The 56,166-nt window shown below is 71.3% G+C and carries 52 protein-coding genes and 2 pseudogenes (1 of these 54 only partly in view); 30 read left to right on the top strand and 24 right to left on the bottom strand.

Features of this window, described 5'->3' with window-relative positions; genetic code table 11:
- Positions 1-40, top strand: partial view of a TerD family protein gene (locus AB0L29_RS17065; RefSeq protein ID WP_365827851.1) — the final stretch only. It extends 839 nt beyond the left edge of the window; the window shows 40 of its 879 coding nt (coding positions 840-879); its start codon lies off the left edge, out of view; the stop codon is at positions 38-40.
- A 46-nt stretch (positions 41-86) separates the two neighbouring features.
- Here the strand turns inward: AB0L29_RS17065 and AB0L29_RS17060 are convergent, their stop codons facing one another.
- The 6 genes from AB0L29_RS17060 to AB0L29_RS17035 form a co-directional block, all read right to left on the bottom strand.
- Complete coding sequence (locus tag AB0L29_RS17060) at positions 87-824, bottom strand: Tellurium resistance (protein ID WP_365827850.1); 738 nt, start codon at positions 822-824, stop codon at positions 87-89.
- 131 nt (positions 825-955) lie between these two features.
- The gene (locus AB0L29_RS17055; protein ID WP_365827848.1) at positions 956-2,098 is read right to left on the bottom strand and encodes a DUF475 domain-containing protein; all 1,143 of its coding nucleotides are present in this window, start codon (positions 2,096-2,098) and stop codon (positions 956-958) included.
- A gap of 49 nt (positions 2,099-2,147) precedes the next feature.
- Positions 2,148-2,723, bottom strand: coding sequence for a TerD family protein (locus tag AB0L29_RS17050; RefSeq protein WP_365827846.1), 576 nt, complete (start codon positions 2,721-2,723; stop codon positions 2,148-2,150).
- Positions 2,724-2,830: 107 nt separating this feature from the next.
- The gene (locus AB0L29_RS17045) at positions 2,831-3,406 is read right to left on the bottom strand and encodes a calcium homeostasis/redox stress adaptation protein (protein ID WP_365827843.1); all 576 of its coding nucleotides are present in this window, start codon (positions 3,404-3,406) and stop codon (positions 2,831-2,833) included.
- 138 nt (positions 3,407-3,544) lie between these two features.
- Positions 3,545-4,003 carry a peroxiredoxin gene (locus tag AB0L29_RS17040; protein ID WP_365828069.1) on the bottom strand — a complete coding sequence of 153 codons (459 nt, stop codon included), beginning with the start codon at positions 4,001-4,003 and terminating at the stop codon, positions 3,545-3,547.
- Between the two features lie 108 nt (positions 4,004-4,111).
- A complete protein-coding gene (locus tag AB0L29_RS17035) occupies positions 4,112-4,549 on the bottom strand; it encodes a DUF3052 domain-containing protein (protein WP_365827841.1) in 438 nt (145 codons plus the stop codon).
- A 435-nt stretch (positions 4,550-4,984) separates the two neighbouring features.
- Between AB0L29_RS17035 and aceE the strand changes: the two genes are divergently transcribed.
- Together aceE and AB0L29_RS17025 are read left to right on the top strand one after the other, a co-directional pair.
- Positions 4,985-7,732 (top strand): pyruvate dehydrogenase (acetyl-transferring), homodimeric type, encoded by a 2,748-nt coding sequence (gene aceE, locus AB0L29_RS17030; RefSeq protein ID WP_365827839.1) that lies wholly within the window; start codon positions 4,985-4,987, stop codon positions 7,730-7,732.
- 74 nt (positions 7,733-7,806) lie between these two features.
- Positions 7,807-8,541 (top strand): potassium channel family protein, encoded by a 735-nt coding sequence (locus AB0L29_RS17025; protein ID WP_365827837.1) that lies wholly within the window; start codon positions 7,807-7,809, stop codon positions 8,539-8,541.
- A gap of 81 nt (positions 8,542-8,622) precedes the next feature.
- Here AB0L29_RS17025 and AB0L29_RS17020 read toward each other — a convergent pair whose 3' ends face one another.
- Positions 8,623-8,928 carry a small hydrophobic protein gene (locus AB0L29_RS17020; RefSeq protein ID WP_365827835.1) on the bottom strand — a complete coding sequence of 102 codons (306 nt, stop codon included), beginning with the start codon at positions 8,926-8,928 and terminating at the stop codon, positions 8,623-8,625.
- Between the two features lie 255 nt (positions 8,929-9,183).
- The gene (locus AB0L29_RS17015; protein ID WP_365827833.1) at positions 9,184-10,803 is read right to left on the bottom strand and encodes an MFS transporter; all 1,620 of its coding nucleotides are present in this window, start codon (positions 10,801-10,803) and stop codon (positions 9,184-9,186) included.
- A gap of 115 nt (positions 10,804-10,918) precedes the next feature.
- Here AB0L29_RS17015 and AB0L29_RS17010 point away from each other — a divergent pair, with 115 nt between their 5' ends.
- The 3 genes from AB0L29_RS17010 to AB0L29_RS17000 all read left to right on the top strand — a co-directional run bounded on the left by AB0L29_RS17010 (position 10,919) and on the right by AB0L29_RS17000 (position 13,832).
- Positions 10,919-11,572: a TetR family transcriptional regulator gene (locus AB0L29_RS17010; RefSeq protein WP_365827831.1), complete on the top strand. Its 654-nt coding sequence runs from the start codon at positions 10,919-10,921 to the stop codon at positions 11,570-11,572.
- An 81-nt stretch (positions 11,573-11,653) separates the two neighbouring features.
- On the top strand, positions 11,654-12,871 hold the full coding sequence (locus AB0L29_RS17005) for an alpha/beta hydrolase (RefSeq protein ID WP_365827829.1): 1,218 nt from the start codon (positions 11,654-11,656) through the stop codon (positions 12,869-12,871).
- 112 nt (positions 12,872-12,983) lie between these two features.
- The gene (locus AB0L29_RS17000; RefSeq protein WP_365827827.1) at positions 12,984-13,832 is read left to right on the top strand and encodes a DUF4429 domain-containing protein; all 849 of its coding nucleotides are present in this window, start codon (positions 12,984-12,986) and stop codon (positions 13,830-13,832) included.
- 61 nt (positions 13,833-13,893) lie between these two features.
- Here the strand turns inward: AB0L29_RS17000 and AB0L29_RS16995 are convergent, their stop codons facing one another.
- Both AB0L29_RS16995 and AB0L29_RS16990 read right to left on the bottom strand, forming a co-directional pair.
- On the bottom strand, positions 13,894-14,910 hold the full coding sequence (locus AB0L29_RS16995; protein WP_365827825.1) for an aldo/keto reductase: 1,017 nt from the start codon (positions 14,908-14,910) through the stop codon (positions 13,894-13,896).
- The gene (locus AB0L29_RS16990; protein WP_365827823.1) at positions 14,907-15,371 is read right to left on the bottom strand and encodes a MerR family transcriptional regulator; all 465 of its coding nucleotides are present in this window, start codon (positions 15,369-15,371) and stop codon (positions 14,907-14,909) included. The genes AB0L29_RS16995 and AB0L29_RS16990 overlap by 4 nt, the downstream gene beginning before the upstream one ends.
- A 191-nt stretch (positions 15,372-15,562) precedes the next feature.
- Between AB0L29_RS16990 and AB0L29_RS16985 the strand changes: the two genes are divergently transcribed.
- A complete protein-coding gene (locus AB0L29_RS16985; protein WP_365827821.1) occupies positions 15,563-16,381 on the top strand; it encodes a serine hydrolase domain-containing protein in 819 nt (272 codons plus the stop codon).
- 219 nt (positions 16,382-16,600) lie between these two features.
- On the opposite strand, the gene AB0L29_RS16980 is transcribed toward AB0L29_RS16985, so the two are convergent.
- On the bottom strand, positions 16,601-17,254 hold the full coding sequence (locus tag AB0L29_RS16980; RefSeq protein ID WP_365827819.1) for a pirin family protein: 654 nt from the start codon (positions 17,252-17,254) through the stop codon (positions 16,601-16,603).
- Positions 17,255-17,316: 62 nt separating this feature from the next.
- Between AB0L29_RS16980 and fasR the strand changes: the two genes are divergently transcribed.
- The 5 genes from fasR to fabF all read left to right on the top strand — a co-directional run bounded on the left by fasR (position 17,317) and on the right by fabF (position 22,283).
- Positions 17,317-18,522: a fatty acid biosynthesis transcriptional regulator FasR gene (gene fasR / locus AB0L29_RS16975; RefSeq protein ID WP_365827817.1), complete on the top strand. Its 1,206-nt coding sequence runs from the start codon at positions 17,317-17,319 to the stop codon at positions 18,520-18,522.
- Between the two features lie 89 nt (positions 18,523-18,611).
- Positions 18,612-19,559, top strand: a complete 948-nt coding sequence (locus AB0L29_RS16970; protein ID WP_365827815.1) for an ACP S-malonyltransferase — start codon at positions 18,612-18,614, stop codon at positions 19,557-19,559.
- Positions 19,560-19,574: 15 nt separating this feature from the next.
- Positions 19,575-20,606 carry a ketoacyl-ACP synthase III gene (locus AB0L29_RS16965; protein WP_365827813.1) on the top strand — a complete coding sequence of 344 codons (1,032 nt, stop codon included), beginning with the start codon at positions 19,575-19,577 and terminating at the stop codon, positions 20,604-20,606.
- A 76-nt stretch (positions 20,607-20,682) separates the two neighbouring features.
- Positions 20,683-20,931 carry an acyl carrier protein gene (locus AB0L29_RS16960; protein WP_030341284.1) on the top strand — a complete coding sequence of 83 codons (249 nt, stop codon included), beginning with the start codon at positions 20,683-20,685 and terminating at the stop codon, positions 20,929-20,931.
- A gap of 80 nt (positions 20,932-21,011) precedes the next feature.
- Complete coding sequence (gene fabF / locus AB0L29_RS16955; RefSeq protein ID WP_365827811.1) at positions 21,012-22,283, top strand: beta-ketoacyl-ACP synthase II; 1,272 nt, start codon at positions 21,012-21,014, stop codon at positions 22,281-22,283.
- Between the two features lie 142 nt (positions 22,284-22,425).
- On the opposite strand, the gene AB0L29_RS16950 is transcribed toward fabF, so the two are convergent.
- Positions 22,426-22,920 carry a DUF3145 domain-containing protein gene (locus AB0L29_RS16950; protein ID WP_365827809.1) on the bottom strand — a complete coding sequence of 165 codons (495 nt, stop codon included), beginning with the start codon at positions 22,918-22,920 and terminating at the stop codon, positions 22,426-22,428.
- 255 nt (positions 22,921-23,175) lie between these two features.
- Between AB0L29_RS16950 and AB0L29_RS16945 the strand changes: the two genes are divergently transcribed.
- From AB0L29_RS16945 to AB0L29_RS16930, 4 genes are all read left to right on the top strand, one after another.
- Entirely contained in the window at positions 23,176-24,072 is an 897-nt protein-coding gene (locus tag AB0L29_RS16945; RefSeq protein ID WP_365827807.1) for an SGNH/GDSL hydrolase family protein, read from the top strand.
- A 15-nt stretch (positions 24,073-24,087) separates the two neighbouring features.
- Complete coding sequence (locus AB0L29_RS16940; RefSeq protein ID WP_365827805.1) at positions 24,088-25,059, top strand: aldose epimerase family protein; 972 nt, start codon at positions 24,088-24,090, stop codon at positions 25,057-25,059.
- A gap of 172 nt (positions 25,060-25,231) precedes the next feature.
- A complete protein-coding gene (locus AB0L29_RS16935) occupies positions 25,232-25,624 on the top strand; it encodes a hypothetical protein (protein WP_365827803.1) in 393 nt (130 codons plus the stop codon).
- On the top strand, positions 25,621-26,868 hold the full coding sequence (locus AB0L29_RS16930; RefSeq protein ID WP_365827800.1) for a pyroglutamyl peptidase: 1,248 nt from the start codon (positions 25,621-25,623) through the stop codon (positions 26,866-26,868). The genes AB0L29_RS16935 and AB0L29_RS16930 overlap by 4 nt, the downstream gene beginning before the upstream one ends.
- A 48-nt stretch (positions 26,869-26,916) precedes the next feature.
- On the opposite strand, the gene AB0L29_RS16925 is transcribed toward AB0L29_RS16930, so the two are convergent.
- Complete coding sequence (locus AB0L29_RS16925; protein WP_365827798.1) at positions 26,917-27,711, bottom strand: EI24 domain-containing protein; 795 nt, start codon at positions 27,709-27,711, stop codon at positions 26,917-26,919.
- An 81-nt stretch (positions 27,712-27,792) separates the two neighbouring features.
- Entirely contained in the window at positions 27,793-28,230 is a 438-nt protein-coding gene (locus AB0L29_RS16920) for a MarR family transcriptional regulator (RefSeq protein ID WP_365827796.1), read from the bottom strand.
- A gap of 103 nt (positions 28,231-28,333) precedes the next feature.
- Here AB0L29_RS16920 and AB0L29_RS16915 point away from each other — a divergent pair, with 103 nt between their 5' ends.
- Positions 28,334-29,356: an NADP-dependent oxidoreductase gene (locus tag AB0L29_RS16915; RefSeq protein WP_365827794.1), complete on the top strand. Its 1,023-nt coding sequence runs from the start codon at positions 28,334-28,336 to the stop codon at positions 29,354-29,356.
- Positions 29,357-30,348: 992 nt separating this feature from the next.
- Here AB0L29_RS16915 and AB0L29_RS16910 read toward each other — a convergent pair.
- The gene (locus tag AB0L29_RS16910; RefSeq protein WP_365827792.1) at positions 30,349-31,143 is read right to left on the bottom strand and encodes a hypothetical protein; all 795 of its coding nucleotides are present in this window, start codon (positions 31,141-31,143) and stop codon (positions 30,349-30,351) included.
- A 244-nt stretch (positions 31,144-31,387) separates the two neighbouring features.
- On the opposite strand from AB0L29_RS16910, the gene AB0L29_RS16905 reads away from it, so the two are divergent.
- The 8 genes from AB0L29_RS16905 (at position 31,388) to AB0L29_RS16870 (ending at position 41,983) form a co-directional block, all read left to right on the top strand.
- Entirely contained in the window at positions 31,388-32,545 is a 1,158-nt protein-coding gene (locus AB0L29_RS16905; RefSeq protein ID WP_365827790.1) for a mandelate racemase/muconate lactonizing enzyme family protein, read from the top strand.
- The gene (locus AB0L29_RS16900) at positions 32,542-33,546 is read left to right on the top strand and encodes an alcohol dehydrogenase catalytic domain-containing protein (protein ID WP_365827788.1); all 1,005 of its coding nucleotides are present in this window, start codon (positions 32,542-32,544) and stop codon (positions 33,544-33,546) included. The genes AB0L29_RS16905 and AB0L29_RS16900 overlap by 4 nt, the downstream gene beginning before the upstream one ends.
- Before the next feature lie 322 nt (positions 33,547-33,868).
- Positions 33,869-34,837 (top strand): hypothetical protein, encoded by a 969-nt coding sequence (locus AB0L29_RS16895; RefSeq protein WP_365827786.1) that lies wholly within the window; start codon positions 33,869-33,871, stop codon positions 34,835-34,837.
- 139 nt (positions 34,838-34,976) lie between these two features.
- Positions 34,977-36,089, top strand: coding sequence for a multiple monosaccharide ABC transporter substrate-binding protein (gene chvE / locus AB0L29_RS16890; RefSeq protein WP_365827784.1), 1,113 nt, complete (start codon positions 34,977-34,979; stop codon positions 36,087-36,089).
- Positions 36,090-36,121: 32 nt separating this feature from the next.
- Positions 36,122-37,672: a multiple monosaccharide ABC transporter ATP-binding protein gene (mmsA, locus tag AB0L29_RS16885; protein WP_365827782.1), complete on the top strand. Its 1,551-nt coding sequence runs from the start codon at positions 36,122-36,124 to the stop codon at positions 37,670-37,672.
- Entirely contained in the window at positions 37,669-38,916 is a 1,248-nt protein-coding gene (mmsB, locus tag AB0L29_RS16880) for a multiple monosaccharide ABC transporter permease (protein ID WP_365827781.1), read from the top strand. Before mmsA ends, mmsB begins: the two co-directional genes overlap by 4 nt.
- Positions 38,917-38,998: 82 nt before the next feature.
- Positions 38,999-40,144, top strand: a complete 1,146-nt coding sequence (locus AB0L29_RS16875) for an aldose epimerase family protein (protein WP_365827780.1) — start codon at positions 38,999-39,001, stop codon at positions 40,142-40,144.
- 102 nt (positions 40,145-40,246) lie between these two features.
- Entirely contained in the window at positions 40,247-41,983 is a 1,737-nt protein-coding gene (locus tag AB0L29_RS16870; protein WP_365827778.1) for a histidinol-phosphate transaminase, read from the top strand.
- Positions 41,984-41,993: 10 nt separating this feature from the next.
- Here the strand turns inward: AB0L29_RS16870 and AB0L29_RS16865 are convergent, their stop codons facing one another.
- The 3 genes from AB0L29_RS16865 to AB0L29_RS16855 form a co-directional block, all read right to left on the bottom strand.
- Entirely contained in the window at positions 41,994-43,430 is a 1,437-nt protein-coding gene (locus AB0L29_RS16865; protein WP_365827776.1) for a family 43 glycosylhydrolase, read from the bottom strand.
- Positions 43,412-44,407 carry an arabinan endo-1,5-alpha-L-arabinosidase gene (locus AB0L29_RS16860; protein ID WP_365827774.1) on the bottom strand — a complete coding sequence of 332 codons (996 nt, stop codon included), beginning with the start codon at positions 44,405-44,407 and terminating at the stop codon, positions 43,412-43,414. The genes AB0L29_RS16865 and AB0L29_RS16860 overlap by 19 nt, the downstream gene beginning before the upstream one ends.
- Before the next feature lie 94 nt (positions 44,408-44,501).
- Positions 44,502-44,984 (bottom strand): ATP-binding protein, encoded by a 483-nt coding sequence (locus tag AB0L29_RS16855; protein WP_365827772.1) that lies wholly within the window; start codon positions 44,982-44,984, stop codon positions 44,502-44,504.
- Positions 44,985-45,114: 130 nt separating this feature from the next.
- Between AB0L29_RS16855 and AB0L29_RS16850 the strand changes: the two genes are divergently transcribed.
- The 3 genes from AB0L29_RS16850 (at position 45,115) to AB0L29_RS16840 (ending at position 47,077) form a co-directional block, all read left to right on the top strand.
- Entirely contained in the window at positions 45,115-45,951 is an 837-nt protein-coding gene (locus AB0L29_RS16850) for a helix-turn-helix transcriptional regulator (protein ID WP_365827770.1), read from the top strand.
- Positions 45,948-46,136, top strand: a complete 189-nt coding sequence (locus tag AB0L29_RS16845) for a DUF397 domain-containing protein (protein WP_365827768.1) — start codon at positions 45,948-45,950, stop codon at positions 46,134-46,136. The genes AB0L29_RS16850 and AB0L29_RS16845 overlap by 4 nt, the downstream gene beginning before the upstream one ends.
- A 530-nt stretch (positions 46,137-46,666) precedes the next feature.
- Positions 46,667-47,077, top strand: a complete 411-nt coding sequence (locus tag AB0L29_RS16840) for a RidA family protein (protein WP_365827766.1) — start codon at positions 46,667-46,669, stop codon at positions 47,075-47,077.
- Positions 47,078-47,405: 328 nt separating this feature from the next.
- Here AB0L29_RS16840 and AB0L29_RS16835 read toward each other — a convergent pair whose 3' ends face one another.
- The 6 genes and pseudogenes from AB0L29_RS16835 to AB0L29_RS16810 all read right to left on the bottom strand — a co-directional run bounded on the left by AB0L29_RS16835 (position 47,406) and on the right by AB0L29_RS16810 (position 53,917).
- A complete protein-coding gene (locus tag AB0L29_RS16835; RefSeq protein WP_365827764.1) occupies positions 47,406-47,957 on the bottom strand; it encodes a hypothetical protein in 552 nt (183 codons plus the stop codon).
- A 103-nt stretch (positions 47,958-48,060) separates the two neighbouring features.
- Positions 48,061-48,600, bottom strand: coding sequence for a hypothetical protein (locus AB0L29_RS16830; RefSeq protein WP_365827761.1), 540 nt, complete (start codon positions 48,598-48,600; stop codon positions 48,061-48,063).
- A 177-nt stretch (positions 48,601-48,777) separates the two neighbouring features.
- A pseudogene (locus AB0L29_RS16825) lies at positions 48,778-49,191 on the bottom strand (transposase); the annotation flags it as partial.
- 123 nt (positions 49,192-49,314) lie between these two features.
- Positions 49,315-49,689: pseudogene (locus tag AB0L29_RS16820) on the bottom strand (VOC family protein).
- A gap of 60 nt (positions 49,690-49,749) precedes the next feature.
- Positions 49,750-50,307 (bottom strand): hypothetical protein, encoded by a 558-nt coding sequence (locus AB0L29_RS16815; protein ID WP_365827759.1) that lies wholly within the window; start codon positions 50,305-50,307, stop codon positions 49,750-49,752.
- 103 nt (positions 50,308-50,410) lie between these two features.
- Entirely contained in the window at positions 50,411-53,917 is a 3,507-nt protein-coding gene (locus AB0L29_RS16810; protein ID WP_365828067.1) for an ALF repeat-containing protein, read from the bottom strand.
- 822 nt (positions 53,918-54,739) lie between these two features.
- On the opposite strand from AB0L29_RS16810, the gene AB0L29_RS16805 reads away from it, so the two are divergent.
- Complete coding sequence (locus AB0L29_RS16805; RefSeq protein ID WP_365827757.1) at positions 54,740-55,210, top strand: hypothetical protein; 471 nt, start codon at positions 54,740-54,742, stop codon at positions 55,208-55,210.
- An 83-nt stretch (positions 55,211-55,293) separates the two neighbouring features.
- On the top strand, positions 55,294-56,166 hold an 873-nt coding region (locus AB0L29_RS16800), incomplete at its 3' end, for a S1 family peptidase (protein ID WP_365827755.1).

The following is a 56,166-nucleotide window of genomic DNA, read 5'->3' as shown; positions in this document are numbered from 1 at the left end:
CCGGATGCCTCCGCAGGGGCCGCAGTTCATCGGCCGTTAGGGCGTCCCGGGCTCCGGGGCGCACGGCCGGGCCCGGCCGTGCGCCGTCACCGCTCCGCCTTCGCCTTGTAGCCGCGCCCCCACTGCAGGCCCCACCCGTACAGCCGGTCCAGCTCCGCCTGGAACCCGTACACGAACCTCACCTCGCGCCGGACGAGGATCTCCTTCTTGGTGTTCTCGAGCATCACCACGGCGCAGGAGCGGGCCTGGGGGTGCCGCTCGTCCAGGCCTATCTCGATGCGCGGGCCGTTGCTGGGGTACAGCGTCACGATGGCGTGCGTACGGTCGAACGCGGGTGTCTGGTCGTAGATGTACGCGAAGACCAGCAGGCGTTTGATGGCGTCGCGGTGGTCGAGGTTGACGTAGATCGTCTCGCCGGACCCCGAGCCGAACCGGTCGTCGCCGCTGAGTTTGACGTACGGCGGTGCGTTGACGTCGCCGAGGTAGCCGCCGAGCGGCTGGACGACGCCCTTGGTGCCGTCCTGCAGTTCGTACAGGCAGCCCAGGTCGAGGTCGACGTTGACCATGCTCTGGCTGTGCCCGATCACCTCCGGCGGTTTGAGCGCCCTGAAGGGGTGCCGCAGCAGGCTCTCGCGCCGGGGACCGCCGAAGTCGGAGGTGCGCATCCGCCAGGTCAGGTTGATGCGCAGATGGCCGGTGGCCGCGCCCTGCTTGGTCAGGGAGACCTGGCTGTGCCGTTTGGTCAGCTCGATGGCGTTGCTGGCGGCGCTGCCCGAGTCGAAGGCGGCCTCGCGTCCGCGCCTGAGTCCGTCGAACAAGCCCATTCCCGCCCCCAGGATTCATGTGGAGGACCCGGGGGCCACGGGAGCCCACGGGTCTTGACGACCGGCGGGGCGGCCCCGAGGAGTGTCCTCGACGGCCGCCCCGCACAGAGCGTTCCTCACCCGGAGGGTCGTCACACCCCGGAGGAGACCTCGGACTTCTCGTCCGAACCGGAGCCTCCCTCGGCCGCCAGCGCGCGGTTGCGGCGGACGGAGGACCAGAAGGAGGCGCCGATCAGGACGACGCCGACGAGACCGGTGACGATCTCGTTGATCTCGTACCGGATGGTGACCAGCAGGATCACGGCGAGCGCGCCGATCGCGTAGTGCGCGCCGTGCTCCAGGTAGACGTAGTCGTCCAGGGTGCCCTGGCGGACCAGGTAGACGGTCAGCGACCGGACGTACATGGCGCCGATGCCCAGGCCGAGGGCCATCAGGACGATGTCGTTGGTGATGGCGAAGGCGCCGATCACGCCGTCGAAGGAGAAGGACGCGTCCAGGACCTCCAGGTAGAGGAACATGAAGAACGCGGCCTTGCCGGCCACCACGACCGCGGAGCGCGGCTTGCCGGCGCGCACGGCCTCTTCCTCCGCCTCGTGCTCGCGCTCCTCCTCGTCCTCGAGCCGGTCCTCGAAGTAGCCGGAGAGACCGCCCACGATCATGTAGGTGATCAGACCCGCGATGCCGGAGAGCAGCACCGTCTCGGCCTTGTCGACGTGCGTGCCGCCGTGCTGGTGGGCGTGGGTGGCGAAGGTCATCGCGGAGATCAGCAGGACGATCAGCGCGATGCAGACCGACAGCATGTCGACCCTGCCGAGCTTGGCCAGCGGCCGCTCCAGCCAGCCCAGCCACTTGATGTCCCGGTCCTCGAAGATGAAGTCCAGGAAGATCATGAGCAGGAACATGCCGCCGAAGGCGGCGATCGCCGGGTGGGCGTCGGTGACGAGCTCCTGGTACCGGTCCTTGTCGGTGAGCGCCAGGTCCACCGCCTCGATCGGCCCGAGCTGGGCGCTGATCGCCACGATCACGACGGGGAAGACCAGCCGCATGCCGAAGACGGCGATCAGGATGCCGATCGTGAGGAAGATCTTCTGCCAGAAGGCACTCATCTTCTTCAGGATTCCGGCGTTGACCACCGCGTTGTCGAAGGACAGCGAGATCTCGAGGATGGAGAGGATCGCCACGATACCGAAAGCGGTCCACCCCCCGTAGAAGACCGCTGCGACCAGGCCGAGCGCGGTGACCGCGAACGACCACCCGAAGGTTTTCAGAACCACTGGCTACCCAATCGTGTGTGTACGGGGCTCCCCCGCGCCGTACCCGGCTTTACGAAACATTGACTCCGAAGTCTAGAGCGATCCCCCGCAGCCCCGACGCGTACCCCTGTCCCACCGCCCTGAACTTCCATTCGCCCTGGTGCCGGTAGACCTCGCCGAAGATCATCGCGGTTTCCGTGGAGGCGTCCTCGCTGAGGTCGTAGCGGGCGAGTTCCTGGCCGTCGGCCTGGTTCACCACACGGATGAAGGCGTTGCTGACCTGGCCGAAGGTCTGGCCGCGCTCGTCGGCCAGGTGGATGGAGACCGGGAAGACGATCTTGTCGACCTGGGGCGGCACCTTGGAGAGGTCGACCAGGATCGACTCGTCGTCGCCGTCGCCCTCACCGGTGAGGTTGTCACCGGTGTGCTCCACCGAGCCGTCCGGGCTCTTGAGCTGGTTGTAGAAGATGAACCACTCGTCCCCCAGGACCCGGCCGCCGCCGCACATCAGCGCGCTGGCGTCGAGGTCGAAAGGGGCTCCGGTGGTGGAGCGCGCGTCCCAGCCGAGTCCGATCATCACCTGAGTGAGGTTCGGTGCGGCCTTGGACAGGGAGACGTTGCCCCCCTTGGCGAGCGTGACGCCCATGATGCTGGTCCCTCCCCGAGGTGATGCCTACTGGCTGTCCTGCACGTCCGGCGCCGCACGTAAACCGTGCGACGCCGGACGGAGACCTAAGGAGACCTTCGGAACGCTCAGACGTTCACGCCGAAGTCCTGCGCGATGCCGCGCAGGCCCGAGGCGTAGCCCTGGCCGATGGCGCGGAACTTCCACTCCGCGCCGTGCCGGTACAGCTCGCCGAAGACCATGGCGGTCTCGGTGGAGGCGTCCTCGGACAGGTCGTAGCGGGCGATCTCGGCGCCACCGGCCTGGTTCACCACGCGGATGAAGGCGTTGCGGACCTGGCCGAAGGACTGCTGGCGGTTCTCGGCGTCGTAGATGGAGACCGGGAAGACGATCTTCTCGACGTCGGCCGGGACGCCGGCGAGGTCGACCTTGATCTGCTCGTCGTCGCCCTCGCCCTCACCGGTGAGGTTGTCACCGGTGTGCTCCACCGAGCCGTCCGGGCTCTTGAGGTTGTTGAAGAAGATGAAGTGCTGGTCGCTGGCGACCTTGCCGGAGCTGTTCAGCAGCAGCGCGCTCGCGTCCAGGTCGAAGTCGGTGCCGGTCGTGGTGCGGACGTCCCACCCCAGACCGACGATGACCGCGGTCAGGCCCGGCGCCTCCTTGGTCAGCGATACGTTGCCGCCCTTGCTGAGGCTGACTCCCACGAGTCCTCCATTGGTGTGCGGGGGCGGGATGCCCCTCAGTGCTCGGATGTCGGATCAACGAGTCGATCCTAGTGACGGGTTCCCGGCCCTCGCAGGCGCTGGAGCCGAAGGATCACCGGGTGCCGGCCGTCCGGGGCGTCACAGGCTGTCGAGTGCCTTCACGTAGTCGTTCAGGTCGCGGGCGTCCGGCAGGCCGTTGACGACCGTCCAGCGCACGACGCCCTCCTTGTCGATGATGAAGGTGCCGCGCACGGCGCACCCCTTGTCCTCGTCGAAGACGCCGTAGGCGCGCGAGACGTTGCCGTGCGGCCAGAAGTCCGACAGCAGCGGGTACTCCAGGCCCTCCTGCTCGGCGAAGACGCGCAGCGTGTGGATGGAGTCGTTGGAGACGGCGAGCAGCTGGGTGTCGCGGTCGGAGAACTGCGGCAGGTTGTCGCGCAGCTCGCACAGCTCGCCCGTGCACACGCCGGTGAAGGCGAAGGGGTAGAAGAGCAGCACCACGTTCTTGCGGCCGCGGAAGCCGGAGAGCCGCACGGTCGCGCCGTGGTTGTCCTTGAGCTCGAAGTCGGGGGCCTTCTCGCCGACCTGGATCGCCATCGTCGTGTTCATCCCTTCGGAGCGTCGTTCGGGCGGGAACACCCTACGCAGGGACCGTCACAGGCCGGCGGGCGGGCTGACCCGGTCAGCCCGCCACGCCCCGTACGACTAACGCTTGGACTTCGCGGCCTTCGGCGTCGCCAGCCGGCTGCCGCTCCAGTCCTTGCCCACGCTGACGCTCTTGGACGCCGTCAGGCCCGCCGTCGTGGCGGCCTCCGAGATGTCGCTCGGCTCCACATATCCCGAACGGCCGGTCTTCGGCGTCAGGAGAAGGATCGCGCCGCCCTCTTCGATGTACGTGGTGGCATCCACCAGCGCATCCGTCAGGTCGCCGTCGTCGTCACGGAACCACAGCACAACGGCGTCGGCCACGTCGTCGTAGTCCTCGTCCATCAGGTCGCCCTCGATGGCTTCCTCGATGGCCTCGCGGAGCTCCTGGTCCACGTCCTCGTCGTAGCCGATCTCCTGGACCACCTGCCCGGGCTGGAACCCCAGCCTGGCGGCAGGGTTCGTCCGCTCCTCCGCGTGGTCCGCGGTCGCGCTCACGGGTTGCCTCCTGATCATGTTCTTGGATGGGGGGTACCCCCCGGCTCGTCGGGAGCCTGGGAGAATCTCAGCCACGCGCGTGCGCGAAGCATTGGCCGTAGTCCACACGGGCGGGGCGGATCGCGCAAGTACCCGGCCGTTCAGACCGCCGAAACGGTGACGATCCTGGCCGTGTCACCGCAACTCCGCGCACACCATCATGGACCGAGGTGACACACACCACACCTTTCTGCCCCGTTTGCGCGTTTGGGAATCGTCCGTGGGTACGAGACTCGAAGGTATTCGCCCCACACGTCACGAAGCCGGTCCACGTCCGGGTTACTCCTCGGTAGAGATGACGTCCGCGGCCCCGAGGTGGACCATGGGGAGCGGTGCAGACCCGGTGACAGCAGCGAAACAGCGGCCCCCCAGGCCCTCTGACAGGTAAGGAACAGCGTGGCTTCCGCATCCGATCGCAACCCGATCATCATTGGCGGCCTTCCGAGTCAGGTTCCTGACTTCGATCCCGAAGAGACGCAGGAGTGGCTCGATTCCCTCGACGCCGCCGTGGACGAGCGCGGCCGGGAGCGGGCCCGCTACCTGATGCTGCGGCTGATCGAGCGGGCCCGCGAGAAGCGCGTGGCCGTGCCCGAGATGCGCAGCACGGACTACGTCAACACCATCCCCACCAAGAACGAGCCGTTCTTCCCGGGCAACGAGGAGATCGAGCGCAGGATCCTCAACGCCACCCGGTGGAACGCCGCCGTGATGGTGTCCAGGGCCCAGCGGCCCGGCATCGGCGTCGGCGGCCACATCGCCACCTTCGCCTCCTCCGCCTCGCTCTACGACGTCGGCTTCAACCACTTCTTCCGCGGCAAGGACGAGGGCGACGGCGGCGACCAGGTCTTCTTCCAGGGCCACGCCTCGCCGGGCATCTACGCCCGCGCGTTCCTGCTGGACCGGCTCAGCGAGCAGCACCTGGACGGCTTCCGCCAGGAGAAGTCGAAGGCGCCGTACGGGCTCTCCAGCTATCCGCACCCGCGGCTGATGCCGGACTTCTGGGAGTTCCCGACGGTGTCGATGGGCCTGGGCCCGATCGGCGCGATCTACCAGGCGCGGATGAACCGCTACATGCACGCGCGCGGGATCGCCGACACCTCCAGGTCGCACGTGTGGGCCTTCCTCGGCGACGGCGAGATGGACGAGCCGGAGTCGCTGGGCCAGCTCACCCTCGCCGCCCGCGAGGGCCTGGACAACCTGACCTTCGTCGTCAACTGCAACCTGCAGCGGCTCGACGGCCCGGTGCGCGGCAACGGCAAGATCATCCAGGAGCTGGAGTCGGTCTTCCGGGGCGCCGGCTGGAACGTGATCAAGCTGATCTGGGACCGCACCTGGGACCCGCTGCTCGCGCAGGACCGCGACGGCATCCTGGTCAACAAGATGAACACGACCCCGGACGGCCAGTTCCAGACGTACGCCACCGAGTCCGGGGCGTACATCCGCGAGCACTTCTTCGGCGACGACCACCGGCTGCGCGCGATGGTCGAGAACATGACCGACGACCAGATCCTGCACCTGGGCCGCGGCGGTCACGACCACCGCAAGATCTACGCGGCGTACAAGGCGGCCGTCGAGCACAAGGGCCAGCCGACGGTCATCCTGGCCAAGACGGTCAAGGGCTGGACGCTGGGCCCGAACTTCGAGGGCCGCAACGCCACGCACCAGATGAAGAAGCTGACGGTCGACGACCTCAAGCGCTTCCGCGACCGCCTGCACCTGCCGATCTCCGACAAGGAGCTGGAGTCCGGCCTGCCGCCGTACTACCACCCGGGCCGGGACTCGGAGGAGATCCAGTACATGCACGACCGCCGCAAGAGCCTCGGCGGTTACGTCCCCACCCGCGTGGTCCGCTCCAAGCCGCTCGCCCTCCCCGACGACAAGACGTACGCGACCGTGAAGAAGGGCTCGGGCCAGCAGTCCATCGCGACGACGATGGCCTTTGTGCGTCTGCTCAAGGACCTCATGCGGGACAAGGAGATCGGCAAGCGGTTCGTGCTGATCGCGCCGGACGAGTACCGCACGTTCGGCATGGACTCCTTCTTCCCGAGCGCGAAGATCTACAACCCGCTCGGACAGCAGTACGAGGCAGTCGACCGCGAGCTGCTGCTCGCCTACAAGGAGGCGCCGAACGGGCAGATGCTGCACGACGGCATCTCGGAGGCGGGCTGCACGGCCTCGCTGATCGCCGCGGGCTCGGCGTACGCGACCCACGGCGAGCCGCTCATCCCGGTCTACGTCTTCTACTCGATGTTCGGTTTCCAGCGCACCGGCGACCAGTTCTGGCAGATGGCCGACCAGCTGGCCCGCGGTTTCGTGCTGGGCGCGACCGCCGGCCGCACGACCCTGACCGGTGAGGGCCTGCAGCACGCGGACGGCCACTCGCAGCTGCTGGCCTCCACCAACCCTGCCTGCGTGGCGTACGACCCGGCCTTCGGCTACGAGATCGCGCACATCGTCAAGGACGGCCTGCGCCGCATGTACGGGGGTTCCGAGGAGCACCCGCACGGCGAGGACGTCTTCTACTACCTGACCGTCTACAACGAGCCGATCCAGCACCCGGCCGAGCCGGAGAACGTGGACGTCGAGGGCATCCTCAAGGGCATCTACCGCTTCAGCGAGGGCACGGCGGGCTCGGTCCCGGCGCAGATCCTGGCGTCCGGTGTCGCCCTCCCCTGGGCCGTCGAGGCGCAGCGGATCCTGGCCGAGGAGTGGAACGTCAGGGCCGACGTCTGGTCGGCGACCTCCTGGAACGAGCTGCGGCGCGACGCCGTGGCCTGCGAGGAGCACAACCTGCTGCACCCGGAGGAGGAGCAGCGGGTGCCGTACGTGACGCGGAAGCTGTCCGGCGCGCAGGGACCGTTCGTGGCCGTCTCCGACTGGATGCGGTCGGTTCCCGACCAGATCGCGCGCTGGGTGCCCGGCACCTACCAGTCCCTCGGGGCGGACGGCTTCGGCTTCGCCGACACCCGGGGCGCGGCCCGCCGCTTCTTCCACATCGACGCGCAGTCGGTCGTGGTCGCGGTCCTCACCGAACTGGCCCGCGAGGGCAAGATCGACCGCTCGGTCCTGAAGCAGGCCATCGACCGCTACCAGCTGCTGGACGTGGCGGCGGCCGACCCGGGGGTCGCGGGCGGCGACGCGTAGCACCCGTACCCGCCGTCAGGGGGGTGGTGCACCTGCGGGTACGCCACCCCCCTGACGTTTTCTACGATGCGGCCATGACGCAGCAGCCGGCCCAGCGCCGTTGGGAACAGCACACACAGCGGCCCCTCTTCGCCCTGGCCCTGGCCTTCGCCGTCGCCTACGCCGTGCCGATCGTCCGGCCCGACGCGGGCCGTGACGTGGTCGCCGTCTGCGCGGCGGTGGAGTGGGCCGTGTGGGGCGCGTTCGCGCTGGACTACGCCGTCCGGCTGGCCCTCGCCGAGCGGCGCCTGGAGTTCGTCCGGACGCACTGGCTCGACCTGGCCGCGGTGCTGCTGCCGCTGCTGCAGCCGATGCGGCTGCTGCGGCTGGTGTCGACCCTGCTGCTCGTCGGGCAGCGGGCGCGGATGGCCTCGCAGATCAAGCTCACGACGTACGTGGCCGGGTCGGTGGTCGGGCTGCTGATGTTCGGCTCGCTCGCGGTGCTGTCGGTGGAGCGGGACGCGCCGGGCGGGAACATCAGGACCCTGGACGACGCGGTGTGGTGGTCGTTCACGACGATGACGACCGTGGGGTACGGGGACCACGCGCCGACCACCGGGCTCGGGCGGATGCTGGCCGTCGGGCTGATGCTGTCCGGGATCGCGCTGCTGGGTGTGGTGACCGCGAACATCGCCGCGTGGTTCATAGCACGGTTCGAGAAGGACGACGTGGAGGAGCGGCGGCAGACCGAGGCGATACGCGAACTGACGCAGGAGGTGCGGGCGTTGCGGGACGAACTGGCGGCGCTGAAGGGGACCTCGGCGAAGTAGGCCCGGACCGGCCGGTGTCGCGGCCGGCAGGAGGGCGGGCCCCCGGCCGGACCGCCGGAGGCCCTCGCCCCGCGTCCCGGGTCAGAGCGGTCCATTGCCCGGGAGTGCCGCCCCGGCGGGCCGGACGACCGCCGGGAGTGTGCCGAGGGCGCCCAGAACGACGGCGACCACGGCCGGAAGCGGCCGGGCGCCCGTCCGGGCGCGGCCCATGGAGAGCCGGCCGCAGACGATCGCGACGGGGCCGGGGACGATTCCCAGCACGAGGAATCCGGCGGCCGCGCAGACGACTCCGACGATTGCGAGCGTCGCGCGATCCGGCCCGGTCCGTGACCACGTCCGGCCACGTGAGCGGGGGTTCCTGCGCGTTCCGTGTCCGAAGCCCGCCATCGTCGTCTGCCCGAACTCCCCGAATTCCTCGGATGCTTGGATTCGTTCCGGGACCCGATGGGGCGAGTACCCCTGATACGGCGGTCAATCCCGCTGCCTGCGCGCCACCCCCCTCCGGCAGCGCGCCGCAGCCGGCCGTCCCCCATGCCCTGCGGAGGACTTGACCCACTGTGACCTGCGGCGCGCTCCGGAGGGGAGGGGCCGGGGCGCGGTTCACCCTGACAGGCGAACCGCCCCGGGCCGCGGGACGGCCGGTCAGATGTGCCCGACGCCCGCGCCGGCCTCCGCGTTCTCCCCGCGCTTGGTGAGGAACGCGACCAGCACCGCCACCGCCGCGACGCCCGCGGCGACCAGGGACGCCAGGCCCATGCCGGAGATGAAGGTGTCGTGCGCGACCTCGGTGATCTTCGCGGCGATCGGCCCGGGCGTGTCCGGGGCCACCGGCGCCACACCGACCTGGACCGCCTCGGAGGCCTGGTCCAGCTGCTCCGGGGTGAGCTGCGGAAGCCCCGCCTCCTTCCAGTTGCCGGGCAGGTCGTTGTCGACCTTGGAGGCCATCACGGCGCCCAGCACGGCCGTGCCGAGGCTGCCGCCGATCTGCATCGCGGCCTGCTGGAGGCCGCCGGCGACGCCGGAGAGCTCCATGGGGGCGTTGCCGACGATGACCTCGGTCGCGCCGACCATGACGGGCGCGAGGCCGAGGCCCAGCAGGGCGAACCAGACGGACATGATGCCGCTGCCCGTGTCCGCCTGGAGCGTGGACATGCCGTACATGGCGATCGCGGTGAGCGCCATGCCGCCGGCCAGCGGGAGGCGCGGGCCGAACTTGGTGATCATCACGCCCGCGAGCGGGGAGCCGACGATCATCATGCCGGTGAGCGGCAGCAGGTGCAGGCCGGCGTCGACCGGGCTCATGCCGTGCACGTTCTGCAGGTAGAACGTCACGAAGAACAGGCCGCCCATGAAGGCGATGGCCATCAGGACCATCAGCACCACACCCGCCGACAGGGGCACGGAGCGGAACAGGCCCAGCGGGACGAGCGGCTCCTTGACCTTCGTCTCCCAGAAGGAGAAGAGCGCGAAGCCGACGGCGGAGGCGGCGATGAACGCCCAGGTCCTGCCGTCGCCCCAGCCCCACTCCGGGGCCTTGATGAGCGCCCAGACCAGGCAGAACATCGCGGCCGACAGCAGCGCGATGCCGAGGACGTCGAAGGAGCGGGGGGCGTTCTCGGCTCGGTGGTCCAGCAGGATCCACACGCCGAGGACGACCGCGAGGACGCCGACCGGCACGTTGATGAAGAACACCGACTGCCAGTTGACGTGCTCGACGAGGACACCGCCGAGGATCGGGCCGCCCGCGGTGGAGGCGCCGATGACCATGCCCCAGATGCCGATGGCCATGTTGAGCTTCTCGGCGGGGAAGGTGGCCCGCAGCAGGCCGAGCGCGGCCGGCATCAGCAGCGCGCCGAACAGGCCCTGGAGGACACGGAAGGTGACGACCAGCGCGATGCTGCTCGACAGGCCGATGGCCCCCGAGGCGGCGGCGAAGCCGACCACGCCGATGAGGAAGGTCTGCCGGTGGCCGAAGCGGTCACCGAGCTTGCCCGCGGTGATCAGGGCGACCGCGAGGGCGAGGAAGTAGCCGTTGGTGATCCACTGGACCTCGGCGAAGGTGGCGCTCAGGTCCTTCTGGATGGCCGGGTTGGCGATGGCCACGATGGTGCCGTCGAGGGCCACCATCATGACCCCCACGGCGACGGTGACGAGGGTGAGCCACGGATGGCCGCGCAGCCCCTTGGCCGGTGTCGCGCCCGGTGGGGTCGCCTGCGTCCCGTCCCCTGGCCCCGGTGTGCCGACGGTGGTCTGACTAGTCATACATTCGAGACTAGTGACAGTCGCTGACATTTGACAAACCGATTCACAAGTCGGTTACTGACACGACATCCCCGTATAGCCTGAACTGGGGAAACAGTGCGGAGGAGAAGGCCCCTTGAAGACGGTGGACAGCGATCACAGGCTTCCGGGCCTGCGCGAACGCAAGAAACAGCGCACCCGTGACGCCCTGTTGCGGGCCGCCCTCGAACTGTTCACCACACGCGGGTACGAGGAGACGACCGTCGACGAGATCGCGGCGGCCGCCGACGTCTCGCAGCGCACGTTCTTCCGCTACTTCGCCAGCAAGGAGGAGGTGACGTTCTTCGTGCCGCGGCTCGCGGAGTCGCACTTCGTCGCGGCCGTCCGGGAACGCCCGCCCGGCGAGGCCCCGCTGGAGGCGCTGCGCCGGGCCCTGCTGGAGAACTGGGACACCATCAACGAGGCCGTCGGGCAGATCGTGCCGATCGACCTGCACATGCGCGTCTATCGGGTGATCGAGTCGACGCCCGCGCTGCTCGCCGCCCACCTGCGGCGCGCGACCGAGCTGGAGGAGGAGCTCGCCCGGATCGTCGCCGAGCGCGAGGGGCTCGACGTGGACGCGGATCCGCGGCCGCGGACCCTGGTGGCCGCCTTCGGCGGGGTGCTCCGTGTAACGGAGCGCATCTGGTCCGCGGGGGGCGACTTCAGCGTGGCGGCCATGCGCGAGCTCGCGACCGCCCACCTCGACGAGCTGGGCCCGGCCCTGCTGGGGAACTGGCGTACGGACTGAACCCCGTATCGCGGTGCCGAAACGTGATCCCGCTCACTTGGTTAACGCGAGACCGTCTCGTTCTCTTAGTGTGTCCTTTCAGTGACTTCCTTCGACACCTCCCCGCCCCTGAACGTCTGGCGCGCCCTGCTCGCGCTGGCCGTGGTGTTCGTGATGCTGGCGACCACCGGCTGGACCGCGCTGCGCCACCAGCGCGGCGCGGCACCGCTCCAGGCCTCGCTCAGCGCCTGGGAGCGCGGCCGGATCGACGGGCGCCGGCTCCCTGACCCGCACTCCGCCCCCACCCGGCTGGCCCGCTTCTTCGCCTCCCTCGGCGAGCACCAGCGCGCGGCCCTGGCCCGGCGCTACCCGCTCGCCGTCGGCAACATGAACGGCGCCCCGGTCGAACTGCGCTACCACGCCAACCGCATCGCGCTCGGACAGGCGCGCACGGTGGAGCGGAGACGCATGCGCGACAGCAGCCTCACCCCGGCCGGGCAGCAGGCGGCGGGCCGCCGGATGCACCGCTTCGCGGCGCTGATGCGGCAGGACCGTCACATCCTCGCCTTCGACCCGGACGGCTCCGGCCGGGTCGCCGAGGTCTTCGGCGACCTGCGCGGGGCCGAGCGGGTCTCCGTCGTCGTCCCCGGCGTCGACACCGACCTGCTCACCTTCCAGCGCACCCACCGCAAGTACGCGGCGCCCGTCGGCATGGCCCGGTCCCTGTACGCGGCCGAGCGCACGGCGCGTCCCGCGACCCGGACGGCCGTGATCGCCTGGGCCGACTACACGGCGCCCAGCGGGGTCGGCATGGACGCGGCCACGGCGATGCGCGCCGAGGTCGGCGCCGCCCGGCTGGACGCGCTGGTGCGCGCGCTGCCCGGCGAGGCGCCCGTCTCGCTGTTCTGCCACAGCTACGGTTCCGTGGTGTGCGGGCTGGCCGCGCACCGGCTGCCCGGCCGGGTGACCGACATCGCGGTGGCCGGCAGCCCCGGCATGCGGGTCGAGAAGGCCTCCCACCTGCGCACCGGTGCCCGTGTCTGGGCGATGCGGGACGCCGACGACTGGGTGCAGGAGGTGCCGTACCTGGAGGTCGGCGGGCTCGGCCACGGAGCCGACCCGATGTCCGCCGGGTTCGGGGCGCGCGTGCTGTCGGCGCGCGGCGCGCGGGGGCACAGCGGCTACTTCGAACCCGGTACGGAGAGCCTGGCGAACTTCGCCGAGATCGGCGTCGGCGCCTACGACGCGGTGCGCTGCGCGCGCGGGGACGACGCCTGCCGGGCGGATCTGTCCGGTGCGGCGGGGGCCCGACGCGCATAGGGCCTGTCGTCGAACTCCCGCCTGCCCCGCGGCGCCAGGCCCTCGGAGCGGCGGGAACCGCGGTGTGCGCGGGCAGGGGACGAAAGGGCGCGTGCCGCATACGATGAGCCACATGGGTGACGTACTGGCCGGATTTCATGCCACCTGGGAGTTCGAGTCCGACTCCGTGCTCATCCGTTACGAACGGGGGATTCGCACACCGAAGCTCTTCCAGGCGCTGGGGGAACGCCGGATCCCCCTGGAGGCGATCGCCGGGGTGACGCTGACGCCCGGCAGGCGCGGCACCGTCGTGCTGCACGCCCCGCCGCGGCCGGGGGCGGACCCGCTGATGGAGGCGGCGGCGGGACAGCTGAAGGAGGACTGCGACCCCTACCGGCTGGTGCTGCCCGCCGAGCGGGAGGTGCTCGCCGAGTACTACGCCGACGAACTGCGCGCGCGGCTGACGGAGTCCGGGCCGGCCGGCCGGCACCTGGTGGCGGCGCCCGAGGCTCCGCTGCGGTTCAAGGCGTACGACGGGAAGGCGTCCTTCGACGGGACCTCGGTGTCGTTCCGGTGGTTCTGGACCGGGGCCTCCTCGGCGAAGTGGAAGGCCGGCGACCAGACGTTCCCGGTCACCGGCCTGAGCGGGGTGGAGTGGCGCTCCCCCGAACTGTTCGAGGGCTACCTGCGGTTGGTGCGGCGCGACGCGGCCGGCCCGCCCGCGCAGGCCGACCACGATCCGGCGGCCGTCGTCTTCGGGCTCGGGTACGGGCCGGTCCACGAGTCGCTGCCGTTCGTCGCCGCGGTGCTGGCGGCGGTGCGCAGGGGCGGGCCGGTGGCCGCCGTGCCCGCGCCCGGGCCGCGCCGTGACCCCGCCGGCGTCGCCGAGCGGATCCGGCACCTCGGGGAGCTGCACCGGGCCGGGCTGGTGACGGACGAGGAGTTCTCCGTGAAGAAGGCGGAGTTGCTGGCGGAGCTGTAGCGTCCGCCGGCAACTCCCCGTCGCGCGCGGGTCGTCCGCGGCCGGCCCGCGCCCCGGGACGCTACTCGCGGCCGGCCGAAGTGAGCGCCATGTCCGAGTAGCGGTCGCCCGCCACCTGCGCGGCGATGGGCTCCAGCAGGGTCAGCTCCTCCTCGGTCAGCGTGATCCGCGTGGCCGCCAGGTTCTCCTCCACGCGGCCCGGCTTGCGGGTGCCCGGGATGGGGACGACCGTCAGCCCGTGCACCGCCGCCTGCTGCTGGACCCATGCCAGGGCGATCTGGCCGAGGGTGGCTCCGTGGTGCCCGGCGACGGTCCGGACCGGCTCCAGCAGCGCCGCGTTGGCGGCCGCGTTCTCACCGGTGAAGCGGGGCTGCTGGCGGCGGAAGTCGTCGGCCGTGAGGTCCGTCTCGGCGTTGACGAAGGAGCCCGTGAGGAAGCCGCGGCCGAGCGGGGAGTAGGGGACCAGGGCCACGCCCAGTTCCCGGGCCGCCGGGACCACGTTCGCCTCGATGTCGCGGCTGAACAGCGACCACTCCGACTGCAGGGCGGCGATCGGGTGCACCTCCTGCGCGGCACGCAGCTCCTGCGCCGTGACCTCGCTCAGGCCGAGGTGCCTGACCTTGCCCTCGCGGACCAGCTCGGCCATCGTGCCGACGCTCTCCTCGATCGGCACGTTCACGTCGCGCCGGTGCATGTAGTAGAGGTCGATCACGTCGAGGCCGAGGCGCTTCAGGCTCGCCTCGACGGCCTGGCGGATATACGGCGGGTCGTTGCGGATGATCCGCCTGGTCGGGTCGTCCGGCGGGATCTGCAGGGCGAACTTGGTGGCGACGACCACCTCGTCCCGGTGCGCCTTGAAGAAGGGTGACAGGAACCGCTCGTTCTCCCCCGCGCCGTACTGGTCGGCGGTGTCGTACAGGGTGACGCCCAGTTCCAGCGCCCGTTCCAGGGTGGCGCGCGAGGCGTCCGCGTCCACGGGGCCGTAGGCGAAACTCATGCCCATGCAGCCCAGGCCCTGGACACCCACCTCCGGGCCGCCCGTGCCCAACGCCACCTTCGCGATCCTGCCGTCCGTCATCGGGACCTCTCCGACGCCAGGGCGCGCCCGGCGTCCGCATAGAAATTGATCTTCCGGTCGAGCACGGCGAGCGTGTCCTGGAGTTCGGCGATCCTCGTCAGGACGTCCTCGCGGGTCGCCTTGAGCAGCGCGAAGCGCTCGCCGTAGGTGTGGTCGCCCTCGCGCACCAGTTCCGCGTACCGGACCATGTCCGCGACCGGCATGCCGGTCAGGCGGAGCTTGCCGACGAGGTCCAGCCAGTCCAGGTCGCGGTTGGTGTAGCGCCGCTGGCCGGTGTGGGACCGGTCGATGTGCGGCATCAGCCCGATGCGCTCGTACCAGCGCAGGGTGTGCGCCGTCAGTCCGGTGAGGGACGCGACTTCGCTGATCGTGTAGCGGTCCTCGCCGTCCGGGCGCCGGTTCTGCCGGGGCGGGCCCGCGCAGCTGTCGGCAGTGGTGCCTGTGGTCTCCATCACCGTCATGGCCCCCACGCTAGGGCCCTGGAGTGCACTCCAAGCAAGCGGAACCGGCAAGAAATCAGCAGGACGGGGAACCGTCCCCCGGCCGGCGCCGACGGGGCCCCGCCGTGTCCGCCGGCTCCGCGAGGGACCGTACGCGGCGGGGCCGGACCCCTCGGTGCGGCCGTGCCCGTGAGCGGCTTAGGCTCACGGACATGTCCTTGAAGAGCCTCGCACTGATCGAGAACTGGCCGGTTCCCACCGCCGCGGCGGGCGTCGTACGGGCGGACGGCACCGTCCTGGGCACCCACGGGCCGACCGGCCGGCGCTTCCCGCTGGCCTCGGTCACCAAGCCGCTCGCGGCGTACGCGGTGCTCGTCGCCCACGAGGAGGGGGCGGTCGAGCTCGACGAGCCCGCCGGGCCGCAGGGCGCGACCGTGCGGCACCTGCTGGCGCACACCTCCGGGCTCGCCTTCGACGAGCACCGGGTGATGTCCGCGCCCGGGGAGCGGCGGCTGTACTCCAACGCCGGGTTCGAACAGCTCGGGGACCACCTCGCGAAGGCGACGGACATCCCCTTCGGGGAGTACCTGCGCCAGGCGGTGCTGGAGCCGCTGGGGATGACGTCGACGACGCTCCAGGGCTCGCCCGCCAAGGACGGGGTGTCCACGGTGGAGGACCTGCTGCGCTTCGCGGCCGAGGTGCAGGCGCCCCGGCTGCTGGACCCCCGGACCGTCGCCGAGGCGATGACCGTGCAGTACCCGGGGACCAAGGGCGTCCTGCCCGGGTACGGCCACCAGAACCCCAACGACTGGGGGCTCGGTTTCGAGATCCGCGACGCCAAGTCGCCGCACTGGACGGGGTCTTCGTCCTCACCGCGCACCTTCGGCCACTTCGGCCAGTCCGGCACGTTCCTGTGGGTCGACCCGGACGCGCGTGCCGCCTGCGTGGCGCTGACGGACCGGGCGTTCGGGCCGTGGGCGACCGAGGCGTGGCCGGCGTTCACGGACGCCGTGCTGGCGGAGATCGGCTGACGCCGCACCGGCGGGGACCGGCCGGGCCCTTCGACGGCAGGCCTAGGGCCTGTCGTCGAACTCCCGTCGTCCGCCCGGAGGGTGGACCCCGCGGCGTCGGGTGCGTGCTCCCGGCGTGCCGGGCACGGGCCCTCGTACGGGATGTACCCGGGTCCGCGCCCGGTGCGGCGAGAGGGCGTGCGGGGCGTCGCGGGGCAGGCAGGAGTGCGACGACAGGCCCTAGCGGGCCATCTCCCAGAGCAGCAGTTCCGCCCGCGTCACCGCCACCGCCTCCAGGCCCCCGGCGTCCGTGACGCGGGCCGCGTCGCCGGGGCCCAGCTCCTCGCCGTCCAGGCGCACCCGGCCGCGCACGACGTGGGCGTACGCGTACGCCGCGTCGGGCACGGCCGTCCGCTCCCCCGCCGCCAGGCGGCGCACGTGCAGCACCGCGCCCGCCTCGGGGACGGCGTGCGGCGTGGCGTCCGCAAGGGAGCGGACGACCTCGTAGCGGGGTTCGCCGCCGGGGTCGCGCGGGACCAGCCACATCTGCAGGAAGGTCAGGGGCGCCGAGCCGTCGTTGCGTTCGACGTGCCGCACGCCCGACGCCGCGCTCAGGCGCTGGAGGTCGCCGGGGCGGACCACCGTCTCACGGCCCGTGGAGTCGCGGTGGGTCAGCTCGCCCTCCACCACCCAGGTCACGATCTCCGTGTGGCTGTGCGGGTGCTCGGCGAAGCCGGCGCCGGGCGCCAGGCGCTCCTCGTTGCAGGCGGTCAGCGCGCCGAAGCGGAGGTTGCCGGGGTCGTAGTGGGGGCCGAAGGAGAAGGCGTGCCGCGTCTCGATCCCGGCCGCCGGATCGCCGCCCCGGTAGCGCTCGTCCGCGCGCCGTACGTCCATCACGAGCTCCACGGTAGACCCGGCGGCACGCACACCCGTCCGGATGAGGCAGTCTTGTCCCCGTGCCCGAACCCGAAACCAGCAAGCACGACGCCACGGTCCGCGCCCTCCATCCGCACGCGGCGACCCTGAAGCGCCTGGAGAAGTCCTCCGGGTCCCTCGCCGCGCAGGCCATCGCGCGGATGGACGAGACGCTGCCCTGGTACCGGGCCATGCCCCCGGAGAACCGTTCCTGGATCGGGCTGGTCGCGCAGGCCGGCATCGCCGCCTTCACCGAGTGGTTCCGGCGCCCGGACGCCCCGCAGGCCATCTCCACCGACGTCTTCGGCACGGCGCCGCGCGAGCTGACCCGGGCCATCACGCTGCGGCAGACCGTGGAGATGGTGCGCACCACCATCGAGGTCATGGAGTCCGCCATCGACGAGGTGGCGGCCCCGGGCGACGAGTCCGTGCTGCGCGAGGCGCTGCTGGTGTACGCCCGCGAGATCGCCTTCGCCACCGCCCAGGTCTACGCCCAGGCCGCCGAGGCACGCGGTGCCTGGGACGCGCGGCTGGAGTCGCTGGTGGTGAACGCGGTGCTCAGCGGGGAGGCCGACGAGGGGGCCGTCTCCCGGGCCGCCGCGCTCGGCTGGAACTCGCCCGAGCACGTGTGCGTGGTGCTGGGCACGGCGCCCGACGGGGATTCCGAGCTGACGGTGGAGGCCATCCGGCGGGCCGCCCGGCACGCCAAGCTCCAGGTGCTGACCGGGGTGCTCGGGGACCGGCTGGTGGTCATCGCGGGCGGCAGCGACAACCCGCTGGCCGTGGCCAGGTCGCTGATCGGGCCGTTCGCGGCGGGGCCGGTCGTGGCGGGCCCGGTGGTGCAGGACCTGCTGGCCGCGACCCGGTCCGCGCAGGCCGCCGCCGCGGGGCTCAAGGCGTGTTCCGCCTGGCAGGACGCCCCGCGGCCGGTCCTGGCGGACGATCTGCTCCCGGAGCGCGCGATCGCCGGGGACCCCTCGGCCCGTGAGCAGTTGGTGGAGGAGATCTACAGACCGCTGGAGGAGGCCGGGGCCGCGCTGCTGGAGACGCTCAGTGTCTATCTCGAACAGGCCAGCAGCCTCGAAGGCGCCGCGCGGATGCTGTTCGTTCACCCCAACACCGTGCGCTACCGGCTCCGACGTGTGACTGACGTCACCGGCTGGTCCCCTTCCGATGTACGCTCTGCGTTCACACTGCGAATCGCCCTGATCCTGGGGCGTCTGGCCGACGGCGATCCGCAGTCCTAAGGTTTTGTCGGAGCTCCACAAAACCCCCTCCTGTTCTTCGTCCTTGTCCCCACGGGCGGCCGTGGCCGTCCCCAAGAGAGAGTGTGAGAGTGCTCGTACTCGTCGCTCCCGGCCAGGGCGCCCAGACGCCCGGCTTCCTGACTCCCTGGCTCGAACTGCCCGGCGCCGCCGACCGTGTCGGCGCCTGGTCCGACGCCATCGGACTCGACCTCGTCCACTACGGCACCCGGGCCGACGCGGACGCGATCCGGGACACGGCTGTCGCCCAGCCGCTCCTCGTCGCGGCCGGACTGCTGTCCGCCTCGGCACTCGGTGACATCACGGACATCGCGCCGGGCGCGGTCGCGGGACACAGCGTCGGCGAGATCACCGCCGCCGCCTTGGCGGGCGTCCTCGACGACACCGCCGCGCTGACCCTCGTGCGCACCCGGGGCCTGGCCATGGCCGAGGCCGCCGCGGTCACCGAGACCGGCATGGCGGCCCTGCTCGGCGGCGACCCCGAGGTGAGCCTCGCGCACCTGGAGAAGCTGGGCCTGACCCCGGCGAACATCAACGGCGCGGGCCAGATCGTCGCGGCCGGCACCAAGGAGCAGCTCGCCGCGCTGGAGGCCGAACCGCCCGAGGGCGTCCGCAAGATCGTCAGGCTCCAGGTCGCCGGCGCCTTCCACACCTCCCACATGGCCCCCGCGGTCGACGCGCTGGCGAAGGCCGCCGAGGCCCTGACGCCCGCCGACCCCGGGGTCGTCTACGTCTCCAACAAGGACGGCCGGGCCGTCGCCTCCGGTACCGAGGTGCTGGAGCGCCTGGTGGGGCAGGTCGCCAACCCGGTCCGCTGGGACCTGTGCATGGAGACCTTCAAGGAGCGCGGCGTCACCGCCCTGCTGGAGGTCTGCCCGGGCGGCACCCTCACCGGGCTCGCCAAGCGCGCCCTGCCCGGCGTCCGGACGCTGGCCCTGAAGACCCCCGCCGACCTCGACGCGGCCCGCGAGCTCGTCTCCGAGGCCGCAGCACCTGCCGCTGACGCGGCGGGCGCCTGACAAGGAGCCGACCGCATGGCGAAGATCAAACCCGGCAAGGGCGCCCCGTACGCGCGCATCCTCGGCGTGGGCGGCTACCGTCCGGTCCGGGTCGTGCCGAACGAGGTGATCCTGGAGACGATCGACTCGTCCGACGAGTGGATCCGCTCGCGCTCCGGCATCGAGACCCGGCACTGGGCGTCGCCGGAGGAGACCGTCGCGGCGATGTCGATCGAGGCCTCCGGCAAGGCGATCGCGAACGCCGGGATCGCCGCCGAGCAGATCGGCGCCGTGGTGGTCTCGACCGTCTCGCACTTCAGCCAGACCCCGGCCATCGCCACCGAGATCGCCGACAAGCTGGGTACGGACAAGGCCGCCGCCTTCGACATCTCCGCCGGCTGCGCGGGCTTCGGCTACGGCCTGACCCTCGCCAAGGGCATGGTCGTCGAGGGCTCGGCGGAGTACGTCCTCGTCATCGGCGTGGAGCGCCTCAGCGACCTGACCGACCTGGAGGACCGGGCGACGGCCTTCCTGTTCGGCGACGGCGCGGGCGCGGTCGTGGTCGGCCCGTCCCAGGAGCCGGCGATCGGTCCGACGGTCTGGGGCTCGGAGGGCGACAAGGCCGACACCATCAAGCAGACCGTGCCGTGGGACCGCTTCCGCAGCGGGGACCTCTCCGGGCTCCCCCTGGACCGCAACGGCAACGTCAAGTTCCCTGCGCTCACGCAGGAGGGCCAGGCGGTGTTCCGCTGGGCCGTGTTCGAGATGGCGAAGGTCGCCCAGCAGGCGCTGGACGCGGCCGGGATCACCTCGGACGACCTGGACGTCTTCATCCCGCACCAGGCCAACGTGCGGATCATCGACTCGATGGTGAAGACCCTCAAACTGCCGGAGCACGTCACGGTCGCCCGTGACATCCGCACCACCGGCAACACCTCGGCCGCCTCGATCCCGCTCGCGATGGAGCGGCTCCTGGCGACCGGCGAGGCGAAGAGCGGCGACACCGCGCTCGTCATCGGTTTCGGGGCGGGTCTCGTCTACGCAGCGACTGTCGTTACCCTCCCCTAGGCACTCCGTGCCGGATCACGCGGTCCGGCACGGGAAGAACTGCCCAACCCTCTGGATACAACGAAGGAGCGCCACCATGGCCGCCACTCAGGAAGAGATCGTCGCCGGTCTCGCGGAGATCGTGAACGAGATCGCCGGCATCCCGGTTGAGGACGTCCAGCTGGACAAGTCCTTCACCGACGACCTGGACGTCGACTCGCTGTCCATGGTCGAGGTCGTCGTCGCCGCCGAAGAGCGTTTCGACGTCAAGATCCCGGACGAGGACGTCAAGAACCTCAAGACCGTCGGCGACGCGACCGACTACATCCTCAAGCACCAGGCCTGAGCCTGCCTGGGCCGGTGCACCGGCCCCGCCACCCGGCGGTGGCGCCGCTGATCCTCGTCAACGTTGGAGAGAGAATTCCCGTGAGCTCGACCAATCGCACCGTGGTCGTCACCGGTATCGGCGCAACCACACCGCTGGGTGGCGACGCAGCCTCTACCTGGGAGGGCCTGGTCGCCGGACGCTCCGGCGTCAAGCCCCTGGAGCAGGACTGGGCCGCCGAGCAGGCGGTCCGCATCGCGGCCCCGGTCGCCGTGGAGCCGACCGAGGTCATCCCCCGGCCGCAGGCCCGCCGCCTGGACCGCTCGGCGCAGTTCGCGCTGGTCGCGGCCAAGGAGGCCTGGGCCGACGCCGGTTTCGAGGCCAAGGCCGGTGAGGGCGCCGACGTCGACCCGGACCGGCTGGGCGCGGTCATCGCCTCCGGCATCGGCGGCGTGACGACCCTGCTGGACCAGTACGACGTGCTGAAGGAGAAGGGCGTCCGCCGCGTCTCCCCGCACACCGTCCCCATGCTGATGCCGAACAGTCCGTCGGCGAACGTGGGCCTGGCCGTGGGCGCCCGCGCGGGCGTGCACACCCCGGTCTCCGCGTGCGCGTCGGGCGCCGAGGCCATCGGCTACGCCATCGAGATGATCCGCACCGGCCGCGCCGACGTCGTCGTCGCGGGCGGCACGGAGGCGGCGATCCACCCGCTGCCCATCGCCGCGTTCGGCAACATGATGGCGATGTCGAAGAACAACGACGACCCGCAGGGCGCCTCGCGTCCCTACGACGTCGCCCGCGACGGCTTCGTCCTCGGCGAGGGCGCCGGCGTGATCGTCCTGGAGTCCGCCGAGCACGCCGCCAGGCGCGGTGCGCGGGTGTACGCCGAGGCGGTCGGCCAGGGCATCTCCGCCGACAGCCACGACATCGTGCAGCCGGAGCCGGAGGGGCGCGGCATCGCGCACGCCCTGCAGAACCTGCTGGAGCGCACCGACCTGGACCCGGCTCAGATCGTGCACGTCAACGCGCACGCCACGTCGACGCCGGCCGGTGACATCGCCGAGCTGAAGGCGCTGCGGAAGGTGTTCGGTGACCACACCGACCACATCGCGGTGTCGGCGACCAAGTCGATGACGGGCCACCTGCTGGGTGGTGCCGGTGGTGTCGAGTCGGTGGCGACGGTGCTCGCGCTGTACCACCGGGTGGCGCCGCCGACCATCAACGTCGAGAACCTCGACCCGGAGGCCGCGGCCAACGCGGACGTCGTCCGCGGCGAGGCGCGCAAGCTGCCGGTCGAGGGACGCATCGCCGCGCTGAACGACTCGTTCGGGTTCGGCGGGCACAACGTGGTGCTGGCGTTCCGGACGGTGTGATCGCCGGACGTGTGCGGCCCGGACCCCCGTGGGGGTCCGGGCCGTCGTCGTCGCGGGGCCCGTGGTGCACCGTGTGCGGGTCCGCCGGGCCGGCCGTGCGGCTCCCCACGCCCCTCGGGGGCCTCGCCCCCGGGGCGTGTTCTCAGACGACCTGGTGCAGCCAGCGGACCGGGGCGCCCTCGCCCGCGTACCTGAACGGTTCCAGTTCGTCGTCCCAGGGCTTGCCCAGGAGCCTGGCGATCTCCGCCTCCAGGTCGGTCCCGTCCTGCCGGGCGCGCACCAGCGCCGCGCGCAGGCGGTCCTCGGGGATGAGGATGTCGCCGTGGATGCCGGTGACGGCGTGGAAGATGCCGAGGTCGGGGGTGCAGCTGTAGCGCTCCCCCTCGGCGGTGGCGCTGGGCTCGGCGGTGACCTCGAAACGCAGCAGGTGCCAGCCGCGCAGGGCGGAGGCGAGTTTGGAGGCCGTGCCCGCCTGGCCCTGCCAGGAGAACTCCGAGCGCCAGGTGCCCGGTGCGGCGGGCTGCCGGATCCAGTCCAGGCTGACGCGCGTGCCGAGCACCCCGGCGACGGCCCACTCGACGTGCGGGCACAGCGCGCGCGGCGCGGAGTGCACGTACAGGACTCCACGTGTCGTCACCGGAACCTCCGGGCAGAGCGGGCCGTCTTGGGAACGGGCGGAACGGCCGTGGCCGGGCGGGCCACGTTGATGGCGAGGCTACCGTGCGGCGGCGCAAGGAGTGTGACGTACCGTCGGTCCCGGCGCCGGGAAACGCCTGCCATTCACCCGGGGGGACGCTTGTACGGGTGCGAGCCGTTGCACCTGGCCGGGCGGGAACCCCGGTGCGTTGTCATGGTGGGGGGAGCGCACGCGAGCCGAGGGGATGACCAGCAGATGCGGAAGCGAAGCCACCGCTCACGAGCCGTGCTCGCCGTGGTCGCCGCGGCGGCGCTGGGTGTGGCCGGCTGTGACGCCGTGGGCGGCGGCTCCCCCGGCTCCTCCGGCGCCGGGGCGGGCCGGAAGCCGTCACCCAGGCCCACGCCGGTCTGGGACACCAGCCCGGACTCCGTCGCCGCCGTGGGCGACTCCATCACCACCGGCTTCGACGCCTGTTCCGTCCTGTCGGACTGCCCGGAGGTGTCCTGGGCGACCGGCGGCAGCGAGCGGGTGGACAGTCTCGCCGTACGGCTGCTGGGGCGGGCGAAGGCGGCCCGGCGGAGCTGGAACTACGCCGTGACCGGGGCGCGGATGGCGGACCTGCCCGGCCAGATGGCCCGGGCGGTGGCGCGCCGGCCGCAGCTGGTGACGGTGCTGGTCGGGGCGAACGACGCCTGCCGGGACACCACGTCGGCGATGACACCGGTCGCGGACTTCCGCGCCGACTTCGAGGACGCGATGCGCACGCTGCGCACGGCCCTGCCCAGGACCCAGGTGTACGTGGCGAGCGTGCCGAACCTGAAGCGGCTGTGGTCGCAGGGCCGGACCGACCCGCTGGGCAAGCAGGTGTGGAAGCTGGGCATCTGCCCGTCGATGCTGGGCGACGCGGACGCCCTGGACGCGGCGGCGACGCTGCGCCGGGACACCGTGCAGAAGCGGGTGGAGGACTACAACCGGGTGCTGCGGGAGGTCTGCGCCAAGGACCGGCGGTGCCGGTCCGACGGCGGCGCGGTGTACGACTACCGCTTCGGCACCGACCAGTTGAGCCGGTGGGACTGGTTCCATCCCAGCGTGAACGGGCAGGCCCGGCTGGCCGAGATCGCCTACCGGGCGGTCACGGCGCACCGGCCCTGACCTAGAGTGCGGCCCATGAGCGAACTCTTCGGCACGCTGTCCGACGGCACCCCGGTCCACCGCTGGACCCTGGAGCGGGCGGGCGTACGGGTGCGGATCCTGTCGTACGGCGGGATCGTGCAGTCCGTCGAGGTGCCGGACCGGGACGGGCGCACCGCGGACGTGGTGCTGGGGTTCGCGGACCTCGACGGCTACGTCGCCCATCCCGGCCCCTATCTCGGGGCCCTGATCGGGCGGTACGCCAACCGGATCGCCGGCGGCCGCTTCGCGCTGGACGGGCGGGTGTACGCGCTCGCGCGCAACGACGGGCCGAACTCGCTGCACGGCGGGGAGCGCGGTTTCGACAAGCGGGTGTGGGACGTGGCCCCGGTCGGGCACGGTGTGCGTCTGACGCGGGTCAGCCCGCACGGCGAGGAGGGCTTCCCGGGCCGGCTCCGGGTCGCGGTGACGTACACGCTGGACGGGGCGGGCGCGCTGCGGATCGGGTACGAGGCGCAGACGGACGCGCCGACGGTGGTGAACCTGACGAACCACACGTACTGGAACCTCGCCGGCTCCCGCGGCGCGGGCGGGCACGAACTGCGCGTCGCCGCCTCGCGGTACACCCCGGTCGACGCGCACCTGATTCCGGCCGGCCCGCCGCGGGACGTCTCCGGCACGCGCTTCGACTTCCGCCGGGCGCGCGGGGCCGCTTCCGGCTACGACCACAACTTCGTGCTGGACAAGGGGGTGACGAAGGCGCCCGAGGAGGTCGCCGAGCTGCACGACCCGGTGTCCGGGCGGGTCCTGACGGTGGCCACGACCGAGCCCGGCCTCCAGGTGTACACCGGGGACCAGCTGGGTGAGCCGTTCGCCCCCGGCGACGGCATCGCGCTGGAGACGCAGCACTTCCCCGACTCCCCGAACCGGCCGGAGTTCCCCAGCACGGTGCTGCGGCCGGGCGAGGTGTTCCGGTCGCAGACGGTCTACGGGTTCTCGGTGCGCTGACGCCGGGACGGGACGAGCCCCGGTCCGGGGTCAGGTGCCGGACCGGGGCTGCTCGGGGGGAGGGGTCCCGGGTCAGACGGTAGTCGTCGCGGCGGTCCCGCGGCCCGCGATCGGGCGGCCCGCCTGGATCCCGTACGAACCCTTCACAAAGGAGCGCCCGACCGCCCTGGAGATGCGGCGCGCGGCCGGCCGCACCGGCGAGATCACCCTGGAGAGCGCCGAGACGGGCGGCATGCTGCAGATCGCCGCCGGCCAGGACGGACCCGTCAGCGGCAGCAGGGCCCGCCGCGTCCTCGGACGGCAGCCCCGCCACGCCTCCTTCACCGACGACCCCGCCCGGTACCACCGCGCCTGGAAGGCCGCCCGGTCCGCCACCTGGCACACCGGCGGTGCGGGAGCGCGTCGCGCCCCGCACCGGCCCTCCCGCGAGGCGTCCCCGCGTCGACGGGACACGGCCGACGAGGCCGGGCGGATCCCCGGCCGGGCGCCATGGCGTACGCCGCTCCCGTCAAGTGATACTGCGACTCGTTCCGCACGCCCACGACGGAAGGCTGAACTCCTTTGAAACCGCTACGCGTTCGGATCGGCGTCCTCGGTCTGGCCCTGCTGGCCGGCCTCACCGTCCCGACGGCCGCGGCCGCCGCCGGGACGGCCCCCTCCCCCACCGTCGAGGAGCAGCGCCTCGACGGAGCCGTCCCCCAGGAGATCCTCCGCCGCTCCGGGTTCGACACGGTGGCGCCGCGGTTCGCCCGCGCCCTGGACGCGGCGCGCTCCTACGCCGAGGCCCGCCGGATCGTCCTGCACGAGGGGTCGGCGCTGTGGCGGCGGGCCGTCGCGCGGGCGCAGGGGCGCGGCCCGGCGGGCGGCGACCTGAGCCGGGACGACGACCGGCCGCTGTACTGGGCGCGGCTCGGGATGACGAGGCACCTGCGCGCCTGGCAGCCGGAGTTCGGCCTCGGTGACGCGCAGCGGGCGAAGCTGACGGCCGCGCTGGAGCGCACCTCGCGCGGCCAGAGCACCGTCCGCTACCCGCGCGGCGAAGGGCTCCGGCGGGTCCTGGTCACCGGCTTCGACCCGTTCACCCTGGACCGGGACATCCGGATCTCCAATCCGTCCGGCGCGACCGCGCTCGCCCTGGACGGCACGGTGATCGAGACGGCGGACGGTCCGGCGCGCGTGGAGACGGCCGTGTTCCCGGTGCGCTGGCGGGACTTCGCGGACTCGACGGTGGAGCGGACGCTGCGTCCGCACCTGCCGGAGGTGGACCTGTTCGCGACCGTGAGCCAGGGGCGGGCCGGCCGGTTCGACGTCGAGCGGACCAACGGGGCCTGGCGGGGCGGCTTCCCCGACAACGAGAACGTCTCCCGCACCGGGACGGTCCCGGTCGCCGACCCGGCCTCGCAGCCGCAGTGGACGACGACCACCCTGCCGTACCGGCGGATCGTGGCGGCGGACACCGGCCGCTTCCCCGTGTACGACAACACGAGCGTGACCGAGATCCCGGCGGGGGGCACCGCGCCCGTCGTCCGGCCGGACGGGCCGACCCCGGGCTCGACGGCGCGGGCCGGGGGCGGCGGGGACTACCTGTCCAACGAGATCGCCTACCGGGCGACGCTGCTGCGGGACCGGCTGGGACTGCGCGACGGGCTGCCGGGCGGGCACGTGCACACGCCGGTCCTGCAGTTCGGGGCGGGGAACACCACCGAGGTCACGGATCCCGAGTTCGTGCGCAACCGGCTGGACATCATCGCCCAGGTGCGCTCGATCGTGGCCGTGGCGGCCGGCGCGGCGGAGCGGGCGCGAGGCTGACGCCGGGGCCGGCCAGGAGGGTGGCGGCGGCGACGGCGGGCACCTCGGTCACCGGGGGACGCCCTTCGTCCCGGGCCGCCGGGCGTCGTCCCCGGCGCTCTCCTCGCCGAGCAGCCCGCGCGCCATGAGGGTGGCGCCCGCGACCGCGCCCGGCATCAGGAACACCGCGACGAACGGGACCAGGAAGGCCAGGGCGAGGGGCGTGCCGAAGCCCCAGACCAGGGTCCTGCGGGAACGGAGCAGGGCGAGGCGGTCGCGCAGTTCGACACCGCGGCGCTGCAGGGCCACGGCGGTGAGCTCCTCGGTGAGGAAGAAGCCGGTGACGAAGAAGCCGATCACCGGGACGGCCGTCTGGCCGACGACCGGGACGAAGCCGCAGGCGAACAGCAGCACGCCCCAGGCGGCGGCCCGCAGGACGATCCGCAGGCTGTCGCGGGCGGAGATCCACAGTTCGCGCCAGAGCGGCAGGCCCGACTCGGGGGCGGCGCCGTCCGGGGAGACGTCCCGGTCGACCTTCTCGGAGAGGTTCTCGTAGAAGGGCTGTCCGACGAGCAGGGTGACCGCGGTGAACGTCACGACGGACAGCAGCAGGGCGAGGGCGAACAGCACGGCGGTGAGGAAGCCGCGGAACAGGCCGGACCAGGGGTTCGGCCAGTCGTCGGCGAACGGGGTCGCCCAGGCGACGGCGTCGCCGCCCCACAGGGCCAGCGCGACGAGCACCGCCGCGTACAGGACCAGGGTGATCAGCCCGGGGAGCAGTCCGAAGCCGTACTGCCTGCCGTGCCGGGCCACCCACCGCTGGCCCTCCAGGAGGTACCGGAATCCCGCCCCAAGATCGCGCATGGGGGAACTGTAGCGGGGGTCGGCCCGCCGGTCACCCGGCGAACCGGGCCGGGCCTGCCGACGGGCCGGGCCGGGCCGCCGTCACGGGCCCAGCATCCGCCGCAGCGCGTCCCGCAGGGCCACCCGCTCCTCCTCGGCGAGTCCCGCGAGCGGCTCCCGGGCGAAGCGCAGGGACTCCCGCAGGCCGCGCGCCACGCGCCGGCCCTCGGCGGTGGCCGCCGCGAGCTTCACCCGCCGGTCCGCGGGGTCCGGCCGCCGCTCCACCAGGCCGCGGGCCTCCAGCCGGTCCACGATGCCGGTGACGTTGGACGGTTCGCACCTCAGCCGCTGCGCCAGCCTGCGCATCGGCAGCGGCTGAAGCGACAGCAGGCTCAGCAGCCGCGCCTGCGCCCCGGTCAGCGCGTGCTCCGCCGCGGCCTCCTCGTAGTCCGCGTGGAAGCGGGCCACGACCTCCCCGACGAGTTCGACGACCTCCAGGGTCAGCGGGTCGGGGCGGCGCTCGGTCGGTGGTGTGGCCATGGCCTCCAGGCTACCCGGTTGTTTGACAGCCTGAAATGTTCAGGGGCATCGTTGTTTCAGGTACTGAAACAATCCGCAGGATCGCGTGAGGAAGGCGCCCCCGATGACCGACACCCCCACCCTCCCCTCCGTCAGCCGCGAATGGCACCTGCTCAGCCGTCCCGTGGGCTGGCCCAGGCCCGAGGACTTCGCGCTCGTCGAGGCGGAGGTCCCGGCCCCGGGCGAGGGCCAGGTGCTGGTCCGCAACACGTACCTCTCCGTCGACCCGTACATGCGCGGCCGCATGAGCGCGGCCAAGTCCTACGTGGCACCCTTCGAGCTCGGCAAGGCCATGCAGGGCGGCGCCGTCGGCGAGGTCGTCGCCTCCCGCGCCGAGGGCCTGGCCGTCGGCGACCACGTCCTGCACTTCTCCGGCTGGCGCGAGTACGCCGCCGTGGACGCGGGGAGCGCAGTGAAGGTGGACCCGCAGGCCGCGCCGCTGTCGGCGTACCTGGGCGTGCTGGGCATGACCGGCCTGACCGCCTACGCGGGCCTGCTGCGCACGGCCGCCTTCAAGGAGGGCGACGCGGTGTTCGTGTCGGGGGCTGCCGGGGCCGTCGGCTCCCAGGTGGGACAGATCGCCAGGCTCAAGGGCGCCTCGCGGGTCGTCGGGTCCGCCGGATCCGGGGAGAAGGTGAAGCTGCTCCTCGAGGAGTACGGGTTCGACGCCGCCTTCAACTACAAGGACGGGCCGGTCGGCGAGCAGCTGCGCGCCGCCGCCCCCGACGGGATCGACGTGTACTTCGACAACGTCGGCGGCGACCACCTGGAGGCCGCCATCGGCTCCCTCAACCGGGGCGGCCGGATCGCCGTCTGCGGGATGATCTCCGTCTACAACAACACCGAGCCCGCCCCGGGCCCGAAGAACCTCGCCCGCCTGATCCAGACCCGCGGCCGCATCGAGGGCTTCCTGGTCGGCGACCACTACGACCTCCAGCCGCAGTTCGTCCGGGAGGTCGGCCCCTGGGTCGCCTCGGGCGCGCTGAAGTACCGGGAGACGGTCGTCGAGGGCGTCGAGAACACCCTGGAGGCGTTCCTCGGGGTCCTGCGCGGCGACAACACCGGGAAGATGATCGTCAAGCTGTAGCCCCCACCGGCTTTCCGGCGTAGGGGGATCTCTTCCCGGACGGGGATCTCTTCCCGGAGCCGTCGGCGGCCCGGGCGCGCGCCGCGGCGGACCGGGGGAGGAACACGCCCCGTGTCCGTCCGGCGGTCCGGCGTCCCGCGCGCCGCGGTCGCCGCGGCCGGGTCCCGGCCGGGACGGCCCACCGGGTGTGTCCGCACACGGAGGCGATCCGCGGGATCCGCGGGGACATCAGCGTGACGCCGGCCCGGCGGCAGTCGTTGCGCACGGCGGAGGCCGCACCCTGGGACGTGGGGTGCGGCCTCCGTCCGCGCCGTGCCGGCGGGCGGGCGCCGCCCGGCGGACCGCCCGCGCCACGTCAGCAGACGGGCACCGCCCGGCGGACCGCCCGCGCCACGTCAGCAGACGGGCACCGCCCGGCGGACCGCCCGCGCCACCTGGTCTCGACCGGCCGGGCGCGACCGGCCGGACTCCGCGACCGTGTCCGGCCTCAGCGGCGGCGCCTTCCCGCCGGCTCCGTCGGCCGCCGCCGCGCACAGCCCGGCCGCCGCCTCGCACGTCCCGGCCGGCCGCGCGGAGGCGGCCCGCCGGCGGAAGCCGGTCCCCTGGCGCGGATCGACGGCTCGTCGGGCAGGCCCTCCCGGCCGGCGGACTCCGTCCCTTCGCGGCCGAAGGCGGTCGAGGCGAGGGCGCACGGGCCGACGGGCACCGCGTCGAGCACGCCGTGGACCTCCCGCGTCACCCGCTCCCCTCGCCCGAACCGCCGCGTGCCCCCGTGGACCACGCCCGCGCGGCCCGCGGAAACTCCCCTCCGGCGCACCCGGAGGAGGGGTCTCCCGCGGAGGGGACGCGCACGGCCCGCGCGGGGCCCGCCGGGTTCGGTACGGCGAGGCGCACCGGTCCGGCCCGGCCGGTGCCCTGCGTCCCGCCGGGGAGGGAGGCCGGGACAGGGCCGGCACGGGTGCCGGCGCCGGGGCGGCCCGTCCCCGGACGCCTCAGGTGCACCACCACAGGAAGCGGTCGCACGTCTGCGTCGGGGTCGGCTCGGGGTCCGGGGCGGGTGTCGTCGGCTCGGCGGTCGGTGCGGCCGTCCCGGCCGGGGGCGTCGGGGACGGGGCGGACGCCGGCCGGCTCGGGGACGTGCCGGTCGTGGCCGACTGGGGGTCCTCGTCGGTGTCGTCCCCGGGAACCGCCGACTCCTCGTCCTCCGGGGAGCCGGACGCCGACGGGGAGCCGGAGGCTCCGGGGGACGAGGACGCCGAGGCCGAGGCCGACGCCGGCGCGGTGCCCGGGGCGGCGCCGTCCGGCGGCGCGGCCGTCCCGCCGGCCTCCCGCGACGCCTCGCCGTCCGCCGACTCGCCCCCGGCCGCCGCCGGCCGCGGTGCCGGCCCCGCCGCGTCCAGGCCGAGCTCGGCCAGGCTCAGCCCGCCGGCCGCCAGCACGAAACCCGCGGTGATCAGCAGCGTCCGGCGACGCCGGCGACGGTGCGCCGCGGCCTTGCGGTCACGCCGGCTCCCCTCGCCCCGCCCGGCCCTCCGGCCCAGCGGCCCGTCCGCGCCCTCGCCGTCGCCGTCATCGCCGTCATCGCCGTCGTGGTCGTCGCCGCCCTGCGGGGCGGGAGTCCCGGCGGCGTGTTCGGTGCCGTACCCGTACCCGCCCTCGTAGGCGTCGCGCTCCGGGCGCGGGCCGCCGTCGCGCGCGCCGGCGCGGAGCGTTTCGGCCGGGGTGCCGCACCCCGGGCAGGCGAGGGCGCCGTTGAGGTGCCGTCGGCACGGGTGGCAGTAGTCCATGACGCGGGAAGATTAAATTCCGGCCAGGTGGTGTTCCTAGATCCAACTGTGAAGGTTCTGTAGGGAACCCCGCGTTCCCGCATGCCCGAAACCGTCGAAACCGTTATGTGCGCGACCCATTGACACCCGGCCGCCGCGTCCTTACTGTCACGCCAGCATTTCGAACGCATGACGAAATATCGAACGCGCTCGAATGCCCAGCCAAGCCGACGAAGCACACACGACGCAGCAAGGGGCAACTGACGTGCGCATCACCGGAATCAGCACGCACGTGGTCGGGACGCCGTGGCGCAACCTGACGTACGTACAGGTGCACACCGACGAGGGGATCACCGGAGTCGGCGAGACCCGGATGCTGGGCCACACCGACGCCCTTCTCGGCTACCTGAGGGAGGCCGAGGCCAACCACATCCTCGGCTCGGACCCGTTCGCCGTCGAGGACCTGGTCAAGCGCATGAAGTACGGCGACTACGGGCGGGCCGGCGAGATCGTGATGTCGGGGATCGCCGTGATCGAGACGGCCTGCTGGGACATCAAGGGCAAGGCCCTCGGCGTCCCCGTCTGGCAGCTGCTGGGCGGGAAGGTCACCGACCGGGTCAAGGCGTACGCCAACGGCTGGTACACGACCGAGCGCACCCCGGAGGCGTACCACAAGGCCGCCCAGCAGGTCGTGGAGCGGGGCTACCGGGCTCTGAAGATCGACCCCTTCGGCACCGGCCACTTCGAGCTGGACCACGAGCAGACCCTGTACGCCGTGTCGCTGATCGAGGCCGTCCGGGACGCCATCGGGCCCGGGACCGAGCTGATGCTGGAGATGCACGGCCGCTTCTCCCCCGCCACCGCCGTCCGGCTCGCCCACGAGATGGCGCCCTTCAAGCCCGCCTGGCTGGAGGAGCCGGTCCCGCCGGAGAACCTCAAGGCGCTGAGGAAGGTCGCCGAGAAGGTGGACATGCCGGTCGCCACCGGCGAGCGCATCCACGACCGGATCGAGTTCCGCGAGCTGTTCGAGGACCAGTCCGCGGACATCATCCAGCCGGACGTCGGCCACATCGGCGGCATCTGGGAGACCCGCAAGCTGGCCGCCACCGCCGAGACCCACTACATGCTGGTCGCCCCGCACAACGTGGGCGGCCCGGTGCTGACCGCCGCCTCGCTCCAGGTCGGCTTCACCACCCCGAACTTCAAGATCCTGGAGCACTTCAACGACTTCGCGGACGCCGAGATCAAGAAGGTCGTCAAGGGCGCGCCGCAGGTGGTCGACGGCTACTTCCACCTCTCCGACGCGCCCGGCCTCGGCGTCGAGCTCGACGTCGACGCCGCCGCGGAGTTCCCGCAGCAGCAGGCCCGTTTCGACCTGTGGGCCGAGGGCTGGGAGCAGCGCAAGCCGAAGGCCACCAGGTGAGTTCCGCGGTCGTCGTCGAGGCGCCGGGCCGGCACCGGCTCGTCCCGCACCAGCCCCGGCCGCCGCAGGCCGGGGAGGCCCTGGTCCGCGTCCACGCCGCCGGGATCTGCGGCAGCGACCGCGAGGTGTACCAGGGCAACCGCCCCGAGGGGTACGTCCGCTACCCGCTCGTCCCCGGCCACGAGTGGTCCGGGACCGTGGCGGCCGTCGGCGCCGGCGTCCCCGGCTCCCTCGTCGGCCGCAAGGTGGTCGGCGAGGGCTTTCGCAACTGCCAGGTGTGCGACCGCTGTCACGCCGGCGAGACGACCCTGTGCACGGCGGGCTACGAGGAGACCGGCTTCACCCAGCCGGGCGCGATGGCGGCCACGCTCACGTTGCCGGCCCGCCTGCTGCACGTCCTGCCGGACGACGCCGACCTGAGCGCGGCGGCCCTGCTGGAGCCCGCGGCCTGCGTCGCCGCCGCCGCGCTCAAGGCGAACGTCCGGCCCGGCGAGCGGGCGGCCGTCGTCGGCACCGGCACGCTCGGCATGTTCGCCGTGCAGTTCCTCGGGGCCGGCTCCCCGGCCGAGCTGCTGGTCGTCGGCGCGCGCGCCGACCGCGAGGCCTTGTCGCGCCGGTACGGCTGCACCCGCTTCCTCACCAGGGACCAGCCGCTCCCCGGCGACGTCGACGTCGTCATCGAGGCCGCCGGCTCCGCCGACGCGGCCCGTCTCTCCGCCGGCCTGCTGCGGCGCGGCGGGCGGCTGGTGCTGACCGGCATCCCGGCGCCGGGCGCCGACGGTCTCGACCCGACCGACCTGGTGGTGCGGCAGCTGGAGGTGCACACCGTCTTCGGGGCCCCGCCGCAGGCCTGGGCGCACACGGTGCGGATGTTCGCCGCCGGTCTGCTCGATCCGCTGCCGCTGGTGACGCACGAGCTGCCGCTCGCCGAGTTCTCGCGCGCCGTCGAGCTGGTGGGGTCCGGCGATCCGGAGGTGGGCAAGGTGCTGCTCCGCCCCTAGGGCCTGTCGTCGAACTCCCGTCGTCCGCCCGGAGGGCGGGCCCCGCGGCGTCGGGTGCGTGCTCCCGGCGTGCCGGGCGCGGGCCCCCGTACAGGATGTACTCGGGTCCGCGCCCGGTGCGGCGAGAGGGCGTGCAGGGCGTCGCGGGGCGGGCGGGGCTTCGACGACAGGCCCTGGCCGCACGCCGGTGCGGGGCGGCCTGACGGCCTCCGTACCGGCGTGCGCCCAAGGCCCCGTGCCCCCGCACCGGGACTCCCGCGCCGGGACCCCCGCACCCCGGACCGCGACCCTCGTCCGACACATCGAACACGAAGGACTTCCTGTGACCGACCCCTCCGCCCCGGCGGCCCGCAGGCCCGGTGAGCAGGCGCTCGCCGCCCTCGGCCTGGCCGCGCCCGCCCTCGACCCCGCCGACGCCTCGCCGCACTCCTTCCCCGGCGGCGGCCGCTGGCGCACCGAGATCCCCTCGTGCGAGGGCCCCGAGGCGCTGGCGGTGGTGCTGAAGGAGGCCTCGCGGCTGGACGTGCCGATCCACCGGATCAGCCAGGGCAGCGGCGTGTGGATGCTGACCGACGCCGAGATCACCGAGATGGTCGAGGCGACCGGCGAGCGCGACATCGAGCTGTGCCTGTTCACCGGTCCGCGCGGCACCTGGGACATCGGCGGCTCCACCCGCACCGACTCGCGCGGCGCGGGGCTGCGCGCCCGCGGCCACGACGCCGTCGCCGGATGCGTCGAGGACGCCGTGCGCGCCACGGAGCTGGGCGTCAAGTGCCTGCTCGTCGCCGACGAGGGCGTGCTGTGGACGCTGCACCGGGCGCGCGCGGCCGGCGTCCTGCCGGCCGACACCACGCTGAAGGTGTCGGCGCTCATCGGGCCGGTGAACCCGGCCAGTTACGCGGTGTACGAGCACCTCGGGGCCGATTCCATCAACGTGCCCAGCGACCTGACGCTCGATCACCTCACCGAGATACGCCGGGTGTCCGGCGCCCCCATGGACATGTACATCGAGGCCCCCGACGATCTCGGCGGCTACGTGCGGATGTACGAGGTCGCCGAGCTCATCCGGCGCGGCGCACCGCTCTATCTGAAGTTCGGCCTGTCCAAGGCCCCCGGGATCTACCCCTACGGGCACCACCTGCGGGAGCTGACCCTGGCCACCGCCAAGGAGCGGGTGCGGCGCGGACGGCTCGCCCTGGACCTCCTGGCCCGCCACGGAGCGGACGGCGACATGGCCCCGCCCGGATCGCGGCTGCCGGGTGATCTGCGCCGGTTCGACATTCCGTCATAACGTTCCGGAAACTCAGCTTCACAAAAGAAGACACAGTCGCGCACAATCCAACACACCTCTTCCCGGTCTCCCGGCACCACCCCCGGCGTGACCCCGCACCCCCAGACCGAGCCCTGCACACACATCAAGGATGATGACCATGCGCAACCGCAGAGCCGCACTCGCCGCCGTGGCCGGAGCCGCCTCCCTCGCCCTCACCCTGTCCGCCTGCGGCCAGAACAGCGAGGGCGGCAGCGAGGAGGGGGGCGGGGACGCCAAGGGCGCCACCATCGGCATCGCGATGCCGACGAAGTCCTCCGAGCGCTGGATCGCCGACGGCAACAACGTCAGGAAGAACCTGGAGTCCAAGGGCTACAAGACCAAGCTGGTCTACGGCGAGGACGACCCGGACCAGCAGGTCTCGCAGGTCGAGAACCTGATCACCCAGGGCGTCGAGGCGCTGATCGTCGCGGCCATCGACAACAAGTCGATGAACAACGTCCTCCAGCAGGCCAAGGACGCGGACATACCGGTCATCTCCTACGACCGCCTGATCCTGGGCACCGGGAACGTCGACTACTACGCCTCCTTCGACAACGAGAAGGTCGGCGAGCTCCAGGCCACCTACATCGTCGAGAAGCTCGGCCTGAAGGACGGCTCGAAGAAGGGCCCGTTCAACATCGAGCTCTTCGCCGGCTCCAACGACGACAACAACACGCGCTACTTCTTCGGCGGCGCGATGAAGGTCCTGCAGCCGTACATCGACAAGAAGCAGCTGGTGGTGAAGTCCGGCCAGACCAGGCTCAACCAGGTCACCACCCTGCGCTGGGACGGCGGCACCGCCCAGAAGCGCATGGACGACATCCTGACCTCCGCCTACAAGAGCGACCGGGTCGACGCGGTGCTCTCGCCCTACGACGGCATCTCCATCGGCATCCTGTCGGCGCTGAAGTCGGACGACTACGGCTCCAAGTCCAAGCCGCTGCCGGTCGTCACCGGCCAGGACGCCGAGGTCGCCTCGGTGAAGTCGATCATCGCGGACGAGCAGTCGATGACCGTCTACAAGGACACCCGCGAGCTCGCCAAGGTGGCCTCGAACATGGTCGACGCGGTGCTGGACGGCAAGAAGCCCGAGGTCAACGACACCAAGACCTACGACAACGGGGCGAAGGTCGTGCCGGCGTACCTGCTGGAGCCGGTCGCCGTCGACAAGGAGAACTACCAAAAGGTCGTCGTCGACTCCGGCTACATCAAGGAAAGCGACCTCAAGTAACCCCCGCACCCTAGGGATTGGAAGGCACGACCATGGCGGGACCCGTCCTGGAAATGCGCTCGATCGTCAAGACCTTTCCCGGCGTCAAGGCGCTGTCGGACGTCACGCTGACCGTCCGGCGGGGCGAGGTCCACGCCATCTGCGGGGAGAACGGCGCCGGCAAGTCGACCCTGATGAAGGTCCTCTCCGGCGTCCACCCGCACGGCACCTACGAGGGCGAGATCCTCTTCGAGGGGGAGGTCTGCCGGTTCAAGGACATCCGGGCCAGCGAAGAGCGCGGCATCGTGATCATCCACCAGGAGCTGGCCCTGGTGCCGTACCTGTCCATCGCGGAGAACATCTTCCTCGGCAACGAGCACGCCAAGCGCGGGATCATCAGCTGGACCGAGACGCTCAGGCACGCCACCGAGCTGCTGCGCCGGGTCGGCCTGAGCGACCACCCCGACACCCGCGTCGCCGACATCGGCGTGGGCAAGCAGCAGCTCGTGGAGATCGCCAAGGCCCTGGCGAAGAAGGTGAAGCTGCTCATCCTGGACGAGCCGACCGCCGCGCTGAACGACGAGGACAGCGGCAAGCTCCTGGACCTGATCCTGGAGCTGAAGAACCAGGGCATCACCTCGATCATCATCTCCCACAAGCTCAACGAGATCCGCAAGGTCGCCGACTCGGTGACGATCCTGCGCGACGGGCGCACCATCGAGACCCTCGACGTGAAGGCCGCCGGGACCACCGAGGACCGGATCATCAGCGGGATGGTCGGCCGCGACCTGGAGCACCGCTTCCCGGAGCGCACCCCGCACGAGCCCCAGGAGGGCGCCGCGCCCGCCCTGGAGATCCGGGGCTGGACCGTGCACCACCCGATCGACCAGCAGCGCAAGGTCGTCGACGACGTCTCCCTGCACGTGCGGCGCGGCGAGATCGTCGGCATCGCGGGCCTGATGGGCGCCGGCCGCACCGAGCTCGCGATGAGCGTGTTCGGGCGGGCGTACGGGCGGTACGCGGGCGGCACGGTCCTCAAGGACGGCCGGGAGATCCGCACGAGGACCGTCCCCGAGGCGGTCGGGAACGGCATCGCGTACGTCACCGAGGACCGCAAGCACTACGGGCTCAACCTCATCGACACCATCAACCGGAACATCTCGCTGACCGCCCTGGGCAAGGTCGCCAGGCGCGGTGTCGTCGACGAGCACGAGGAGCGGCAGGTCGCCGAGGGCTTCCGCACGTCGATGAACATCAAGGCGCCGACCGTCTTCGAGCCGGTGGGCAAGCTGTCCGGCGGCAACCAGCAGAAGGTCGTCCTCAGCAAGTGGATCTTCTCGGGTCCGGACGTGCTGATCCTGGACGAGCCGACCCGCGGCATCGACGTCGGCGCCAAGTACGAGATCTACACGGTCATCGACCAGCTGGCCGCCGAGGGCAAGGCGGTCGTCTTCATCTCCTCCGAGCTGCCCGAGCTGCTCGGCATGTGCGACCGCATCTACACGATGGCCGCCGGGCGGCTGACCGGTGAGTTCTCACGGGCCGAGGCCTCGCAGGAATCGCTGATGCGTCAGATGACGAAGGACAAAGAGGTAACCCGATGAGCACGGATGTGACCGCCAAGACGCCGGCCCCCGCGCCGGCCGGCAAGGGAGGGGCGGCCGCGGGTGACGGCGGCCTGCTCCGGCTGATGCTGGACGGCATGCGCCGCAACATGCGCCAGTACGGCATGCTGATCGCCCTCGGCCTGATCGTGGTGCTGTTCGCCGTGTGGACCGACGGCGACCTGCTGCTGCCGCGCAACGTCTCCAACCTGGTGCTGCAGAACAGCTACATCCTGATCCTCGCGATCGGCATGATGCTGGTCATCATCGCCGGTCACATCGACCTGTCGGTCGGCTCGCTGACCGCGTTCGTCGGCTCGATGGCCGCCGTGTTCATGGTCAGGAACGACATGCCCTGGCTGCTGGCCGTGGTGCTGTGCCTGGCCGTCGGCGCCGTCGCGGGCGCGGTGCAGGGCTTCTTCATCGCCTACGGCGGCATACCGTCGTTCATCGTGACCCTGGCGGGCATGCTGATCTTCCGCGGTCTGACGGAGATCTTCCTGGAGGGCCAGACGCTCGGCCCGTTCCCGGAGGGTCTGCAGAAGGTCGCCAACGGCTTCCTGCCCGAGGTCGGACCGGAGACGAACTACCACAACCTCACGCTGCTGCTCGGCCTCGCGCTGATCGCGTTCGTGGTCCTGCAGGAGGTGCGCGACCGCAAGCGGCAGCGGGAGTTCTCGCTGGACGTCCTGCCCGCCAGGCTGTTCCTGCTGAAGCTGGTCGCCCTCTCCGCCGCCGTGCTCACCCTCACGCTGCTGCTGGCCAGCTACAAGGGCGCCCCGATCGTCCTGCTGATCCTCGGCGTGCTGCTCGTCGGCTTCGGCTACGTGATGCGCAACGCGATCATCGGCCGCCACATCTACGCGATCGGCGGCAACCTGCCCGCGGCCAAGCTGTCGGGCGTGAAGGACAAGAAGGTCACCTTCCTGGTCTTCCTGAACATGGGCATGCTCGCGGCCCTGGCGGGCCTGGTCTTCGCCGCCCGCTTCAACGCGGCCTCTCCCAAGGCCGGCCTCAACTTCGAGCTGGAGGCGATCGCGGCCTCGTTCATCGGCGGCGCGTCGATGAGCGGCGGTGTCGGCACCGTGCTCGGCGCGATCATCGGCGGTCTGGTCCTGGGCGTGCTGAACAACGGCATGAACCTCGTCGGCATCGGCACCGACTGGCAGCAGGTCATCAAGGGCCTGGTGCTCCTGGCGGCGGTCGGGTTCGACGTGTGGAACAAGCGCAAGGTCGGTTCGTAAGCCGGGCCGGGCCCCGCCGGGAGGCGGGGCCCGGCCCCTTTTCCAGCAGTTTCCCCATGAACCCCATGAAGCGGAGCCGCACATGGAACCGAACAGACGCACGGTCATCGCGGGGGCGGCGGCGGGCATGGCCGCCATCACGCTAGGCGGCACGGCACACGCCACGGGAGGCAGGAAGCCGGTGAAGTCCCTCTTCGGCAAGCTCGCCGACGGCACGAAGGTCCACAGCTGGTCGCTGGAGAACGGCGGCACCCGCCTGGAGGTCCTCTCCTACGGCGGCATCGTCCGGTCGCTGGAGATCCCCGACCGGCGCGGCCGGTACGCCAACGTCTCGGCGGGCTTCGACGACCTGGAGGACTACGTCGCCAGGAGCCCCTACTTCGGCGCCCTGATCGGCCGCTACGGCAACCGCATCGGCAAAGGCCGCTTCACCCTCGACGGCAGGGCGTACCAGCTGTCCGTCAACGACGGCGAGAACAGCCTGCACGGCGGCGCCCAGGGCTTCGACAAGCAGGTGTGGGACGTCGAGCCGTTCACCGAGGGCCCCGACGTCGGCCTGCGCCTGTACCACACCAGCGTCGACGGGGAGATGGGCTACCCGGGCACGCTCAGGACGAAGGTGACGTACACGCTCACCCGGCACGGCGACTGGCGCATCGACTACGAGGCCACCACCGACAGGGCCACCGTCGTCAACCTCACCAGCCACGTCTACTGGAACCTCGCCGGCGAGGGCAGCGGCACGATCGAGGACCACGAGCTGACGATCGCCGCCTCCCGCTACACCCCCACCGACGCGGGCCTGATCCCCACCGGCGAGCTCGCCGGGGTCGCCGGCACCCCCTTCGACTTCCGCCGCGCCAAGCCGGTCGGCCGGGACATCCGCGTCTTTCACCCGCAGCTGGTCGCCGCCCAGGGCTTCGACCACAACTGGGTCCTCGACAAGGGCGTCACCGCCCGGCCCGGGCACGCGGCCACCCTGCGCGACCCCACCTCCGGCCGCACGCTGCGCATCGCCACCACCGAGCCGGGCCTGCAGTTCTACTCCGGCAACTTCCTCGACGGCACCCTGACCGGCCCCTCCGGCCGCGCCTACCGCCAGGGCGACGCCCTGTGCCTGGAGACGCAGCACTTCCCGGACTCGCCGAACCAGCCGTCGTTCCCGTCGACCGTGCTGCGGCCGGGGCAGACGTACCGGACGACGACGATCCACTCGTTCGGCCGCTGAATTCACACCTCGTTCACATCCGTTGAACGCCGTCATCTCCGTCCCCGTATGAAGGGTCGGCCCGCGCTCCCCCCGCGCGGGCCACCCAGAGACGGAGGTTCCATGGCCGGCAACGTCACCTCGTTGTTCCGCAGCACCGCGGCGCACAGCCCGTCGATGGCTGCGCTGACACGCGAGGGCGGCGACGGGGCCGGGCCGGTGGACTTCTGCATCCCCTGCAACCCCTACTTCCCCACCCCGGCCATGTTCGACGAGATGGCCGGCAGGCTGCGGGACATCATCACGTACTACCCGTCGAGCGCCGACACCATCACGGCCGAGCTGTGCAGCCTGCTGCAGCTGCCGCCGCAGTGCGTGGCGATGGGCAACGGCTCGACCGAGCTGATCACCTGGATCGACCACCTGCTGGTCCGCGAGTCCCTCGCGGTCCCCGTCCCCACCTTCGGCCGCTGGACCGACCAGCCGATGGAGACCGGCAAGCGGGTCGACATGTTCCCGCTGCAGGAGTCCAGCGGCTTCGCGCTCGACCTCGCGCAGTACGCCGAGTTCATCCGGGCCAGGGGGACCCGGGTGGCGGTGATCTGCAACCCCAACAACCCCGACGGCGGCTTCGTGCACCGGCACGCGGTCGTGCAGTTCATGGACGCGATGGCCGACCTGGACCTGGTCGTGATCGACGAGTCCTTCCTGGAGTTCGCCGACGCCGAGGCCGAACCCTCCGTCGTCCAGGAGGCGATGCTGCGGCCCAACGTGATCGTGCTGCGCAGCCTCGGCAAGAACTTCGGCCTGCACGGCATCCGCTTCGGCTACCTGGTCGCCAACCCGGCGCTCGCGGGCCGGGTGAGGTCCATGCTCCCCAAGTGGAACCTCAACTCCTTCGCCGAGCACGTGGTGTTCATGCTCAAGGAGCACGGCGCCGAGTACGCGCAGAGCCTGCACCGGGTGCGCCGCGACCGCCTGGAGATGGCCGGGCAGCTCTCCGCCCTGCCCGGCCTGACCGTCTACCCCTCCCAGGGCAACTTCCTCTTCGTGCGCCTGCCCGTGGGCGCCGAGGGCACCGTGGTCCGGGACCGGCTGCTCACCGAGCACCGCGTCCTGGTCCGCGAGTGCGGCAACAAGATCGGTTCCTCCAGCCGCTTCCTGCGTCTGGTGGTGCGCCCCCAGGCGGACGTGCGCCGTCTGGTGTCCGGCCTGGAACAGGTGCTCTACGGGACGTCCAGGAGGGGGGCCGCCGTACCCGAGCAGGCCACCGGGACCGGCTACAGCTCGGGTACGGCGGCGGTGGACCGCCTGATGAGCGAGACCAACGGGTCCGGCATGCGGGGCCTCGCGGCCCAGGCCGCCGGTGCCCCGGGGCTCCCCGCCGGCCCGGCCGCCGGCACCGGCATGCCGCTCCCCGCCGCCGCGTCCGCCCTGCCGGCGGACCCGGGCGGCGGGATGCCGGTGCCGGCCGTGCCCCAGCCGGTCGCGCAGCCCGCGCCGCAGCCGATGCCGGTGCAGCCGCCGGAGCCGCCGGCCCAGCCCTTCGCGCCCGCGGCCCAGCCTTTCGCGCCCGCGGCCGCGTCCGCCGTACCGGCTCCCGCTCCTGTTCCTGCTCCTGTTCCTGTTCCTGCCCCCGTTCCGGCCCCGGCCTCGGCTCCGATGTCCGCGCCGTATCCGGCCGTCACCGGCCCCACCCCGCCCGGTGTCCCGGCCCGCGGCGGCCTCACGGCCGCCCAGGTCCGCGGCATGACGGGCCCGCCGGCCAACGCCCAGGGCCTGGCCACCGCCCCGGCGACCGGCTGGCCGGGGCCGCAGCAGAACTGGCCGGACGCGGCGGGCATGAGCCAGGCGGGCTGAGCGGTGACGGCTACCCGGGGCTGAGCCGCCACTGCTGGCAGGCGTTGGCCAGCCAGGTCCACTGCCGTACGTCGGCGCCGTCCGCGGTGGAGCAGTCCGCGACGTCGGCGACCTTGCCGGTGGCCTGGTTGACGATCCGGACGTGGCCGCCGTCGGTGGCCACGAACCGGAACCGCTGGCAGGTGTTGTCCAGCCAGGACCACTGCCTGAGGTCGGCCCCGTCGGCACCGGAGCAGTTCTCGGTGTCCAGCACCTTGCCGGTGGCGGCGTTGACGAGCCGGTGGGTGTCGTCGCCGAGGTCCTCCAGCCGCCAGCGCTGGTTGCCGCCGCCGTCGCAGGCGTACTGCACCACGTCGGCGCCGTCGGCCGTCGAGCCCTCGGCCACCTCCAGGCACTTGCCGCTGTTGCGGTTGGTGAGGGTGTAGGTGGCAAAGGCGGTGGACGGCTCCCCGGACGGGCCGGCGAGGGAGGTGCCGAGCCGCACCGGCGTGCCGAGGTCCGGCGTTCCGTCGGAGTTCCAGGTGAACCTCTGCGCCCGGGTGGTCCGCCCGTTGTCGCAGCCTTCGCCCGCGCCGTCGTTGGCGTGGTAGACGATCCAGCTCTCCTTGCCGTCCGGCGAGGTGAAGAAGCCGTTGTGCCCGGGTCCGTAGACCCCGTTGGCGTCACTGCGCTGGAAGACGGGCGTGGACTTCTTCGTCCAGGAGGACGCGGCGAGCGGGTCGGACCCGGTGAGTTCCAGCCGGCCGAGCTTGTAGTCCGGGGTCCAGCACCCGCTGGCGGAATAGATCAGGAACGTCCGGCCGCCCCGCTGGAGCACCTCCGGGCCCTCGTTGACGGTGCCGCCCTGCCGCTCCCAGTCGTACGTCGGGGTGGAGATCGTCGAGTAGGACCCGCTGACCGTGTACGGGTTCGACATCGGCGCGATGACGAGGTTCTGCGTCCCGCCGGTGATCGCGCTGCCCAGCATGTACAGCCTGCCGCCCACGTTCAGCACGCTCGGGTCGAGCATCCAGGCGCCGTTGAGCCGCCCCTTGTAGGTGTACGGCCCCAGGGGGTCGGAGCCGGCGCTCTCCAGCACGTGGCTGCGCTGCGTCGGGTTGTAGTCGGACACGTTCTGCCCGGCGACGTAGTACAGGTACCAGCGCCCGTTGAGGAAGTGCAGCTCGGGCGCCCAGATGTTGCAGCAGCGGGAGGCCGCGTCGCCCTGCCACACCTGCACGCTCGGCGCCGTGGACAGTCCGGCCAGCGTGGGCGACTTGCGCAGCGTGATGACGTCGGTCCAGCTGGTCGTCACCAGGTAGTAGTTGCCGTCGTGGTACGAGATCCACGGGTCGGCACCCTTGACGGACTTCACCGGGTTGGCGAACGAGGCCGCGCTCGCCGTGGGCTGTCCCACGGCCAGGGCGAGCAGGAGCGCGGCCAGCAGGGTCAGTAGGCGACGGGCCATCCGCTGCTCCAGTCCAGGAGGTTGACGCCCAGCTTGGGCGTGCCGTTGTCATTGCCGTCGTAGTAGTGGTAGACGATCAGGTCCCCGTCGGAGTCCTTCATGACCGACTGTCCGCCCGGGCCGATGACGCTGCCGTGCGACTCCAGGACCGGGGTCCCGCCGTTGTTCGTCATCGCGACGCCGTTCCTGTCGACGTACGGCCCGGTGACGCTGGTGGCGCGGCCCACCTTCACCTTGTAGGTGGAGCCGGTGCCGTTGCAGCAGGTGTCGTAGGAGGCGAAGAGGTAGTAGTACCCGTTGCGCTTCACGACGAAGGGCGCCTCGACGGCCTTGGTCCCGGTCGGGCGGGAGGCGAGGGAGTAGCGGGTGGTGTTGGTGGACAGCTGCTTCCCGGTGGAGGGGTTGATCTGGATCATCTTGATCCCCGTCCACCAGCTCCCGAAGGACAGCCACCACGTGCCGTCGTCGTTCACGAAGAGGTTCGGGTCGATGGCGTTGTAGTCGCTGGAGGAGCCGGAGGTGTAGACGGTGCCCTGGTCGGTCCAGCTGCCCGGCTGCCCGGTGGAGGAGGTGGCGAGTCCGATGGCGGACGTGTTCGACCCGAACTTCGAGACGGAGTAGTACATCAGGTACCTGCCGCCGTGGTACGAGATGTCGGGCGCCCAGGCCTCGGGGACGGAGGAGTAGGTGCGCCACCAGCCCGGCCGGCCGGCGAAGGCGTCGGCCCCGTTGCGGAAGGCCGTGCGGTCGGAGGAGGTCTTGCTGGCGATGCCGCCGCCGGTGGCGTACAGCAGGTACTGGCCGGAGGAGGTGCGGATCATCGTCGGGTCGTGGGTGACGATGTCGCCCGTGACGCGGCCGGGGTTGGGGTAGGCCGACGCCGTGGTGGGGATCAGGGCGAGCAGGGCGGCGGCGGGGAGGGCGAGCAGCGCGGTCCGGGCGCGGAGCGGCCGGGGGACGCGGGAGGTGCGGCTCATACGGGTCCTCCTTGCGGTGGGGGATGACATCCGTCCGAAATATCGGACAGCGATCGCAAGTTCGAACGGACCGTAGAATCGAACCACTTGCGCGTCAATGGTTCGCGCAGCCCCGTTCACCGGCCGTCCACCCATGCGGCACGTCGACCTCGGCCAGCACGGTCTTGCCGGGCGGCTCGCGATCCAGCACCCGCCAGCGGTCGGCGAGCGCGTCGACGAGCAGGAGGCCCCGGCCGTTTTCGTCGAGGGGACGCGGGGGCCGCACGTCACCGGGGGCGGGCGGCCGGAGCTCGGCGCGGGTGTCGGCGACCTCGATCCGGATGCCGCCGGCCACGAGGGACAGCCGCAGCTCGAAGTCCCGTCCGGGAACGCGGCCGTGGGTCGCGGCGTTGGCCGCGAGCTCGGCGACGATCACCTCGACCCGGTCGGAGACGTGGCTGCCGTGCGGGACGCCCCAGGCGTGCAGCTGGGTGACGGTGAGACGCCGGGCGAGCCGGGCGCCGCGCGGAGTCGAGCTGAGGCGCTGGGTGAACATACGTACGGTAACCGGCGGCTGAGGGGTGGTCGGTGCTGTCATGCGCCCAATCTGACCGGTGGAAAGGGCGCTTTGCCAGGCCAGCGGCGCGTACGCCGCGACAGCGTACGCGGTCACGGACTGGACAGTACCGGTGACCGGCCGTGACCATGCCGTGGGGAGGTGACCGACAGTGGTCGATGGCGTGACGGGAACGGGTGGCGAGCCGGAGTTGTCCGACAGCCTGCGGACGTTCGGGGCGGTGGTCCAGGGGCTGCGCGAACGTGCCGGGCTGAGCAGGGAGGAGTTCGGCGAACTGGTGCGCTTCTCCAAACACACGGTGGCGTCGGTGGAGTTGGGGCGGCGGATGCCGGATCCGGCGTTCGTGGAGCGCGCGGAGGAGGCGCTGGGGATGGCCGGTGTCCTCCAGAAGGCGGCGGGGCGCCTGGAGCGGCAGCCGGGGCTGGCGGCCTGGTTCCGGCGGTGGGCTCACCTGGAGGCCGCGGCCATCACGCTGTACACGTACGAGTGCCGCCTGGTTCCGGGGCTTTTGCAGACGGAGGCGTACGCGCGCCAATTGTTCGTCGATGAGTTGCCACCGCTGAGCGACGAGCAGATCGAGGCACAGTGGGCAGCGCGCGCCGAGCGACAACGACTGCTGCGGGAACGCCCGAACACCGCCTTCAGCTTCATCCTCGAGGAGCACTTGTTCCTGCGGCGTACGGGAGGTGCGGAGGTTACGCGGGAACTCATCGATCACGCACTGGAGATCGCGGAGTTGCGGAACGTCGAGATCCAGGTGATGCCGCTGGTACGGAAGTCGCACGCCGGGCTGCATGGCCCGCTGCAGTTGCTGGAGACGCCGGAAAACCAGTGGTTCGCCTACCTCGAAGGCCAGCAGAGCGGTCAGCTGATCAACGACCGCAAAGTAGTCAGCGTGCTTCAAAGGAGGTATGCCAGGATGCGTGCACAGGCTCTTTCCCCTGAAGACTCCGTGAGCCTGTTGCGGCGGATGCGAGGAGACCTATGAGCACCAGCGACCTGGCCTGGTTCAAGTCCACGTACAGCAGCAGTGGTTCCGGCGACTGCGTAGAGGTCGCCCTCACCCCTGCCACCGTCCACGTCCGCGACTCGAAGGACGAGGCGGGCCCTCAGCTCACCCTTTCCCCCACGGTCTGGGCGGACTTCCTGACGTACGCCGCGAACTGCCGGTGACGGGCGGGCTGCGCCCGTCAGCGCCGTTCGGCATGGTCAGTCCGTCCTCACTCTCCATCCAGCCTGCTCGAATTGAGTGCCTGTGAGGGATCGCCGGGACCGGGCAGGCCCATGAAGAGCGGAGAGTACGCCTGGGTTGCGAGTCGGCGACGGACCGTTCGCAAGGATGGATTCCGGGCGATCGTCAAACCATGCCCGAACTTGCCGACAAGCAGCCCTCCGGCGTAGAGGGTGCCCTCACCGCAGGTTGTCTCCTGCTTCTCGTACTGATGGCGGACGCGGCGGCCGCCTGCTGCGGATCGGACACCTGGTTATCGGGTCGGTGCAGCTGACGCTCCGCGTCCTCCTGGCAGTCCACACGCTGGAGTCCTGGCCCTGACCCGGATGTGGTCACAGCCATCGGAGGTGCCTTGGACAGAGGGATCCGGCCCAGGCACTGAGCTTGTTCTTCGACCTCAGGTTGTCGGGGAGTGCTTGCCGGAGGGGAAATTGCGGTGCGTGCCGACACCACGCTGGTCAGACTTGCGGACATGACCGAGAAGATCACCCGCATCAACCCCGAGCAGCTGCATGAGACGCCCGGCTACCACCACGTCACGGTGGTGGAGGCAGGGCGTACGGCCTACCTGGCGGGACAGTGCCCGCTTGACCGGAACGGTGACCTCGTCGGTTCCGGTTCCCTCGAGACGCAGGTCGACCAGGTGATCGCGAACGCGCTCACCGCCCTGGCAGCGGCGAATGCCCAGCCGCAACACGTGGTGCGGTCGGTGATCTACGTGCGGAGCGACGAGAGGGACCATCTCGCAGCCGTTTGGCGTCGGCTCACCGAGTCCGCCCTGGGTCCGGCGTTCACCACCGCCAGCACGCTCTTGGGCGTTGCCCAGTTGGGCTTTCCCGGACAGCTCGTCGAGGTGGACCTCACCGTGGCGCTGCCCGACTGACCTCGAACGGCTTATCGAACCGGGTGGCCCAGCCGGGCATTCGCCGGACGTCGGGGCGGTCTTCGTCTGATCATGTGCTCCGACCAAGGTGCACGTGACCACGACGTTCCGGCGGTGGTGAGGGGACCGGAATTGCTCATCAGCACCCACAGGGGCCGGTCCGTTCCGGTGGCGCGCGCGGGGATCGAGACGTATCCGTAAAGGCTCGCGTCCTGCACCCCGCCCCACGTTGCGGACGGCCCGAACCGCCGCTCCAGGGCGCCGGCGAGCCGATCGAAACGCTGACGGGCGGCGGACCAGTCGTAAGCTGGATTACTAGGCACACGCCTTACATGTACTGGAAGTACCGGTCCAACCAGGTCGGCGGAAGGTCGTCTTCCTCTTCATCGTCCCTGTCCTCGTCTGCGGACGCGGCCGCCAGCGCCGCCAGAATCGCCTCGCCGGCCTCGTCGTCTCCCAGGGGAGTTGGTCCGTCGTACGGCTCCATGAGCAGTTCGTTGGGCACGTAGATGCAGCCGAGTTCCGTACACAGCTCGTCGAGCCAGGTCAGGAACTCGTCGCCCAGGCCGTCTTCACAGCCGGGCATACCCGGGAGGCCCACTTTGGCGGTGACGAAGGGGCCGAAGTTGCTCATCGCCATCTGCAGGGGCTGGCCTGTCCTGGTGGCCTCAGCAGGGACCGAGACGACACCGAGGAAGCTCGCGTCCTGCCCCATGCCGGCCGACACGGACGGCCCGAACCGCCGCTCCGCGGCGTCGGCGAACTGCCGAAAGCGCTGCCGGGCGGCCGGGACGTCGTAATCCCGGGGGATCTCCCGGTGTTCGGGGTCGGGGTCGTCCAGCTCGCGCAGGAGCTCCCGGAGGCGGTCGAGGGGAAGCATGGTGGTGTCCTTCGTGGTGTTCGCCGTACGTCGGCTCTTAGGGGTGATTCTTGTCCGAAATACGCGGCCGGGGCCAGGCAGGTCCAAGCCCCGGCCGCGCGCGTCAGAACCTCGGGCACGACCCCGAGGCTGACGGATACGCGCTGATGACGCGGTACATCTTGCTCTTGTACCGGGTGACGATGCACAAGAACTTCTCGCCACCATCTCCGATCGCTTCCGCGTACTCAACAGGGAAAACCTTGTTGCCCCGCTTGAGGATCGGATCGCTGCCGCGCCTCTTCCAGGCGTCGTCGATCAGCGCCAGGAGCTTGCCCTGGTCCTTCTCCTTGAAGATGCCGTGCAGAGGCTTGTCCGGTTTGGGCCTCGTATGGTCCATGACATGGTCGATGCGGTGCTTGGTCGGGCTTTCCCGCATGTACACCAAGCCGGCCGGCGACTGGAACACGTCGTTGCCCAGGTTCTGGAAGCCCACCGGGCAGCTGATCGAACCCGCCACCCGTGCGAGCGACATGGCACGCAGCGACCGCGCGCACAGCGCGAACACCGGGTTGTTGCCGAACAACTTGCGGAAGAAGTCGTCCGCCTTGGTGCCCCACTTGCCGAACTTGACGCCCGCGGCACCCCATCCGACGAACGGCACGGCAGCGGCGCAGGACAGACCCGCGTCGATCTTGTTGTCCTCTCCGAAGTACCAGGCGCAAACGCAACGTCGCCGACCGCGTCCGCTGCTTTATGCCGACCGCGATCGACGCGGCGTACGCGGAAGCCCAGGCGTCACTCGCAGAGGCTTGAGCGCGGTCCGCCTACAGGCCGGCCGAGCGCGCGGGATGTACAGCTCCCGGTCCACCGCCGCGTGTCCCCGCTCGCCCGCGTAGACGAGGTAGACGGCGACCTGGGAGTTCTCGATCCGCTCGGCCGTTCCGATGCACTGCCGCTGGACCCCGACCGTGTGGGTGCCCTTCTTCACATCGCCGGTCTCGTCGACGACCAGCGCTGCTGCCTCGTCGTGGAAGTGCTCGATGACGTATTCGCGCACGGCGTCGCGGACGGCGTCGGCATCCCAGGAGGCCCGGCACAGCAGATGCTGCATGCCGTGCGGGCTGACCTCCCTGGCCCACTCCGCGATTGTCCAGCAGTTTTTGCGCGGCAGGTCCGACAGCAGGCCGAGCACCAGCCGCCCGGCCCGCAAGCGGGGTTCGTAGCGGCTGAACCGGCCCGCGATCCGACTCACGGCCACCTCGAACGCTTCCCGCCATCGAGCGGGATCCATGCTGTGGCCTGCGGCCACCGTCTCGTCGTCAGTCCACACAACTCACGATGATCACCGGTGGCCGCACCCCTTCGGTGCCCCCTGTCAGTCCCGGACGGGACAGAACGGGTGTCCTGCCGGGTCGGCAAAGATGCACCAACTCCGCTTTCCGCCAACCTCGTCGAGCAGTGTGGCGCCCCGATCGAGGACGTCTTCCCGGGCTCGTTCCAGGTCCTTGACCCCCAGGTCCAGGTGGAACTGTTGGGATCGAGCGGGATCCGGCCATCATGGTGGCTGATGGTCTTCCACCCACTAGAAGGCAAGCACGAGCCCGTCGGTGTGGAGCGTCGCCCAGCCGTCGCCGAGCGACCACCGCGGATCCGACTGGTCGACTACACCGCCGAGAAGCGACTGGTAGAACCAGGACGGCTCAAGGACATCAGCACAGCCCAACACCACACACCGGAGTTTGGCGATCACGAAGGGCAGCGTCTCACGACGCCTGATCACGATCCACAGCTGGAGTACTAGGCGCACGCCTTACATGTACTGAAAATATCGATCGTACCAGGCTGGCGAAAGATCGTCTTGCTCTTCCTCCTCTTCTTCCTCCCCGTCCGCGGACGCGGCCGCCAACGCCGCCAGAATCGCCTCGCCGGCCTCGTCGTCTCCCAGGGGAGTTGGTCCGTCGTACGGCTCCATGAGCAGTTCGATGGGCACGTAGATGCAGCCGAGTTCCGTACACAGCTCGTCGAGCCAGGTCACGAACTCGTCGCCGAGGCCCTCCTCACAGCCGGGCAGACCCCATCGCCTTCCCGTTCCGGCGGTGACGAAGGGACCGAAATTGCTTATCAGCACCCACAAGGGCCGGCCCGTCCCCATGACCTCAGCAGGAACCGAAACGGCACCGAGGAAACTCGAGTCCTGCCCCATGCCGGCCGACACGGACGGCCCGAACCGCCGCTCCAGGGCGTCGGCGAACTGCCAAAAGCGCTGCCGGGCGGCCGGGACGTCATAATCCCGGGGCAGCTCCCGGTGTTCGGGGTCGGGGTCGTCCAGCTCGCGCAGGAGCTCCCGGAGGCGGTCGAGGGGAAGCATGGTGGTTGTCCTTCGTGGTGTTCGCCGTACGCCGGCACTCAAGGGGTGATTCTCGTCCAGACACGCGGCCGGGGCCCAGCCAGTTCTGGCCCGGCCGCGCGCATCATTCCGTCGGGCACTCCTTCGTCGGCGACGGATACGCGCTGATGACGCGGTACATCTTGCTCTTGTACCGGGTGACAATGCACAAGAACTTCTCGCCACCATCTCCGATCGCTTCCGCGTACTCAACAGGGAAAACCTTGTTGCCCCGCTTGAGGATCGGATCGCTGCCGCGCCTCTTCCAGGCGTCGTCGATCAGCGCCAGGAGCTTGCCCTGGTCCTTCTCCTTGAAGATGCCGTGCAGAGGCTTGTCCGGTTTGGGCCTCGTATGGTCCATGACATGGTCGATGCGGTGCTTGGTCGGGCTTTCCCGCATGTACACCAAGCCGGCCGGCGACTGGAACACGTCGTTGCCCAGGTTCTGGAAGCCCACCGGGCAGCTGATCGAACCCGCCACCCGTGCGAGCGACATGGCACGCAGCGACCGCGCGCACAGCGCGAACACCGGGTTGTTGCCGAACAACTTGCGGAAGAAGTCGTCCGCCTTGGTGCCCCACTTGCCGAACTTGACGCCCGCGGCACCCCATCCGACGAACGGCACGGCAGCGGCGCAGGACAGACCCGCGTCGATCTTGTTGCCTTCGCCGAAGTACCAGGCGCAGTTGATGCCGTCAGTAGCCTCACCGAAGCCGGGGACCAGGCCGAGGATGTCGAGGGCGAAGTGGCCGCCCTCGGAGAACAGCTTGCCCCAGTCGATCTCGTTCAGCTTGGCCATGTACTCCGCGAACTCCTCGTCCTCGGCTCGCAGAGCACGCTCTTCGAACTCGGCGGTGACCTTCGCGAAGTGCTCCCGGATCTCTTCCTGGAGCTTGCGGAACGCCGCGTCACCGGCCGCGTCCGCTGCCTTGCTCGCGGCGGCCGCGTCCTTGCCGGCGGCGATCGACGAGGCGTACGCGGCGTCCGCCGCGGCCCAGGCGTCGCTCGCGGAGGCCTGGGCCGCCGCGGCGGAGGCCTGCGCGCGGTCAGCCGACAGGTCGGCCGAACGCGCGGCGTTCTTCGCGTCGGCTTCTGCGGCGCGTGCACTGCGGGCCGAGACTGCAGCCTCGGCTGCGGACTTCTCGGCGGCATCGGCGTGCGCGTCCGCCTCCTTGGCGTACTCTCCCGCCTGCGTCGCCGAGGCCTTTGCCTGCTTGGCGTAGTCGGCCGCCTCGTCGGCCGCCTTGCGGGCCTCGGCCGCCACCTTGGCGGCTAGCGCGGAGTCCTGCTGGGCCGTCGCCGCCACCCTGGCCGCTCCGGCGATCAGGCCCTGGACGCGCGAGACGTGGGTCGCGGTGAGCTTGTCCTGGCGTGCCGCGCGATACTGCTCGACCTCGATGAACTGGTGCAGCACCGACGGCGGTCCGGCCAACGCCACGTCAGCCGCGGCCTTGAGCTCCGGTCCGCCCGTGCTGCGCAACTGGATGGCCCGGACCCGCTCGTCGCTCGTCCGAGCCGTGTAGTAATGGGTGTGGATGAACTCCCGCATCGTCTCGGCCGACCCGGAGTCCAACGCCTCCTGGCCCGCCTTTTTCACCGCGGAACCGGCATTCTGCATCAGCTGGGTGACCCGGATGCGGTAGTCGTTGCGGGCCGCTTCGTGCTGACCGGTCGCGATGAAGGCGCTGATTTGCGTCGCGTCACCGCCCAGCGCGGTCTTGGCGGCCGTCCGGACGGCCTCGTACTCGGAGTCCCACGCCAAGTTGAGCGTCCGCTCGTACTCGTCGCGCTGGGCGGCCTCCTTCCAGCCGGTCCTGATGTACTCCACGACCAGCGCGTCCGAACCCGCCAAGGCGGCCTCGGCCGTGGTGGCACTCCACGGGCCGCGGGTCTTGACGACGTGCAGCGCGACCCTGCGGGCCTTGGCAGCGGCGGTCGACAGGTCCGCGCCCGGCGCGTTCATTTCGGCGGCGAGGCGCTGTGCCTCCTCGTCGGCCGCTCGGTTGTCCGCGGCGGCCTTCTGCTCACGCGCCTTGCGCTCGTCGTCCGCGGCCTTGAGGGCTTTGGTCTTCTCGACCTCGGTGTAGCGGCGGTCGGCGAGTTCCTCTGTCTCCACCTCGCGTGCCAGATCGAAAGTGTTCTTGGCTGTGACGACGGCTGCGGTCGCGGCGTCGGCGGCCTTTTTGGCCTCGGTGGCGTGCTTCTTGGACTCGGCGGCCGCAGTGGCAGCCTCACCGGCGTTCTCGGCCGCCTCCTCGGCGGCCTTGCCTGCGTTGCGGGCGTGGGTGGCCGCCGAGTCGGCGGCATCCCGGGCCTCCCGGGCGGCCTGGGCTGCCTTCCCTGCCAGGGTCACCGCCCGGTTCGCGGCCCGAGTGGCCTCGGCCGCCTGCCGCCGGGCATCGGCGGCCGCGTCCCGGGCCCGCTGGGCCTGGGACGCGGAGACGCCGGCGTGACCGCTCGCCTCCTGTGCCGCGCTCGCCGCGCTGTCGGCGTTGGCGCCCGCGCTGGCGGCGGCCTTGGCGGCCTTGCCGGCCTCGTCAGCCGCGGTCGCCGCGTGGTCGGCCGCCTTTGCGGCGGTCTCCGCGCCTGCGGCCGCGGCGTAGGCGCCCTTGGCGGCCTTGCGCGCGGCCTCGGCCTTCCCCGCGTCCGTGGCCGCGTCGGCGGCGGCGCTGCGGGCTCGGGAGGCAGCCTGTGCGGCGGCAGCGGCGGCGGAGGCCGCCTGAGCCGCAGCGTTGGCCGCGATCCGTGCCGAGGTGTTGGCGGCGCGGGCGGCGCTGATCGCCTCCTGGGCCGCCTTGGCGGCACCGTGGGCGGCGTCGGCGGCCCGGCCAGCGGCGTTGGACGCCTTGGTCGCGTCGTTCTTGGCGGCCGCGGTCTCGGCAGCGGCCTTCTGCGCGGCCTCCTTGGCCAGCTTGGTTGCTGCGACGGCGCGCGCCGAGGCCTCCTTGGCCGCCTCCGTCTCCTCTCGCGCCTGTTGGCCGGCCTCCTGCGCCAGGACGGCCAGGTCCTCGATGGTGGCCTGTTCCTGATCCCGGGCCCGGGCGATGTACTGGCCCGCCGTCAGGAAGTCGGTGACGTCCTCGGGCGTGCCGTCCAGGGCCGCTTGTGCGGCCTCTCGGGTGGCCGGTCCGCCGGTGCTCAGGATCTGCACGACCTGCACGCGCTCGTCGTTGCGCCGGGCGTCGTACTGGCCTTCGGTGAGGAAACGCTGCACGTCCTCGGGCGTGCCGTCCAGGGCGGCCTGACCGGTTTTCCTCACCTCCGCCCCGCCCGCGCTGATGATCTGGACCGCGCGGACCCGCTGGTCCTGCACCAGCGGCGCCTGCCAGCCCGACTTCAGGAAGGCATCCAGCTCTTCGGGCGTCCCAGCCAGCGCCTTCTCGGCGGCCTCCCGCACGCCCCGGCCTCCGACCGAGAAGATCTGCACGGTGGCCACCCGATCGTCCGCCAGTTCGGCGACCACCCGCTCGCTGTCGAGGAAGCTCCGCACCTGTGCGTCCGAGCCCAGCAGCGCCGCCTCGGCGGCCGCCTTCACGCCGGGCCCGCCCGACTTCCAGGCCCTGAGGACCTGGCCTCTAGGGGTTTCGGGGATGTGGTCCGTACGCGTCGCTTCGTCGGGGTCGAGGGCGGCCTGCGCCGTCGGTGCCGCCGTCGGTGCCGCAAGGGCCGGGGCGCCGAGGCCACCTACAACGAGGGACAGCAACAAGGTCAGGCAGAGCGCTCGGACGGAATGTCGCGCGGCACGCGCACGGTGGGTTTTCCCGGCTATCCGTAATCTAACGGTCCGGGTTCTGGGTCTCCGTATCAAGGGTCAGGCAACCGTTTCTGTTCTGGTCAGCGAAGAGACCAGTCACCAAATTTGGACCCGGCGAGGATACGTCGCAAGCCTTACTCCGTCAGCCGACATTTTCGTCAGGCAATTCAGGCCACTGCGCGAGGCGGCACAAGGCGACCGGACGTCCGCATTCCATATGTGGCATCGATCACGGATGCAATCATGACGATGCGTCAGACAGGGCGCAATTCGGGCACGAGTGAAGCAATGATGCGTCACCTACATCGAAAGAAAATACGAAAAATGAGTATGACCAGCGCGTTTCACTCACGCAGCGCCCAGACGGTAAATGCTTGCTATCGTGCGATCGCCGCCGTGACCGGGCGGCCATGAGAGGGCGTTCAGGCGACTGCGCAGGAACGCGTTCTGGGGGGCTACGGGAACCGCACACCGACCGGTCGGATTACCCGCACTTTTCGCGCGCATTACCATACGTCCGCACTCCTGGCGTCCTTTCTCGATGGGCTCTCCCGGCATGGTTGCGATGCTGACCGGCGCCTGCTGGCCAGCCTTTATTCGCATGCGCTGCATGTCGCTCAACGAGAGGAATCCTGCGTGATATCCAGAGTCCGTAGAGTTTTGGTCGCCAGCATCATGGGCGGCGCCGTCCTCGCCGGCGGCACGGCGCTGGCCACTGCCGCCCCGGGCGCGGCGCCCGCCAACCCCGCCGAGGCCCAACCGCCAGTCGCGGTGGAGGACTTCTCCTACCCCGGCGCGGACCGGATCCTCGCCGAGCAGGGCATCAGGCTCAAGCGGGGCGACGGTCGCATCACCCTGGCCACCTGCAACGAGGCCGCCGACCAGATCAAGGTCTTCACACGGGTCGGCGGCGGCGAGTTCTGCTTCGTCGCTACGCACACCACTGGCTACCTCACTCTCGAACTGCCCAACGTCTTCGCCATTCAGACGGAGAGCCATCCGGTGCGGGCCGAGCTGACCGCTGAGGGCAGGAGCCACACGGTCAATGTCCTGAAGAACGAGTTGAAGGGTGTCGGCGAGGGCGTGGGCGAACCTGCCACCGTGCTCCTGGAGATCCGCGTCACCGGCTGATCCACACGATGAGACCGCACCTGCCCGTCCCACGGCGGCCGCGCACGGCCGCCGTCCAGAGCCCGAGTCCAGAGGAAACGAACGTGTCTCCCCTCCACCCACGCGCGGCGCTGCTGAGCACGACGGTCGCGGCCGCCCTGCTGACCGGCGTGTTAACCAGCGGCCCCGCGCAGGCCGTCACCGGAGCCCAGAGCACCGACGGGGCTTTTGCCTTCACCGCCCGGCTCGACATCGGCTCCGGCGAACGGGCTTGCTCCGGCGTGCTCGTCGATCCCCGCTGGGTGTTGACCGCCGCGAGCTGCTTCGCCGACACACCCCAGCAGAGTTTCCAGATCCGCGCAGGCAAGCCCGCCAAGGCCACCACCGCCACCGTCGGCCGAACCGACCTGACCACCACCGCCGGCCAGGTCCGCCAGGTCGTGGAACTGGTACCGCGTACCGACCGCGACGTCGTCCTGGCCCGCCTCGCCTCGCCGGTCACCGGCGTCACACCGGCGCCGGTCGGCACCACTATGCCCACCGCCGGCGAAACCCTCACCGTCCCCGGCTTCGGCCGCACCAAGACCGAGTGGTCTCCGCTGAAGCTGCACGCCGGCGCCTTCACGGTCGGCACGATGGCAACCGAGACCCTCAACCTCACCGGCAAAGACGGCGTTGCCGTCTGCGCCGGCGACACCGGCGGCCCGGCACTGCGCGCGCGCACCGGCGGCGCCGGCGGGTACGAGGTCGTGGCCGTCGCCACGAGGTCCTGGCAGGGCGGTTGCTTCGGCCAGGACCCGGCCGAGACCCGTACCGACGCGGTCAGCACACGCGTGGACAACCTGCGCTCCTGGATGGACGTCACCATCCAGGCCGCTCCGGTCACGGACTTCAACTGCGACGGTGTGCGTGACACCGCGATCGCCGATCCGGACGCGGCCGTCGGCGGTGACGCGAAGGCGGGTCTGGTGCGGGTG

The organism is Streptomyces sp. NPDC052701 (assembly GCF_040678355.1).
Taxonomy (GTDB): domain Bacteria; phylum Actinomycetota; class Actinomycetes; order Streptomycetales; family Streptomycetaceae; genus Streptomyces.
This window is presented reverse-complemented; position numbering and strand designations above follow the sequence as displayed.

What these genes read in the sequence shown, in the direction of transcription:
- AB0L29_RS17060 (WP_365827850.1), bottom strand. Translation starts at nt 824, where the DNA reads ATGGGCTTGTTCGACGGACTCAGGCGCGGACGCGAGGCCGCCTTCGAC.
- AB0L29_RS17050 (WP_365827846.1), bottom strand. Translation starts at nt 2,723, where the DNA reads ATGGGCGTCACGCTCGCCAAGGGGGGCAACGTCTCCCTGTCCAAGGCC.
- AB0L29_RS17040 (WP_365828069.1), bottom strand. Translation starts at nt 4,003, where the DNA reads ATGGCGATCCAGGTCGGCGAGAAGGCCCCCGACTTCGAGCTCAAGGAC.
- AB0L29_RS17025 (WP_365827837.1), top strand. Translation starts at nt 7,807, where the DNA reads ATGACGCAGCAGCCGGCCCAGCGCCGTTGGGAACAGCACACACAGCGG.
- AB0L29_RS17020 (WP_365827835.1), bottom strand. Translation starts at nt 8,928, where the DNA reads ATGGCGGGCTTCGGACACGGAACGCGCAGGAACCCCCGCTCACGTGGC.
- AB0L29_RS17015 (WP_365827833.1), bottom strand. Translation starts at nt 10,803, where the DNA reads ATGACTAGTCAGACCACCGTCGGCACACCGGGGCCAGGGGACGGGACG.
- AB0L29_RS17000 (WP_365827827.1), top strand. Translation starts at nt 12,984, where the DNA reads ATGGGTGACGTACTGGCCGGATTTCATGCCACCTGGGAGTTCGAGTCC.
- AB0L29_RS16995 (WP_365827825.1), bottom strand. Translation starts at nt 14,910, where the DNA reads ATGACGGACGGCAGGATCGCGAAGGTGGCGTTGGGCACGGGCGGCCCG.
- AB0L29_RS16990 (WP_365827823.1), bottom strand. Translation starts at nt 15,371, where the DNA reads ATGACGGTGATGGAGACCACAGGCACCACTGCCGACAGCTGCGCGGGC.
- AB0L29_RS16985 (WP_365827821.1), top strand. Translation starts at nt 15,563, where the DNA reads ATGTCCTTGAAGAGCCTCGCACTGATCGAGAACTGGCCGGTTCCCACC.
- AB0L29_RS16980 (WP_365827819.1), bottom strand. Translation starts at nt 17,254, where the DNA reads ATGGACGTACGGCGCGCGGACGAGCGCTACCGGGGCGGCGATCCGGCG.
- AB0L29_RS16965 (WP_365827813.1), top strand. Translation starts at nt 19,575, where the DNA reads ATGGCGAAGATCAAACCCGGCAAGGGCGCCCCGTACGCGCGCATCCTC.
- AB0L29_RS16960 (WP_030341284.1), top strand. Translation starts at nt 20,683, where the DNA reads ATGGCCGCCACTCAGGAAGAGATCGTCGCCGGTCTCGCGGAGATCGTG.
- AB0L29_RS16945 (WP_365827807.1), top strand. Translation starts at nt 23,176, where the DNA reads ATGCGGAAGCGAAGCCACCGCTCACGAGCCGTGCTCGCCGTGGTCGCC.
- AB0L29_RS16940 (WP_365827805.1), top strand. Translation starts at nt 24,088, where the DNA reads ATGAGCGAACTCTTCGGCACGCTGTCCGACGGCACCCCGGTCCACCGC.
- AB0L29_RS16935 (WP_365827803.1), top strand. Translation starts at nt 25,232, where the DNA reads ATGCGGCGCGCGGCCGGCCGCACCGGCGAGATCACCCTGGAGAGCGCC.
- AB0L29_RS16925 (WP_365827798.1), bottom strand. Translation starts at nt 27,711, where the DNA reads ATGCGCGATCTTGGGGCGGGATTCCGGTACCTCCTGGAGGGCCAGCGG.
- AB0L29_RS16920 (WP_365827796.1), bottom strand. Translation starts at nt 28,230, where the DNA reads ATGGCCACACCACCGACCGAGCGCCGCCCCGACCCGCTGACCCTGGAG.
- AB0L29_RS16915 (WP_365827794.1), top strand. Translation starts at nt 28,334, where the DNA reads ATGACCGACACCCCCACCCTCCCCTCCGTCAGCCGCGAATGGCACCTG.
- AB0L29_RS16910 (WP_365827792.1), bottom strand. Translation starts at nt 31,143, where the DNA reads ATGGACTACTGCCACCCGTGCCGACGGCACCTCAACGGCGCCCTCGCC.
- chvE (WP_365827784.1), top strand. Translation starts at nt 34,977, where the DNA reads ATGCGCAACCGCAGAGCCGCACTCGCCGCCGTGGCCGGAGCCGCCTCC.
- mmsA (WP_365827782.1), top strand. Translation starts at nt 36,122, where the DNA reads ATGGCGGGACCCGTCCTGGAAATGCGCTCGATCGTCAAGACCTTTCCC.
- mmsB (WP_365827781.1), top strand. Translation starts at nt 37,669, where the DNA reads ATGAGCACGGATGTGACCGCCAAGACGCCGGCCCCCGCGCCGGCCGGC.
- AB0L29_RS16875 (WP_365827780.1), top strand. Translation starts at nt 38,999, where the DNA reads ATGGAACCGAACAGACGCACGGTCATCGCGGGGGCGGCGGCGGGCATG.
- AB0L29_RS16870 (WP_365827778.1), top strand. Translation starts at nt 40,247, where the DNA reads ATGGCCGGCAACGTCACCTCGTTGTTCCGCAGCACCGCGGCGCACAGC.
- AB0L29_RS16865 (WP_365827776.1), bottom strand. Translation starts at nt 43,430, where the DNA reads ATGGCCCGTCGCCTACTGACCCTGCTGGCCGCGCTCCTGCTCGCCCTG.
- AB0L29_RS16860 (WP_365827774.1), bottom strand. Translation starts at nt 44,407, where the DNA reads ATGAGCCGCACCTCCCGCGTCCCCCGGCCGCTCCGCGCCCGGACCGCG.
- AB0L29_RS16855 (WP_365827772.1), bottom strand. Translation starts at nt 44,984, where the DNA reads ATGACAGCACCGACCACCCCTCAGCCGCCGGTTACCGTACGTATGTTC.
- AB0L29_RS16845 (WP_365827768.1), top strand. Translation starts at nt 45,948, where the DNA reads ATGAGCACCAGCGACCTGGCCTGGTTCAAGTCCACGTACAGCAGCAGT.
- AB0L29_RS16840 (WP_365827766.1), top strand. Translation starts at nt 46,667, where the DNA reads ATGACCGAGAAGATCACCCGCATCAACCCCGAGCAGCTGCATGAGACG.
- AB0L29_RS16835 (WP_365827764.1), bottom strand. Translation starts at nt 47,957, where the DNA reads ATGCTTCCCCTCGACCGCCTCCGGGAGCTCCTGCGCGAGCTGGACGAC.
- AB0L29_RS16815 (WP_365827759.1), bottom strand. Translation starts at nt 50,307, where the DNA reads ATGCTTCCCCTCGACCGCCTCCGGGAGCTCCTGCGCGAGCTGGACGAC.